50 protein-coding genes and 2 tRNA genes (1 of these 52 running past the window's edge) are annotated in these 56484 nt (G+C 72.6%); 16 read left to right on the plus strand and 36 right to left on the minus strand.

What is annotated here, in order from left to right:
• A partial coding sequence (locus tag MPTA5024_RS35650) for an ABATE domain-containing protein (RefSeq protein WP_036332431.1) occupies window positions 1-419 on the minus strand: 419 nt, incomplete at its 3' end.
• A gap of 51 nt (window positions 420-470) precedes the next feature.
• Here MPTA5024_RS35650 and MPTA5024_RS35655 point away from each other — a divergent pair.
• Window positions 471-1694, plus strand: coding sequence for an MFS transporter (locus tag MPTA5024_RS35655; protein WP_051459077.1), 1224 nt, complete (start codon window positions 471-473; stop codon window positions 1692-1694).
• Window positions 1695-1712: 18 nt separating this feature from the next.
• Here the strand turns inward: MPTA5024_RS35655 and MPTA5024_RS35660 are convergent, their stop codons facing one another.
• Both MPTA5024_RS35660 and MPTA5024_RS35665 read right to left on the minus strand, forming a co-directional pair.
• Window positions 1713-2855, minus strand: a complete 1143-nt coding sequence (locus MPTA5024_RS35660) for a cystathionine gamma-synthase (protein WP_036332433.1) — start codon at window positions 2853-2855, stop codon at window positions 1713-1715.
• 130 nt (window positions 2856-2985) lie between these two features.
• A complete protein-coding gene (locus MPTA5024_RS35665) occupies window positions 2986-4356 on the minus strand; it encodes a cystathionine beta-synthase (RefSeq protein ID WP_036332901.1) in 1371 nt (456 codons plus the stop codon).
• 119 nt (window positions 4357-4475) lie between these two features.
• Between MPTA5024_RS35665 and MPTA5024_RS35670 the strand changes: the two genes are divergently transcribed.
• The 3 genes from MPTA5024_RS35670 (at window position 4476) to MPTA5024_RS35680 (ending at window position 8366) form a co-directional block, all read left to right on the plus strand.
• Window positions 4476-5450, plus strand: a complete 975-nt coding sequence (locus tag MPTA5024_RS35670) for an SGNH/GDSL hydrolase family protein (RefSeq protein ID WP_036332435.1) — start codon at window positions 4476-4478, stop codon at window positions 5448-5450.
• Between the two features lie 47 nt (window positions 5451-5497).
• Entirely contained in the window at window positions 5498-6856 is a 1359-nt protein-coding gene (locus MPTA5024_RS35675; protein WP_036332437.1) for an outer membrane protein assembly factor BamB family protein, read from the plus strand.
• Between the two features lie 289 nt (window positions 6857-7145).
• Complete coding sequence (locus tag MPTA5024_RS35680) at window positions 7146-8366, plus strand: acetyl-CoA C-acetyltransferase (protein WP_036332439.1); 1221 nt, start codon at window positions 7146-7148, stop codon at window positions 8364-8366.
• 54 nt (window positions 8367-8420) lie between these two features.
• On the opposite strand, the gene MPTA5024_RS35685 is transcribed toward MPTA5024_RS35680, so the two are convergent.
• The 3 genes from MPTA5024_RS35685 to MPTA5024_RS35695 form a co-directional block, all read right to left on the minus strand.
• A complete protein-coding gene (locus tag MPTA5024_RS35685; protein WP_036332441.1) occupies window positions 8421-8831 on the minus strand; it encodes a PPOX class F420-dependent oxidoreductase in 411 nt (136 codons plus the stop codon).
• An 84-nt stretch (window positions 8832-8915) separates the two neighbouring features.
• Window positions 8916-9134 carry a DUF4287 domain-containing protein gene (locus MPTA5024_RS35690; RefSeq protein ID WP_036332443.1) on the minus strand — a complete coding sequence of 73 codons (219 nt, stop codon included), beginning with the start codon at window positions 9132-9134 and terminating at the stop codon, window positions 8916-8918.
• Between the two features lie 186 nt (window positions 9135-9320).
• The gene (locus MPTA5024_RS35695) at window positions 9321-10106 is read right to left on the minus strand and encodes a Bax inhibitor-1/YccA family protein (protein ID WP_036332445.1); all 786 of its coding nucleotides are present in this window, start codon (window positions 10104-10106) and stop codon (window positions 9321-9323) included.
• 463 nt (window positions 10107-10569) lie between these two features.
• Between MPTA5024_RS35695 and MPTA5024_RS35700 the strand changes: the two genes are divergently transcribed.
• Complete coding sequence (locus MPTA5024_RS35700) at window positions 10570-12024, plus strand: sensor histidine kinase (RefSeq protein ID WP_051459078.1); 1455 nt, start codon at window positions 10570-10572, stop codon at window positions 12022-12024.
• 2 nt (window positions 12025-12026) lie between these two features.
• Here MPTA5024_RS35700 and MPTA5024_RS35705 read toward each other — a convergent pair whose 3' ends face one another.
• Window positions 12027-12983 (minus strand): asparaginase, encoded by a 957-nt coding sequence (locus MPTA5024_RS35705; RefSeq protein ID WP_036332447.1) that lies wholly within the window; start codon window positions 12981-12983, stop codon window positions 12027-12029.
• Complete coding sequence (locus MPTA5024_RS35710; RefSeq protein WP_036332449.1) at window positions 12980-13735, minus strand: Clp protease N-terminal domain-containing protein; 756 nt, start codon at window positions 13733-13735, stop codon at window positions 12980-12982. Before MPTA5024_RS35710 ends, MPTA5024_RS35705 begins: the two co-directional genes overlap by 4 nt.
• A 187-nt stretch (window positions 13736-13922) precedes the next feature.
• Here MPTA5024_RS35710 and MPTA5024_RS35715 point away from each other — a divergent pair, with 187 nt between their 5' ends.
• Entirely contained in the window at window positions 13923-15074 is a 1152-nt protein-coding gene (locus MPTA5024_RS35715) for a hypothetical protein (RefSeq protein WP_157099905.1), read from the plus strand.
• A 94-nt stretch (window positions 15075-15168) separates the two neighbouring features.
• On the opposite strand, the gene MPTA5024_RS35720 is transcribed toward MPTA5024_RS35715, so the two are convergent.
• From MPTA5024_RS35720 to MPTA5024_RS35740, 5 genes are all read right to left on the minus strand, one after another.
• Window positions 15169-15244, minus strand: a tRNA-Leu gene (locus MPTA5024_RS35720).
• A 47-nt stretch (window positions 15245-15291) separates the two neighbouring features.
• Entirely contained in the window at window positions 15292-15819 is a 528-nt protein-coding gene (locus MPTA5024_RS35725) for a peptide deformylase (protein ID WP_036332905.1), read from the minus strand.
• On the minus strand, window positions 15819-16379 hold the full coding sequence (locus MPTA5024_RS35730; protein WP_198167592.1) for an ACT domain-containing protein: 561 nt from the start codon (window positions 16377-16379) through the stop codon (window positions 15819-15821). The genes MPTA5024_RS35725 and MPTA5024_RS35730 overlap by 1 nt, the downstream gene beginning before the upstream one ends.
• Before the next feature lie 95 nt (window positions 16380-16474).
• Window positions 16475-17803, minus strand: coding sequence for an NAD(P)/FAD-dependent oxidoreductase (locus tag MPTA5024_RS35735; RefSeq protein WP_036332907.1), 1329 nt, complete (start codon window positions 17801-17803; stop codon window positions 16475-16477).
• A gap of 232 nt (window positions 17804-18035) precedes the next feature.
• Window positions 18036-18842, minus strand: a complete 807-nt coding sequence (locus MPTA5024_RS35740; protein WP_036332456.1) for a uracil-DNA glycosylase — start codon at window positions 18840-18842, stop codon at window positions 18036-18038.
• A 141-nt stretch (window positions 18843-18983) separates the two neighbouring features.
• Between MPTA5024_RS35740 and MPTA5024_RS35745 the strand changes: the two genes are divergently transcribed.
• Window positions 18984-20186, plus strand: coding sequence for a cytochrome P450 family protein (locus tag MPTA5024_RS35745; protein WP_036332458.1), 1203 nt, complete (start codon window positions 18984-18986; stop codon window positions 20184-20186).
• 39 nt (window positions 20187-20225) lie between these two features.
• Here the strand turns inward: MPTA5024_RS35745 and MPTA5024_RS35750 are convergent, their stop codons facing one another.
• The 9 genes from MPTA5024_RS35750 to mfd form a co-directional block, all read right to left on the minus strand.
• Window positions 20226-21245, minus strand: coding sequence for an HAAS signaling domain-containing protein (locus tag MPTA5024_RS35750; RefSeq protein WP_036332460.1), 1020 nt, complete (start codon window positions 21243-21245; stop codon window positions 20226-20228).
• Window positions 21242-21568, minus strand: a complete 327-nt coding sequence (locus MPTA5024_RS35755; protein WP_036332462.1) for a PadR family transcriptional regulator — start codon at window positions 21566-21568, stop codon at window positions 21242-21244. Before MPTA5024_RS35755 ends, MPTA5024_RS35750 begins: the two co-directional genes overlap by 4 nt.
• Window positions 21569-21638: 70 nt before the next feature.
• A complete protein-coding gene (locus MPTA5024_RS35760) occupies window positions 21639-22574 on the minus strand; it encodes a Ppx/GppA phosphatase family protein (protein ID WP_036332464.1) in 936 nt (311 codons plus the stop codon).
• Window positions 22571-23152 (minus strand): DUF501 domain-containing protein, encoded by a 582-nt coding sequence (locus MPTA5024_RS35765; protein WP_051459079.1) that lies wholly within the window; start codon window positions 23150-23152, stop codon window positions 22571-22573. Before MPTA5024_RS35765 ends, MPTA5024_RS35760 begins: the two co-directional genes overlap by 4 nt.
• Window positions 23153-23178: 26 nt before the next feature.
• Window positions 23179-23586, minus strand: a complete 408-nt coding sequence (locus MPTA5024_RS35770; RefSeq protein ID WP_232326786.1) for an FtsB family cell division protein — start codon at window positions 23584-23586, stop codon at window positions 23179-23181.
• A gap of 72 nt (window positions 23587-23658) precedes the next feature.
• Window positions 23659-24939, minus strand: coding sequence for a phosphopyruvate hydratase (eno, locus tag MPTA5024_RS35775; RefSeq protein WP_036332466.1), 1281 nt, complete (start codon window positions 24937-24939; stop codon window positions 23659-23661).
• 105 nt (window positions 24940-25044) lie between these two features.
• Window positions 25045-26064, minus strand: a complete 1020-nt coding sequence (locus MPTA5024_RS35780; RefSeq protein WP_051459080.1) for a MazG family protein — start codon at window positions 26062-26064, stop codon at window positions 25045-25047.
• 424 nt (window positions 26065-26488) lie between these two features.
• Window positions 26489-27106, minus strand: a complete 618-nt coding sequence (locus tag MPTA5024_RS35785; RefSeq protein ID WP_198167593.1) for a SurA N-terminal domain-containing protein — start codon at window positions 27104-27106, stop codon at window positions 26489-26491.
• Window positions 27107-27179: 73 nt separating this feature from the next.
• Entirely contained in the window at window positions 27180-30677 is a 3498-nt protein-coding gene (gene mfd / locus MPTA5024_RS35790; protein WP_036332470.1) for a transcription-repair coupling factor, read from the minus strand.
• A gap of 201 nt (window positions 30678-30878) precedes the next feature.
• On the opposite strand from mfd, the gene MPTA5024_RS35795 reads away from it, so the two are divergent.
• Together MPTA5024_RS35795 and cysC are read left to right on the plus strand one after the other, a co-directional pair.
• Window positions 30879-31610 (plus strand): methyltransferase domain-containing protein, encoded by a 732-nt coding sequence (locus MPTA5024_RS35795; protein WP_036332471.1) that lies wholly within the window; start codon window positions 30879-30881, stop codon window positions 31608-31610.
• Between the two features lie 160 nt (window positions 31611-31770).
• On the plus strand, window positions 31771-32988 hold the full coding sequence (gene cysC, locus MPTA5024_RS35800) for an adenylyl-sulfate kinase (protein ID WP_036332473.1): 1218 nt from the start codon (window positions 31771-31773) through the stop codon (window positions 32986-32988).
• An 18-nt stretch (window positions 32989-33006) separates the two neighbouring features.
• Here the strand turns inward: cysC and MPTA5024_RS35805 are convergent, their stop codons facing one another.
• Window positions 33007-34041, minus strand: a complete 1035-nt coding sequence (locus MPTA5024_RS35805) for a hypothetical protein (protein ID WP_036332475.1) — start codon at window positions 34039-34041, stop codon at window positions 33007-33009.
• Between the two features lie 640 nt (window positions 34042-34681).
• Between MPTA5024_RS35805 and MPTA5024_RS35810 the strand changes: the two genes are divergently transcribed.
• Window positions 34682-35629, plus strand: a complete 948-nt coding sequence (locus tag MPTA5024_RS35810; protein WP_036332477.1) for a hypothetical protein — start codon at window positions 34682-34684, stop codon at window positions 35627-35629.
• On the opposite strand, the gene MPTA5024_RS35815 is transcribed toward MPTA5024_RS35810, so the two are convergent.
• The 6 genes from MPTA5024_RS35815 to MPTA5024_RS35840 all read right to left on the minus strand — a co-directional run bounded on the left by MPTA5024_RS35815 (window position 35622) and on the right by MPTA5024_RS35840 (window position 42811).
• Window positions 35622-36953, minus strand: a complete 1332-nt coding sequence (locus MPTA5024_RS35815) for an MFS transporter (protein ID WP_051459081.1) — start codon at window positions 36951-36953, stop codon at window positions 35622-35624. The genes MPTA5024_RS35810 and MPTA5024_RS35815 overlap by 8 nt on opposite strands.
• Before the next feature lie 96 nt (window positions 36954-37049).
• On the minus strand, window positions 37050-37973 hold the full coding sequence (locus tag MPTA5024_RS35820) for a sulfotransferase (RefSeq protein WP_063794844.1): 924 nt from the start codon (window positions 37971-37973) through the stop codon (window positions 37050-37052).
• Between the two features lie 174 nt (window positions 37974-38147).
• Window positions 38148-39410, minus strand: coding sequence for a sulfate adenylyltransferase subunit CysN (gene cysN / locus MPTA5024_RS35825; protein WP_036332479.1), 1263 nt, complete (start codon window positions 39408-39410; stop codon window positions 38148-38150).
• Window positions 39411-39621: 211 nt separating this feature from the next.
• Window positions 39622-40536, minus strand: a complete 915-nt coding sequence (cysD, locus tag MPTA5024_RS35830) for a sulfate adenylyltransferase subunit CysD (protein ID WP_036332480.1) — start codon at window positions 40534-40536, stop codon at window positions 39622-39624.
• Between the two features lie 11 nt (window positions 40537-40547).
• Window positions 40548-41327: a 3'(2'),5'-bisphosphate nucleotidase CysQ gene (locus tag MPTA5024_RS35835; protein WP_036332481.1), complete on the minus strand. Its 780-nt coding sequence runs from the start codon at window positions 41325-41327 to the stop codon at window positions 40548-40550.
• The gene (locus MPTA5024_RS35840; protein WP_051459082.1) at window positions 41324-42811 is read right to left on the minus strand and encodes an exopolysaccharide biosynthesis polyprenyl glycosylphosphotransferase; all 1488 of its coding nucleotides are present in this window, start codon (window positions 42809-42811) and stop codon (window positions 41324-41326) included. Before MPTA5024_RS35840 ends, MPTA5024_RS35835 begins: the two co-directional genes overlap by 4 nt.
• A 93-nt stretch (window positions 42812-42904) precedes the next feature.
• Here MPTA5024_RS35840 and MPTA5024_RS35845 point away from each other — a divergent pair, with 93 nt between their 5' ends.
• Complete coding sequence (locus MPTA5024_RS35845) at window positions 42905-43546, plus strand: exonuclease (RefSeq protein WP_051459083.1); 642 nt, start codon at window positions 42905-42907, stop codon at window positions 43544-43546.
• Here the strand turns inward: MPTA5024_RS35845 and pth are convergent.
• The 5 genes from pth to MPTA5024_RS35870 all read right to left on the minus strand — a co-directional run bounded on the left by pth (window position 43521) and on the right by MPTA5024_RS35870 (window position 47996).
• Window positions 43521-44147 carry an aminoacyl-tRNA hydrolase gene (gene pth / locus MPTA5024_RS35850; RefSeq protein ID WP_051459084.1) on the minus strand — a complete coding sequence of 209 codons (627 nt, stop codon included), beginning with the start codon at window positions 44145-44147 and terminating at the stop codon, window positions 43521-43523. The genes MPTA5024_RS35845 and pth overlap by 26 nt on opposite strands.
• Window positions 44148-44214: 67 nt before the next feature.
• Window positions 44215-44820: a 50S ribosomal protein L25/general stress protein Ctc gene (locus MPTA5024_RS35855; protein WP_036332482.1), complete on the minus strand. Its 606-nt coding sequence runs from the start codon at window positions 44818-44820 to the stop codon at window positions 44215-44217.
• A gap of 161 nt (window positions 44821-44981) precedes the next feature.
• Window positions 44982-45959: a ribose-phosphate diphosphokinase gene (locus tag MPTA5024_RS35860; protein WP_036332483.1), complete on the minus strand. Its 978-nt coding sequence runs from the start codon at window positions 45957-45959 to the stop codon at window positions 44982-44984.
• A 319-nt stretch (window positions 45960-46278) separates the two neighbouring features.
• Window positions 46279-47751, minus strand: a complete 1473-nt coding sequence (gene glmU / locus MPTA5024_RS35865) for a bifunctional UDP-N-acetylglucosamine diphosphorylase/glucosamine-1-phosphate N-acetyltransferase GlmU (protein ID WP_036332484.1) — start codon at window positions 47749-47751, stop codon at window positions 46279-46281.
• A 174-nt stretch (window positions 47752-47925) separates the two neighbouring features.
• Window positions 47926-47996, minus strand: a tRNA-Gln gene (locus MPTA5024_RS35870).
• Between the two features lie 347 nt (window positions 47997-48343).
• Here MPTA5024_RS35870 and MPTA5024_RS35875 point away from each other — a divergent pair.
• The 4 genes from MPTA5024_RS35875 to MPTA5024_RS35890 are packed head-to-tail and all read left to right on the plus strand — an operon-like array spanning window position 48344 to window position 53545.
• Entirely contained in the window at window positions 48344-49282 is a 939-nt protein-coding gene (locus tag MPTA5024_RS35875; protein WP_036332485.1) for an acyl-CoA desaturase, read from the plus strand.
• Window positions 49275-50471 carry a TetR/AcrR family transcriptional regulator gene (locus MPTA5024_RS35880; RefSeq protein ID WP_232326787.1) on the plus strand — a complete coding sequence of 399 codons (1197 nt, stop codon included), beginning with the start codon at window positions 49275-49277 and terminating at the stop codon, window positions 50469-50471. Before MPTA5024_RS35875 ends, MPTA5024_RS35880 begins: the two co-directional genes overlap by 8 nt.
• Before the next feature lie 58 nt (window positions 50472-50529).
• The gene (locus MPTA5024_RS35885) at window positions 50530-52632 is read left to right on the plus strand and encodes an RNA degradosome polyphosphate kinase (RefSeq protein WP_036332486.1); all 2103 of its coding nucleotides are present in this window, start codon (window positions 50530-50532) and stop codon (window positions 52630-52632) included.
• A gap of 22 nt (window positions 52633-52654) precedes the next feature.
• Window positions 52655-53545, plus strand: a complete 891-nt coding sequence (locus MPTA5024_RS35890) for an NUDIX hydrolase (protein WP_036332488.1) — start codon at window positions 52655-52657, stop codon at window positions 53543-53545.
• An 87-nt stretch (window positions 53546-53632) separates the two neighbouring features.
• On the opposite strand, the gene MPTA5024_RS35895 is transcribed toward MPTA5024_RS35890, so the two are convergent.
• The gene (locus MPTA5024_RS35895; RefSeq protein ID WP_036332925.1) at window positions 53633-55087 is read right to left on the minus strand and encodes a CYTH and CHAD domain-containing protein; all 1455 of its coding nucleotides are present in this window, start codon (window positions 55085-55087) and stop codon (window positions 53633-53635) included.
• Between the two features lie 108 nt (window positions 55088-55195).
• Window positions 55196-55954: a trans-aconitate 2-methyltransferase gene (locus tag MPTA5024_RS35900; protein WP_232326788.1), complete on the minus strand. Its 759-nt coding sequence runs from the start codon at window positions 55952-55954 to the stop codon at window positions 55196-55198.
• An 82-nt stretch (window positions 55955-56036) separates the two neighbouring features.
• Between MPTA5024_RS35900 and MPTA5024_RS35905 the strand changes: the two genes are divergently transcribed.
• Window positions 56037-56484, plus strand: partial view of a MarR family winged helix-turn-helix transcriptional regulator gene (locus MPTA5024_RS35905; RefSeq protein WP_036332489.1) — the 5' portion only. The gene runs 77 nt beyond the window's last position; only the first 448 of its 525 coding nucleotides appear in the window; the start codon lies at window positions 56037-56039; the stop codon falls past the right edge of the window.

Here is a 56484-nt window from a genome sequence, read left to right on the forward strand (position 1 = left end):
AGACGCTCCAGCGCCGGCCCCGGGTCCGGCGCCCGCCCCGCCCCCGGCGACGCCTCGGTCACACCGGCCTGGGCCTCCCCAGCCACTGACACCGTCCCGGCTCCCTCGGCCGGCGCGCTGCCCGCCGCGGGCGGCAGGCGGGCCGACAGCACGGCGTAGACGGCCTCCCGGATCTCCAGGGCGGCCCGCCACGCCTGGGCGGCCGAGCCGGGCGCGGCCCGCCAGGCGGCGGCCACCTCCTCCGCCTCCCGCTCGTCGAGCACGTCCACCCGCCGCGCCCAGGCCAGCAGGCCCTCCGGCCCCGGCAGGTACTCGTGGTGGCCGGACCCGTCCGGCGTCCGCGGGGCCACCGTGTTCACCAGGTCGAGCACGAGATGACCGCCGACGATCCGCAAATCGGAGTTGTGCGTCTCATCCATGTTTGTCATGCTACCACCTAAGAGACTTTTACTGGTAGCAAGGGAGCTGTAATGGACCGCCTCGGATCGGATCGCCGGGCGATGTGGGCCCTGGTCGCCCTCGCCACGGCGGCCTTCGCGTACGTCACGGCCGAGCTCCTGCCCGTCGGGCTGCTCACGGTGATGGCGGCCGACCTGGACAGGTCGCCGTCCGAGACGGGCCTGCTGGTCACCGGGTACGCCGTGGTGGTGGTGCTGGCGTCGCTCCCGCTCACCCGGCTGACCCGGCGGGTGCCGCGCCGCAGGCTGCTCACGGTGACGCTCGCGGTCTTCGCCGCGGGAGCGCTGCTCAGCGCCGTCGCGCCGAGCTACCCCGTCCTGCTCGGCGGGCGGATGCTGATCGCGCTCACCCAGGCCCTCTTCTGGTCGGTCGTCGCGACCACGGCGACCGACCTGTTCCCCCCGGCCCTGCGGGGACGGGTGGTGGCCCGCCTGGCGATCGGCAACTCGCTCGCGCCCGTCATCGGCGTCCCCGCCGGCACGTGGCTGGGCCAGCAGGCCGGCTGGCGGACCTCGTTCGCCGTCATGGCCGCCGTGGGGCTCGCCGTCTGCCTCACGGTCGCCCTGCTGCTGCCGGCGGACCGCGTGAGGAGCCACGAGGCCGGCCGGGGCACCGAGCCCGACGGCCGCCGGTACGCGATCCTCGTCGTGGCCACCCTGATCGCGGTGACCGGTTTCCTGACCGCCTACACGTACATCACGCCGTTCCTGCTGGAGGTCGGCGGGTTCGCCCCGGCGGCGCTGAGCCCGCTGCTGCTCGCCGGGGGGATCTCCGGCGTGACCGGCACCCTGGCCGTCGGGCCCTTCCTCGACCGGCACCCCCGGGGGACGCTGCTCGTCCCGCTGGGCATGGTGACCTGCGCGCTGGCCGCGCTGTACGCCCTGGGCGGGGTGAAGCCGGCCGCGGTCGTGGGGCTGTGCGTCATGTCGATCGGCTTCAGCGCCATGGTGACCTCGATGCAGAACCGCACGCTGCACGTGGCGCCGGGCAGCACCGACCTCGCCTCGGCCGGGATCAGTTCGGGGTTCAACGTCGGCATCGCGACCGGTTCGCTCCTCGGCGGCGCCGTCCTCGACGGCGCCGGGGCCCGGGACCTTGCCGCGACGGGGGCGGTGCTGACCGCCGCGGCGCTCGTCGTGCTGCTCAGCGAGCGGTGGCTGGCCCCGGCCGGCCGCCGGGCCGCGCCCGAGCCGGCGGCCGCGGCGGAGGCCCCGGTCGCCGGCCCCTGCCGCTGACCGGGTGCGCCGGGGGTGTCAGCCCAGGGCCTCGGACAGATCGGTCAGCAGGTCGTCGATCGTCTCGATGCCGACCGACAGCCGGACGAGGTCGGCGGGGACCTCCAGCGGGGACCCGGCGGCAGAGGCGTGCGTCATGCGGCCCGGGTGCTCGATCAGCGACTCGACGCCGCCCAGCGACTCGCCCAGCGTGAACAGCCGGGCGCGGTTGCAGACCTCGACCGCGGCCTCCTCGCCGCCGGCGACCCGGAAGGACACCATGCCGCCGAAGCGCCGCATCTGCTTGGCCGCCACCTCGTGGCCGGGGTGGTCGGGAAGCCCGGGGTAGAGCACCTGCGTCACCCGCTTGTGCGACAGCAGCAGGTCGACGACCCGCTCGGCGTTGTCGCAGTGCCGCTCCATGCGGACGCCCAGCGTCTTCAGCCCGCGCAGCGTGAGCCAGGCGTCGAACGGCCCGGCGACGGCCCCGATCGCGTTCTGGTGGTAGGCGAGACGCTCCCCCAGGTCGGCGGAGCGGGCCACGAGGGCGCCCCCGACCACGTCCGAGTGGCCGCCGACGTACTTGGTGGTCGAGTGGACCACCACGTCGGCGCCGAGCGCGAGCGGCTGCTGCAGGTACGGCGAGGCGAAGGTGTTGTCCACGACCAGCAGGGCCCCGGCGTCGTGGGCGATCTGGGCGAGACCCGCGATGTCGGCGACGTTGAGCAGGGGGTTGGTTGGCGTCTCGACCCAGATCACCCGGGTGCTGCCGGACCGCACCGCGGCCCGCACGGCGGACAGGTCGCCCAGCGGCACCGGGTCGAACGACACGCCCCACGGCTCCAGGACGCGGGAGAACAGCCGGTAGGTGCCGCCGTACGCGTCGTCCGGGATCAGCACGTGGTCGCCGGGCCGGCACACCGCGCGCAGCAGGGTGTCCTCGGCGGCCAGGCCCGACGCGAACGCCAGGCCCCGCGCGCCGCCCTCGACGGCCGCGACGGCCTCCTCGAGCGCGGTCCTGGTGGGGTTGGCGGACCGGCTGTACTCATATCCCGCGCGCAACCCGCCCACGCCGTCCTGCTTGTACGTGGACACGGCGTAGATGGGGGGCACGACCGCGCCCGTATGCGGATCTGCCTCCTGGCCGGCGTGGACGGCCAGGGTCTCGAAGCCATGGTTCATGGGGTCGAGCGTAGTCGCCCGTCCCCCCTGCTCCTGGCGGCCCGAGCACCCCTAGCGTCCTATTTGTTGTAGATCGTCCGACCCAAGATCACCTGATTTTTCAGGACATGTCCAAAGAGCCCTGATTGCCCTAATGGTTCGCCAGGAACGCGAGGAGGTCCTGGCGGGTGACCATGCCGACCGGCTTGCCGTCGTCGAGGACCACGGCGGCGTCGGCCTTCTCCAGCGCCTCGACGGCGCGGGCCACCGGCTCGCCCGAGCCGATCATGGGCAGGAGGGCGGACATGTGGCCGCCGATCTGGTCGTCGGAGCGGACCCGGCCATGGTAAAGACCCTCCAGCAGGTCGCGCTCGACGATCGAGCCGACGACCTCGGCCGCCATGACCGGCGGCTCCTCCTTCATCACGGGAAGCTGCGAGACGTTGTACTCCCGCATGATGGAGATGGCGGTGCCGACCGACTCGTGCGGGTGCACGTGGACGAACTCCGGCAGTCCGGACGTCTTGCGCCGCAGCACGTCCCCGACCAGGCCCTCCTCGCTGGAGGTGGTCAGGAAGCCGTAGTCGGCCATCCACTCGTCGTTGAAGATCTTCGACAGGTAGCCGCGGCCGCCGTCGGGCAGCAGCACCACCACGACGTCGTCCGGCCCGGCGGCCTGGGCCGCCCTGACCGCCGCGACGACGGCCAGGCCGCACGAGCCGCCGACGAGCAGCGCCTCCTCGCGGGCCAGGCGGCGGGTCATGCCGAACGAGTCCTTGTCGGACACCGCGATGATCTCGTCGCAGATTTCGGTGTCGTACGTGACCGGCCAGATGTCCTCGCCCACGCCCTCGACCAGGTACGGACGGCCGGTGCCGCCCGAGTAGACCGACCCCTCGGGGTCGGCGCCGATGATCTTCACGCGGCCGCCGGAGATCTCCTTGAGGTACCGCCCGGTGCCGCTGATCGTGCCGCCGGTGCCGATGCCGGCCACGAAGTGGGTGACCCGGCCCTCGGTCTGCTCCCAGATCTCCGGGCCGGTCGAGTGGTAGTGGCTGTTCGGGTTCTCCGGGTTGGAGTACTGGTCGGGCTTCCAGGCGTTCGGGGTCTCGCGGGCCAGCCGGTCGGAGACCGAGTAGTACGAGTCCGGGTGGTCGGGGGACACGGCGGTCGGGCAGACCACCACCTCGGCGCCGTACGCCCGCAGGACCGAGATCTTGTCCTGGGCGACCTTGTCCGGGCAGACGAACAGGCAGCGGTAGCCCTTCTCCTGGGCGACGATCGCCAGCCCCACGCCGGTGTTGCCGGACGTCGGCTCCACGATCGTCCCGCCGGGCTTGAGCGCTCCGCTCCGCTCCGCGGCCTCGACCATCCGCACCGCGATCCGGTCCTTCACCGATCCGCCGGGGTTGAAGTACTCCACCTTGGCCAGCACCTGGGCGGGCGCGCCCGCCGCCACCTTGCGCAGCCGCACGAGCGGGGTGTTGCCCATCAGCTCGATCAGCGAGTCGTGTACGCGCACCGCGAAGACCACCTTGGTTTGCCGAAGCTTGTCAGCCTGCTCACAGCCCGGTCCCGAGGGGGTGGCCGGGACTCGGCTAGTTTCTTCTCTCAAACCGTACCGTGACGCGAGGAGGGTGGGTGTTCTGGACGACCGGCGCGGCGCGCGCCGCCCGTCGCATCGCCACCGCCGCCGCTCTGGGGGGCGGCGGGCTGACCGCGCTCGGCGCGGTGACGTACGGCCTGCTGATGGCGGAGGCGATGCTGGCCCGCAGGATCGTCGGCCAGCCCCACGGACTCGACGGCCCCCCGTCCGACGGCGTGTACGGCGCCTACCCTGGCGAGCCCCTCCGCATGGTCGTGCTCGGCGACTCCACCTCCGTCGGCCTGGGCATGACCCGCCCGCAGGACACCCCGGCCGTCGTCATCGCGCTCGGCCTGGCCGCGGTCGCCGATCGGCCCGTACGGCTGACCGTCGTGGGCCGGTCCGGCGCGGAGTCCGTCCACCTGGGAGACCAGGTCGACCGGGTGCTGGAGGAGCGGCCGGAGATCGCGGTGATCTTCGTGGGCGCCAACGACGTCACCACGGCCACCCCGCCCGCCCGCGCCGTCCACCACCTCCAGAAGGCGGTCCGCCGGCTGCGCGACGCCGGGGCCGAGGTGGTCGTCGGCACCTGCCCCGACCTCGGCACGGTCCGCCCGATCGCCCAGCCGCTGCGGTGGGTCACCCGGCGGTGGTCGCGCCAGCTCGCCGCCGCCCAGACCGTCGCGGTGGTCGAGGCCGGCGGCCGGACGGTGGCGTTCGCCGACCTCCTGGGCCCCGAGTTCGACGCCAACCCGGCCGAGATGTTCGGACCCGATCGTTTTCATCCATCTGCACGAGGTTACCTACAAGCCGCGTACGCAGTGCTACCGTCTGTATGCGCCGCGTTGGGGTTGTGGCCAGAACCCGAACCCGTGCGCGTCGAAGGATCGCAATACCTTTTGGCGGCCATGGCCGTAGAGGAACCCGGCACCGAGGTCACCGCGACCCGCGTCGCCGGCCGGGCGGTCGGCCCTCATGGACGATGGGCGGCGCTGCTCCGCCGGAGACCCGGGCCGCTTCCGAGCGCCTAGAGTCGGTCACCTTACGCGGCCGGGCCATCACCCCCTGTAGGAGTGAAATGTTCCGGCCTCACGCGAAACCCGCCCTGACGTTCGCCGCGACCGCCTTCCTGTCGGCCGGCGCGCTGGCAGGCTGCTCCGGTGGCGACGACGCCGCCAAGGACGTCCCGTCCTGGCAGAACACGCACGTGAACGCCGTCAGCCGCGCCACCGTCGGAGCGGGCGTCGCGGCGGCCACCTCGATGAAGGCCGACGGCACGCTGGAGACCGTCGCCCTCGACCTCGCCTCCGGGCGCACCCTGTGGACCCATGCCGCGACCATGGCGGGACGGCTGCCCGGCATGGGTGTGCAGGCGCCGGCCACCGTCGAGACCGGCGGCGGCCAGGCCGTGGTGGTCGCGCTCGACCCCACCCCGCAGGGCAAGGACAAGGTCACGCTGGTCGCGCGGGACGCGCGCACCGGCCGGCAGATCTGGACCCGGCCGGTCCACTCGACGTTCGGCCCGCAGCGCTGCGGGCCGTACGTCTGCCTGTCGGAGAACACCGCCCTGTCCAGCGCCCGGGTCGTCGTCCTCGGGCCGAAGGACGGCAAGGTCCAGTGGCGGCTGCAGGGCATCGCCGAGGTCGAGTGGTCCGACCAGGCGCGGGTCGTGCTGCTGCGGCTCGCCTCCCACCCCGTGCTGGAGTCCCACGACGTGAAGACCGGCAAGGTCGTCTGGCAGCTTCCCATCGAGCAGGCGCTCGGCGAGGGCGTCGACATGTCGGGCGGCTGGGCGTTCGGGGCGACCGGGGACAAGCTCGTCGGGTACGTCGCCCCCTACACCAACCCCCAGACCAAGCAGACCTCGACGTTCGGCCTGTTCTCGGCCCGGCTGTCCGACGGTGCGGTGGACTGGATGCGGCCCTCGGTCGTGCGTGTCTACCCCAGCGGCAACCCGGCCTTCGCCCCCGTCGTACGGCCGGTCGACGAGCAGGGCCAGTACGGCGGCTTCGCCCGGCTCGACGCCGAGACCGGGCGGGTCCTCGGGCAGATCACCCCGACGCAGGTGCCCGGCACGGGCTGGTGGCTGGCGTTTCCTCCCGGGATGGACAAGCTCGGCTTCCTCAAGCGCGACGCCCCCGGCACGGTCTTCGACCTGAGCACCGGCGAGCCCACCCCGGTCAAGGGCGCCAGCGGGTGGTCCTTCTGCGTCACCGACCCCAAGCCGCTGGCGCTGCGCGGCATGACCCCGGGCTTCTACTCGATCGCCGCCCTGTGCGAGTTCGACCTGGCCACGGGCAGGCGGGTCACCTCGTCCACGCCGCCTCCCTCGTGGTTCACGGGCAGCCAGAACGGCTGGCGCATCTGGCGCGACGAGCGCGGCGCCCTGCACGCCCTCAACGACGGCACCGCCACCACCCCCGGCATGTACGGCTGATTCTCCCGTCCGCCCCGACGGTGAGCGGGAAACACTCGAGCGATCCGGAGGGGCGCGCCGTCGTCTGGACTGAGAAGCGAGCGGGAAGCGAGGAACGAGCGACCCCGAGCGACGAAGGAAGACGGCGGATCGCGAGCGCCCCGATGGTGAGCGGGAAACACTGTGCAGTGGTACAAAGTTCTGTTCCGGCGGCCCCCAGGCGTGGCGGGCGGCGTACCGAAGGGTAACCTCCGGGAGGAGGGCCGCCCGAAACCCTGAGCGGGGTGGCACGAGCAGGCAGGAGACGCACATGCCCGAGGCAGTCATCGTGGCGACCGCGCGGTCGCCCATCGGCCGCGCGTTCAAGGGGTCGCTCACCGGGATCCGTCCGGACGACCTCACCGTTCAGATGATCCGGGCCGCGCTGGCGAAGGTCCCTCAACTCGACCCGAACGACGTGGACGACCTGATGCTCGGCTGCGGCCTGCCCGGGGGCGAGCAGGGCTTCAACATGGCCCGCGTGGTGTCCGTGCTGCTCGGGCTCGACGGCGTGCCGGGGACGACCGTCACGCGGTACTGCTCGTCGTCGCTCCAGACCACCCGGATGGCCTTCCACGCGATCAAGGCGGGCGAGGGCGACGTGTTCATCTCGGCCGGCGTGGAGGCGGTCTCCCGCTTCGTGAAGGGCAACTCCGACTCCCTCCCCGACACGACCAACCCGCTGTTCCTCGACGCCAAGGCGCGCACCGACAGGGCGGCCGGGGGCGGGGCGGCGGCCTGGCACGACCCGCGCGAGGACGGCGCGCTGCCCGACGTCTACATCGCGATGGGCCAGACGGCTGAGAACGTGGCCGGGCTCAGGGGCGTGTCCCGCCGTGAGCAGGACGAGTTCGGCGTGCGGTCGCAGAACCTCGCGGAGAAGGCCATCGCGAACGGCTTCTGGGAGAGCGACATCACCCCGGTGACGCTGCCCGACGGCTCGGTGGTCGCCAAGGACGACGGGCCCCGCGCGGGGACGACGTACGAGGCCGTGTCGCAGCTCAAGCCGGTCTTCCGCCCCGACGGCACGGTCACGGCGGGCAACTGCTGCCCGCTGAACGACGGCGCGGCCGCGGTCGTGGTGATGAGCGACACCAAGGCGGCCGAGCTGGGGATCACCCCGCTGGCCAGGATCGTCTCGACCGGCGTGACGGGCCTGTCACCGGAGATCATGGGGCTCGGGCCCGTCGAAGCGTCCCGCCAGGCGCTGTCCCGGGCCGGCATGGCGATCGGCGACGTGGACCTCGTGGAGATCAACGAGGCGTTCGCCGCCCAGGTGATCCCGTCGTACCAGGAGCTCGGCATCGACCTCGACCGTCTCAACGTGAACGGCGGGGCGATCGCGGTCGGGCACCCGTTCGGCATGACCGGCGCCCGGATCACCTCCACGCTGATCAACGGCCTGCGCTTCCACGACAAGTCGATCGGGCTGGAGACCATGTGCGTGGGCGGCGGCCAGGGCATGGCGATGGTCCTGGAGCGGCTGTCCTGACCCGAGCCCGGCCGCGGGCGGTGAGGACCCTCGCCGCCCGCGGTCGTCGCCGCGTCAGCCGTGGTGGTCGGGGCCGGCCCGGGTCGGCTCGATGCGGATGATCACCCGCTTGTCCTTCTCCATGGCGGCCCGGTAGTCGTCCCAGTCCGGGTGCTCGCCGCTGATGTCGCGGTAGTACTGGACCAGGTGCTCCATGGCGTCGGGGAGCGAGACGATGTGAGCGGTCCCCTCGACCTGGATCCACGGGCCGAAGAAGGCGTCGGTCGTCACGGTGAGGACGACCTGCGGGTTCTCACGGAGGTTGCGGGTCTTCACGGCGGTTTCGCGGCTGCTCACCACCAGGTGGCCCTCGGCGTCGAGGCCGACGGTCACCGGAGAGGTCTGCGGCCGCCCGTCGGGGTGCCAGGTCAGCATGATCGCGCGGTGGTTGTCCTTGACGAACGCACGCGCCTTGTCGAGATCCATGTGACCATCATGCAGACAAGAAGGCGCCCGCACCGATCCGGTGCGGGCGCGGCCGTACGTGTGGACGGCGTCCGTCCCGTCGTTCTACCAGCGGCGGCGCCGCTCGTGCTCGAGAACGATGGCGGCGGCGTAGCCGTGGCTCAGCCCGTGCTCGTCGGCGAGCCAGTTGGCCCGCTCATCACAGCGCAGGAACGACGGGCCGTTGTCGATGGCTTCGAACCACTCGGGGAGGTCGCGCCCGGTTATGGACGGGACGCGGGCGATCAGCTTGTTCTGGGTCTCCGGTGAGTGGTTCAACGACATGGGCACCTCCACGGAAAAGGCTGCTTTGTGTCACAGTGCATCACCGGTCGGCGCTTGACAAGCCCCTGGCGGACATCGATTCGTTACGAGATGTTGATCGAAGGTTACGCCGTGCGCGGTCCCGTCCTGCTATACGCCGAAAAGAGCGCCCTTCAGGACGAAGAGCGCTCCCTCAGCAGGCACCGGTCAATCGTTGTTCGTGAAGTAGCTGATGAACCGCAGGATCTCCAGGTAGAGCCAGACGAGGCTGAGCGTCAGGCCGAAGGCCATCAGCCAGGAGTACCGCTCCGGCACGCCGCTCCGCACCCCGCGCTCGATCTCGTCGAAGTCGAGGAGCAGGAAGAAGCAGGCGAGCAGGATCATGGCGGCGCTGAAGATCCAGCCGACGGGGCTGTCGGTCCGCAGGCCGAGGCCGCCGCCCACGAAGATGCTCGCGATCCAGTTGATCAGCATCAGGCCCACGGCGGCGAACCCGGCGGCGACCACGAACTTGGCGAACTTCGGCGTGGGCCGGAAGACCTTGAGCGCGTAGACGGCCAGCGTGCCGCCGAAGGCGACCATCGTGCCGAGGACGGCCTGCAGGACGATCCCGCTGTAGAAGTTCTCGTACATGTGGCTCAGCACGCCGATGGCCACGCCGTAGCAGATCGAGTATCCGAGGATGAGCGCCGGGTTGGTGCTCTGCCGGAACGAGACGATCAGCCCGAGGACCAGGCCCACCAGCATCGCCGGAGCGGCGAGCCCCCAGCCGACGTTGAAGTACCACGCCAGGGCGGCCGACAGCACGAGCGTGCCCAAGGTCAGGAAACCGCGCACGACGACGTCGTCCATCGTCATCGCCCGGGCGGTCGGCGGCGCGTACGACGGGGCGGCGTACATCGCGTCCAACTGCTGCACCGTCGGCTCCGGCCCCGTCCACGCCCGCTGACCGGCCGGCCCGCGCCGGCTGAATATCGGGTTCTTGCTCTCCATCGCTGCCTCCACGACGCGACCTTGCGATCAGCCCTTGCACGGCTCAGTGGGGATGGTGCCCGCGGAGCGGCGCTCCCACAAGTGGGCCCGCCACCTCGCCGTCTCGTCCAACGACCCGGCCCTGCGCCGAGTTCCCCCAGGCCGCGGTGCCCGCGACCGTCCCCGAAAGCGGCACAAACTGGGATGGTTCTTTTACTTGAGAAATTCAAGTTAGTGCTAGCGTAGGGCCTGTACGCGCAGACATGTGCCCTGACCTGGCAGAAGACGTCCATCTCAGATGCTGTGGCCTTGCGCGGCACCACTGGAAAGCATGAAGGCGGGTCACGGGAACCCGCCATCGCAGACGCATCCACAGCGGTCAATCGGCGGCGCGGCACGCGCCCGGGAGCGACAGGGCCGTCACTCACTCTCCGCACGTGCCTGGACGATCGCCCGCCTCCCGAGGAGGACGGCCTTGAGCCACGTGAAAGCCCCGCTCATCGAGCGGCTACGCAGGACCCCGGCCCGGCTGGGACCACGGTCGATCAAGGGACGGCTCACGGTGCTCGTGACCCTCCTCGCCGCGATCCTCCTGGCGCCGACCGGCCTGGTCGGGGCGCTGACCGCCCGTCAGACCTTCTCCAGCACCCTGTGGCTGGACGCCCGGAGGCAGGCGGTCCTCACCGGCGCCGCCGTACGGGCAGGTCAGCTCCACGACGCCGTCCGGCCGCGGGTGGCGGGCGTCGACCTCGTCCAGGTCGTCGGGGCCCACCGCGAGGTCCTGGCGTCCTCGCCGGCCGCCCGGGGGCTGCCGGTCCTGAGCGACGCCCTGCCGTCCGCGCTGGACCCGATCAAGGAGGTCCACACCTGCCGGATTCCCGGACTCGGGTGCGTCCACCTCGCGGCAGTGCGCCTGTCCCCCTCACCGTCCTCCCCCGTCGTGTACGCCGGGCGGCCCGTCTCGGGCCTGAACCCGATAGGTGTGTTCGATTCCTTCTTCATCGCGGAGGTCGCCGTGCTGCTGGTCCTGACCGCCTGGGGGACCTGGAAGATCGCCGGGCGTACGCTCCGCCCGGTCGAGGGCATCCGCTCCCAGCTCGCCGCCATCAATGTGCACGACCTCAGTGAGCGCGTGCCGGAGCCGTCCGGCCACGACGAGGTCGCCGAGCTCGCCCGTACGGTGAACGGCACGCTCAGCCGCATCGAGAAGGCCAAGAGCGTCACCGAGCGCGCGCTGCGCCAGCAGCGCCAGTTCGCCACGGACGCCTCCCACGAGCTGCGCACCCCGCTGGCGGGCCTGCGCGCCCAGCTGGAGGAGGCCCAGCTCCACCCGCAGGAGACCGACCTCGGGGACCTGCTCGAACACGCCCTGGCCGACGTCGACCGGCTGGAGGCGATCATCGGCGACCTCCTGCTGCTCGCCCGGGTGGGGGCGCTGCAGCCCGAGTCCTGGACACCGCTCGACCTCGGCGACCTCGTCCGGCAGGAGACCCGCCGGCGCTGCGACCGGCTTCCGGTGCGGCTGCGCCTGGAGGACGGCGTCACGGTCAACGCCTACCGCGGCCACCTGGTCAGGCTGCTGACCAACCTGCTGGACAACGCGCAGCGGCACGGCCGGCGCGATGTGGAGGTCGCCGTCCGCCGCATGGACTCCATGGTGGAGCTGTCCGTCAGCGACGACGGCGCGGGCGTGCCCGAGGCCGACCGGGAGCGCATCTTCGAACGCTTCACCCGTCTCGACGCCGCCCGCAGCCGCGACCAGGGCGGCAGCGGCCTGGGCCTGGCCATCGCCCGGGACATCGCGGACGCGCACTGCGGGACGCTCGAGGTCGAGGAGTCGCCGTCCGGCGGCGCACGGTTCGTCCTGCGGATGCCCTTCGAGGGGTGCCCGCCGGAGGACGAGGCGCCGGCCGTGAGGCAGCCGCTGAAGACCGCCTGAGGTCAGAGGCGGGCGAAGTAGTCGCGGACCGCCTCGCGGCCGCCGCCGCCCAGCGCCGCCATCAGGGCGGCACGAGCCTTGACCGGCGCCAGCCCGCGCGCCCCGATCGCGCCGACCTTCGCCGCCATGCCGTGTCCGTACGGGAGGTCGCCGAGCCCCACAGGGCCGGTCCGCGCCCGGGACGCCACGACCACCGGGATGTCCCACTCGGTCAGCTCCGCGATCGTGGACAGCAGCCCGACGGGGACGTTGCCCATGCCTGTCCCCTCAAGGACGATCCCGCGGGCCCCGGCGTCCACGACGGCGGACAGGAGCCCGGGCTCCATCTCCGGATACGTCTTGATCAGCGCGACCTGGGACTCGGGGTCGCCCTGGGGGTCGGGCGGCCGCGGAGGCGGAGCGGCGGCCCTCGTCACCCGGCCGTCCACCACCCGGCCCAGCTCGGGGAAGGGCGCCGAGGAGAACGGCGGCCCGTCCCCGGCGGCGTCGGCCAGCGTCACCCAGCGGGCCGCGTGCAGGACGCCGTCCAGGCAGGCGACGGCGCCCACGCCGCGCAGGGCGGGGTCCGCGGCCGCGGCGAGGGCGTCGGCGAGGGCGCGCGGGCCGTCGAGCGGGCGCAGGGCCCCCGTGAACACGAGACTGCCCAGGTGGGCGGCGGGCCCGGCGAGCAGGTCGGCCAGGAACGCCGTCTCCTCAAGGGTGTCCAGGCCGTGCGTGACGACCACGCCGTCGAACCCCTCGTCGAGGAGGGCCGAGCGGGCGCTGCGGGCCAGCCGGAGCATGGTCGAGGGCGAGGTGTCCCAGGACGGCTCGGCCGGCACGTCCTCGACGACCACGTCCGCGTCCGGCCTCCACGGGAGCGCGGCCAGCAGGTCGGCGCCCGTCGCGAGCCCCGTACGGCCGGGTTCGCTCGGGTACGCCATCACGTCGCCGGTCGCCAGCAGCAGCACACGCCTCACGGCGTGGACCCGCCTTCGGCCTCCGGCGCCATCCCCATCTGGAGCTCCAGCCGTTCGATGCGCTCCACGAGCGGCTGGACCTCCTTGCGGACGACAGCCGCCACCAGCGCGGCCGGATCCTGGGCCTCGGCCTGACCCTGCGCCTTCAAGTGGACGTAGCCGGCGAGCGCGGCCGCGACCGCCCGGCGGGTCAGTTTCGGCTCCGCGCCCCGGGAGCGCAGCAGGTGCCCGGCCGCCCCCTCCGGCTCGACGGCCAGGCCGAGCAGCAGGTGCTCACAGCCGACGTAGTTGTGGCCGAACGCCTGGGCCTCGGTGACCGCCAGCTCGAGCGCGTTCGCGGCGTGCCGGTCGAACCGGATCGGCTGCTCGCTCCCGGGGGAGGACGCGGGGCCGCCCATGTCGTGCTCCAACTGCGTGGGGTCGATGTCGATGGCCCGCAGAACCTGCAGGGCCAGGTTCTGGCCCTCGGCCAGGATCCCCGCCAGCAGGTGCTCGGTGCCCACGGCTGCGGCGTCCCGCGCCCGGGCGTGTTCGACGGCCAGGCGCAGGGCCGCCCGGGACCGCGCGGTGAAGTGGGCGAGCCGCCCGGACGAGAGGTCGATGTCCATACCCCCCACCACCGTCTCCCTGATGGCCGTGACCCGGCGTACGGCCTGCTCCAGCGCCCGCTGGCAGATGGCGGAGACGGGCAGACCGGCGTCCTTCACGGCCTCGGCCAGCTCGTCGGGCAGGTACACGTTGATTTTCGGCATGGGCCCTTTATAACCCCTGAGGGGTTATGCGGCTATAACCCCATGACTGCCGACAGGTGGGATCGCTGGGAGTGCCTGATCAGGTTCGAAGCCTCCGGCTTGGATCTCTTGAGTACAAGGTGGACGGCAGTTGCTGCTACGCCTGGCATTCTGAGCCGAAGGATTCACACGCGAAGGAGACGATGACGTGGCCGGTTGGTCGGCAATGGGCGGCACTCACGAGTTCGTCGTTCCCGATGACCATCAGGCCCAGCAGTTGGCGCAGGCCTTGGCCGCGCATGGGTTCGCCCAGGTCATGGCTCGGCCGTCCCCTCAAGGGGGCTGGAAGGTGACCGCCTTCGATGAGGGACCGTATCCCGTCGACGCCCTGGGCCACCGCATGATCGAGGCGGTTGGCCGCGCCGCCGCCGCGGTCGCCCGCCTGCACGGGGGTTACCCGCAGGGCGGCAGCCGATGCGACGTCGGCATGCTGCACGTCCTCCGCGGCGCCGACGCGCCGATCGTGTGCACCAACCCGGGCGCACGCCCTGCGGCTCCTGCCGTCGCGGTGGTCGCTCCGGCACCGCCGGCACCGCTGGCTCTTACTCCCGACACCGTGCAGGACGGGCCTGTCGACCTGTCCGGGCTGGACGATATTCCATGGGCCGACCTGGGACACGCCCACGGTTCCGCCGAGGACGTCCCCGACCTCCTGCGCGCATTGGCGGACCCATTCGGCGACTGGGACCAGACCCTCGACGAGCTGTTCGGCGACGACCTGCTGCATCAGGGAGACTGCTATTCAGCCACCGCGCCCACGATGCCGTTCCTCTCGCGCCTGATCGCCTCCGGGGCCAAGCCCGCCGGGCAGCGACTCGACCTTCATGTGTGGCTGCTCATCGCAGCCGGCCGCTGGGCCGACAGCCTGCTCGGCGATGCCGATCGCGCCGTGGTTCAGGGCCGCCTGCCCGAACCTGCGACTTGGACTGAGGACGTTCACCTCGCCGTCGGCGCGCAACTGCCGGAGCTGCTGTCTCATTGGGAAGCCGAGCCGCCCGCAGTGAGATTCGTGCTGGCCTGCTTGGCAGGGCTGTATCCCCACCTCGGGCGGCGGATCGGCGACCAGATCACCGTTCTGGCGCAGGAGTTCGACGGCACGCAACCAGGTGCGTACCTGCTGCTGGCCGACGCGCTCGTGCACGTCCGAGACGATCAGGCCTTGGCTGTCGCGGCGGACATTGTCGGCTGGGAAACCAGCCTTGACCCCGGCTGGCTGGATGCAGCCGGCGTCACCGGCGCGGTCAAAGCGGGCCACGTCCTCGCCGAAGGCGCGCTTCGCGTTCTCGGCAACGCCGAATAACGCGGTAGTCACGCTCTCGCAGACAGCCGGACTGAGTAGATCAGCCGGTGGCCTGGATCACGCAGGTCACCGGCTTCTTGGCGCTGAGAGGCGCTGGTGCCCCCGGCGGGACTCGAACCCGCACCACAGCCCTTTTAAGGGGCTTGCCTCTGCCATTGGGCTACGGGGGCGCCGCGATCATATGTCAAGGATCACTCAGGTGTAAGCAAGTTACGTCTTAAGCGGCTTGTCCCCCCTTTCTGGCAGGGTGAACGGCACGGGCGCCTGCGACGCGGTCGAGGAACAGAAGGCCGTCGAGATGGTCGATCAGATGCTGGACGCAGCGGGCTTCGAAGGCGTCGGCGTGGACGGTGAGCGGCTCCCCCGTACCGGGCCGTACTCCTCGCACCGTGACCCGGGTCGCGCGGGGTACCTCCGCCACCAGGCCGGGCACCGACAGGCAGCCCTCCCGTGCCGCCTCCCAACGGGCCGCCTCCACGACCTCGGGGTTGGCGATGACCACTTCTCCGGCGCACGACCTGCTGGAAGGATTCCCGGAAACGTCCAGGCACATGAGCCGCCAGCCCAGTCCGAGCTGCGGCGCGGCGAGACCGTGGCACCCCGATAGCCCGCGCATGGTGGCCAGCAGGCACGCGGCGACCGCGGTGACCGCGTCGTCCAGGGGGTCGACGGGGGTGGCGGAGCGCACCAGCGCGGGGTGCGGCGCGGTGACCACCCCCAGCGGGCCGGTACGGCCGCCCGCCATCACAGGACCGCCGGCTCGGAGGGGCGGAAGGCGATCCGCCAGTCGTCGAGGGCGTCCGCCGTACGCCGCATGAGCGAGGCGACGTCGGCGTGGCCGGGCAGGTCGACGTCGGCCACGACGGCCAGCAAACCTCCGCTCGTCCGGCTGGTCATCGACGTGATCGCGCAGCCGGCCTCGGCGAGGAGCCCGGTCACCACGGGCAGGACGTCGCCGCGGGAGGGGCCGTGCAGGGTGACGACGTACGGCAGGCGCTCCGCCGAGGGCGGCGCCTCCTCCGGGGCCCGAGGCGGGGCGGAGGAGGCGCGCACGAGTTCGGCGACGGCGATGGCGAGGCCGGGGAAGCGGCGCGCCAGCCCCTCCCCCAGACGGTCGGCGGCGAGCCCGGCCGAGATCACGAGCGTCATGGCCAGGTAGCCGCTGAGCAGCATCATCGACGAGTCACCGATGGCGCCCCGGTCCGCCAGCGCCCTGGTCACCTCGGCCACCACGCCGGGGCGGTCCCGGCCGACCACCGTCACCGCGTAGAGCCCCAATGTCGTCCCCCTCCGTCGCAGTCGCACAGGACCGCACCGCCGACGGAAGGGGAGCCGGCATCGCGCTGCGGGCGCCCGCACGGCGGACGCCCCGGAGCGGGACGCCTGCCGCACGGTCATGACTAGCGCTTGCGACCGCTCTCCGCGGCGGCCCGGAACTCGTCGCGCGGGTTCTCGATCTCGCCCAGCGAGATCGTCTCCCGCTTGAAGAACAGCGACAGCGTCCAGTCGGCCACCACCCGGACCTTGCGGTTGACCGTGGGCACCCGCGACAGATGATACGTCCTGTGCATGAACCACGCCGGGAACCCGCGGAGCTTGACCCCGTAGACGTTCGCGACGCCGCGGTAGAGGCCGAGCCCGGCGACCGATCCGGCGTACTTGTGCCGGTAGTCCTGTAGCTTCTCGCCCCGCAGGTACGCGGTGATGTTGTCGGCCAGCACCTTGGCCTGCCGTACGGCGTGCTGGGCGTTGGGCGCGCAGTACTGGCCCGGGTTGGTCACGTCGGGCACCCCGGCGATGTCGCCGGCGGCGAACGCGCCCTTGGTGCCGGCGACGGTGAGCCGGGTCGTCGTCTTGATCCGGCCGCGCTCGTCGAGCGGCAGGTCGGTCGAGTTCACGACCGGGCTCGGCTTGACGCCGGCGGTCCAGACGATCGTGGCCGCCTCGAACCGGTCGCCGTCGGAGGTCATGACCAGCCCGCCCTCGCAGGACTGCAGGAAGGTCTCCATCTTGACCTCGATGCCCCGCTCGCGCAGCTGCTCGGCGGTCCATTCGCCCATCTCGGGGCCGACCTCGGGGAGGATGCGGTTGCTGGCCTCGATGAGGACCCAGCGCAGGTCCTTGCTCTCGATGCTCGGGTAGTACTTGATCGCGTCCTCGGTCATGTCCTCGAGCTCGGCCAGCGCCTCGATGCCGGCGAAGCCGCCGCCGACCACGACGAAGGTGAGCGCCCTGCGGCGGATCTCCTCGTCGTCGGCCGACTCGGCGCGGTCGAGGAGGGCGAGGACCCGGTTGCGCAGCGCGATGGCCTCGCCGACCGTCTTGAAGCCGATGGCGGCGTCCTCGAGGCCGGGGATCGGCAGCGTCCGGGAGATCGAACCCGCCGCCATCACGATGACGTCGTACTCGATCTCGCGCGAGTGGCCGACGGCCGGCTCGAACGTCAGGGTCCTGGCCTCGTGGTGCACCTTCGCGACCCTGCCGTTGAGGATGCGGACCTTGGGCAGCACCCGCCGCAGCGGAGCCACGACGTGGCGCGGGGAGATGTTGCCGGCGGCCGCCTCGGGGAGGAACGGCTGGTAGGTCATGTACGACTGCGGGTCGATGAGCGTGATCCGCACGCTCCCGTCACGGAGCTCCCTCCGGAGCGTGCGCTGGAGACGCAGACCGGTGTACAGGCCCACGTATCCACCGCCGACGATGACGATGTGCTTCGATTCGCGGTTCACCACGATGCCCTTCACTCGACGCTTGTGAAAGCATTCACAAGCCTACGTCACGAGATGGCATCCCGGCCAATCGCCATCTGAGGCAACTTCGTGGAAATTTCCCCCTTTAGCTGGTTTTGACTGTTCTTCGCGCTGGAAACTTCGCCCATTTTTCCTTCGTGACGCACTTCACACTCGTGAAAGCTTTCACAAGCTCCCCTCGCCGGCTGTGCGGCGGCGGCCCCTGGATCCGCTAGGACGCGTCCTCACCGGCGAGCCGGACGGCCCGGGCGAACACGGCGTCGAGCATCTCGGCCGTCACGCGCCCCGTGAACGTGTTCTGCTGGCTCGGGTGGTAGCAGCCGAGCAGGGTGACCCGTGCCGTGCCGTACGAGAGGGGCACCTCGACGCCGTGGCCGAAGGGCGGCCGGCGGGGCGGCAGGACGTAGCCCGCCTCCCGCAGGGCCGGCCACACCGCCTGCCAGGCGAAGCCGCCCAGAGCCACGACGACGCGGGCCGAATGGGCCACCAGGGCGAGTTCGCGGGCCAGCCAGGGGAAGCAGGTGTCCCGCTCCTCCGGCGTGGGCTTGTTGGCGGGCGGCGCGCACCGGACGGCGGCCATCATCCGGGCGCCGATGAGCCGCTGCCCGTCCCCGGCGTGGACGCTCGTCTCCTGGGCCGCGAGCCCGGTCCGGTGGAGGGAGGCGAACAGCCAGTCGCCGCTGCGGTCGCCGGTGAAGATCCGGCCGGTGCGGTTCCCGCCGTGGGCGGCCGGGGCGAGCCCGACGATGAGGGTGTGCGGGTCGTCGTCGCCCCAGCCCGCGATCGGGCGGCCCCAGTAGGTCTCAGTGGCGAAGGCCCTGCGTTTGACGTCGGCCACGTCCTCCCGCCACTCGACCAGTCGCGGGCAGGCCCGGCACACCGACTGCCGAGCCGCCAGCTCGGCCGGCGTACGGCTCTCGGCCGCGAGCTTGGCGACCTCGTGCGCGTCGTGGGCGACCGGGGTGCCGGGATCGGCCGGGTCCTCGGGCCAGCCCGAGCCCGGAGGAACGGAACTCATGACTCGATCGTGCCAGCTCCGTCGCCGTGCCCGCGCCGTGACGTGCATCTCGGGCACGGGCACCCGGCGCGCGGCCCGGGCTCCCCCGCCCACCCGGAAGGGAGATCTTTCCGGCGGCCCCGGGGTGGGTACGTACGGCCCGTGTCCACCGACTCCTGCCCCCCGTTGTTCGGTCCCTCCTTCGACGCCGACCCCTACCCGGCGTACGACTGGCTGCGGCGCAACGCCCCCGTCGTCCGCCTGCCCCTGCCGGGCTGCTCGGCCTGGCTGGTCACCCGGTACGAGGACGCCGTCGCCGCGCTCACGCACCCCGCCCTGTCGAAGGACCCCTCCGCCGGGACCCCCGAGTGGCGTGCCGCCCGGCTCGGCCTGCCGCTCGACCATCGCCCGACGATGGCCAGCCATATGCTGAACGCCGACGGGGCCGAGCACGCGCGCCTCCGCAGGCTGGCGAGCGCGGCCTTCACGCCCCGGCGGATGCGAGGGCTGCGGGCGCGTGCCCAGGAGGTGACCGACGAGCTGCTCGACCGGCTCGAGGGACCGGAGGCCGACCTGATCGCGGCCCTCGCCTACCCGCTTCCCATCACGATCATCTGCGACCTCCTGGGAGTCCCCGAGGAGGATCGGGAGGAGTTCCACCGCCACGCCTCGGTCATCGACTCGGCGGCCGTCTCGGACATCGACAAGGTCACCGAGGCGACGGACTCCCTGGAGCGGTTCCTCGCCGACCTCGTCACGCTCAAGCGCACGCGGCCGGGCGACGACCTGCTGACCGACCTCGTCCGCCGGTCAAACGAGGGCGAGATCGACGGCGACGAGCTGATCTCGACCGCGTTCCTCCTGCTCACGGCCGGGCACGAGACGACCGTCGCGCTGATCGGCAACGGCCTGCTCGCGCTGCTGCGGCACCCGGACCAGGCCGCGGCCCTGCGCGCCGACCCGTCCCTGCTGCCCGACGCGATCGACGAGATGCTGCGGTACGACGGCCCGGTGCGCAACGCGACGTGGCGCTTCCCCACCGAGCCCGTCGTGATCGGCGGCCAGGAGATGGCGCCGGGGGAGCCCGTCCTCGTGTCGCTGCTGTCCGCCAACCGCGACCCGGCGGCCTTCTCCGATCCCGACGCGTTCTCCCCGGGCCGGATCGGCGAGCCGCACCTGGCCTTCGGACGCGGCCCGCACTACTGCATCGGGGCCGCGCTGGCGAAGATCGAGGCGGAGGTCGCCATCGGGACCGTGCTGCGGCGCTACCCGGACCTGGCACTCGCGTCGGACGCCGCCGCGCTCCCGTGGTGGCCGAGCGCCATCATGCGGGGCCTGTTCTCCCTTCCCGTACGGCTGCGCTGACCCGTACGGCCGCTCCGACCCGTACGGCCGCGCCGAGGCTCAGCGGCTCGGGGAGGGCGACGGGGACCCGGACGCGGAGGGAGAGGCGGAGGCGGAAGGAGAGGCGGAGGCGGAAGGAGAGGCGGAGGCGAAAGGAGAGACCGAGGGCGACGGGCTCGGGGTCGCGCAGGCCGCCTCCCCGGGCCCGTCGTCCCCCGGCAGCACCCTCATCGGCCGCAGGTCCAGCGGGAACGCGTTGCGCAGCGGCGGCTCGCCCCCGCACGGGACGACCAGAGACTGCCCCGACAGCTCCGGGTCGACCGTGATCGGCCTGCCGTCCTGGTCGTACAGGCGGACGCCGTGGAGCGGGGTGCCGTCCTCGGCGTAGGGGAAGATGTTGGTCACCTCTCCCCCCGCGAAGGCCGAGACGTCCCGCACCCGCACCGCGTACCCCGGGCCGCCCCCGTCGAGCGCCACGTCGGCCTCGCTGGGCCGGCCGGGGACGTCGGCGAGCGCGCCGATCACGACGATCGCGGCGACCACGTTGGCCGCGGCCGCCACCGCCCTCCCCCAGCGGGTCGCGGCCGGTCGCGACCTCCGCGCCTGCCAGACCGACGCCCAGACGAGGACGAGCGTGAACACCCAGCCCGCGAGGTCGCGCGGCACCAGCGAGCCCTCGCCGATCACGCCGAGCACGGCCAGGGCGAGCGCGTAGCCGCGCAGCACCCACCAGGCGGGCCGCAGCTCCGGCGCGAACGCCGCCGCCTGCCGGTACGGCGGCAGCGCGAGCAGCCGCCCGTGCGCCGCGCGCAGGACGCCGGCCGTCCTCGCGTGGGCGCGGGCGGTCCGCCTGCGGGGGTGTCCGGCGGGCCTGCCCCCGTAGGCGGCCCGCAGTTCGGCGGCGTACGCCTCGGGCGAGCCGAGCCGCTCCTCCAGCGACCGGCCCGGCTCGGCGGCGACCTCGGACAGGTGGTCGTCGAGGTCCTCCAGCAGTTCCTCCCGCTCCCTGTCGGGCAGGTCGGCGAGCGCCTCCCGGACGGCGCCGGCGTACTCGCGGGGGGTCATCGGGGAGTTCGTCACGTGCTCAGCTCCTTGAGCAGGTCGTCCATGGTGGCGGCGAAGGCGGCCCACGTCGTCGCGGACGAGGCCAGCTGCGCCCGGCCCACGTCGTTCAGGCCGTAGTACTTCCGGTGCGGCCCCTCGTCGGAGGCGACCACGTAGGAGGTGAGGGCCCCGGCCTTGAAGAGCCGCCGGAGCGTGCCGTACACGGAGGCGTCGCCGACGTCCTCCAGCCCGGCCTCGCGCAGCCGCCGGACGACGTCGTAGCCGTAGCTGTCGCGATCGGCGAGCACCGCGAGGACGGCGAGGTCGAGAACGCCCTTGAGGAGCTGACTGCTGTCCACGGCATCGCACAGTACTACGCATTGCGCGGTAGCGGCAAGATCGGGCCCCGCACCGGGCACGGCGCGGGGGTCAGGCCAGTGACCAGGCGATGCCGTCGAGGATGTCGTGCTCGCTGACCACGACGTCGGAGAAGCCGTACCGGCGGACGATGCGGTCGAGGATGAGCGCGCCGGCGCCGATGACGTCGACGCGTCCGGGATGCATGACGGGGATCGCCGCCCGCTCGTCGTGCGTCATCCGCAGGAGCCGCCCGGTCACCTCGTGAACCCGCCCGGCGGGGATCCGGGAGTGGTGGATGCGGGCCGGGTCGTACGCCGGCAGGCCGAGCGCGATCCCGGCGACCGTGGTGACCGAGCCGGCCAGGCCCACGAGCGTGCGGGCGCGGCGGACCGGCACGGTCTCCTCGACCCGGTCCATCGCCGCCTCGATGTCGGCGATCGCCGCCTCCACCGCGCGCTCCCCCGGCGGGTCGTCGCGCAGGTGGCGCTCGGTCAGCCGGACGCAGCCGATGTCCACCGACAGCGCCCCTTCCACCGACCGGGAGCCGACGACGAACTCGGTCGAGCCGCCGCCGATGTCCACGACCAGGTACGGCGCGCCGTCGCTGACCGGCCCGCCCGCGAGGCCGCGGGTGGCGCCGGTGAACGACAGCCGCGCCTCCTCGTCGCCGGTCGCCACCTCGGGGTCGACGCCGAAGATCTCGCGGACGCCGGCCGTGAAGTCGTCGCGGTTGGCCGCGTCCCTGGTGGCGGAGGTCGCGACGACGCGGACGGGCACCCGCCCCTCCGCGGCGTGCTGCTCGATCAGCTTGGCGTAGCCGCGCATCGCCGTGAACGTGCGCTCCAGGGCCTCGGGGGCGAGCCGCCCGGTCCGGTCGACGCCCTGGCCGAGGCGGACGATCTCCATCCGCCGCTCGACGTCGGACAGGCTCTCGCCGGAGACGTCCGCGACGAGCAGGCGGACCGAGTTGGTCCCGCAGTCGACGGCCGCGACGCGCTTCGTCACCGCTCCTCCACCCGCTTCCCCTCCGGCTCCTCCCCGGACGCGTCGACGGGCGTTTCCCCGACTGGCACGCACGGCCCGTCCGCCCACCAGTCCGGCAGCGCGTCGAGGGCCTCCCCGCCGAGGGGGTTGGCGCCCGGCACGGCGAGCTCGTGGGCCACCAGCGCGTGCAGGCACTTCACGCGGTCGGGCATCCCCCCCGCGGTCTGCATGCCGCGGGGCAGCGGCTCCAGCCCCTCCTCGTCGGCCGCGCGGTCACGCCGGGCGACGTAGTCGGCATGGGCCGCGCGGTACGCCTCGGCCAGCTCCGGCTCCTCCGCAAGGCGTGCCTGCATCCGCCGCATCAGCCCGGACGACTCCAGCGTCCCGATCGCCGACGCCGCCTTCGGGCAGGTCAGGTAGAACAACGTGGGGAACGGCGAGCCGTCGGGCAGCCGGGGCGCGGTCTCCAGCACGTCGGGCAGGCCGCAGGGGCAGCGGTGCGCGACCGCGCGCACGCCCCGCGGCGGCCGGCCGAGCTGTGCCTGCGCGGCCGCCAGGTCCGCCTGATCCACCACCGTCGAACTCCTCGCCCTCGACATCCTCACCGCCCGGGAGACCGGGGCCGTCAACGGGCGGCCTGCACGGTGCCCCGGCCCTGGTCGGCGGCCTCCACCGACTTCCACAGCGTGACGTACCAGGCGGGCTTGTCCGGCTGCTCGGCCCCGGCGCGCGCGGTGGTCGCGCCGGAGCCCTCGTCGAGGACGACGTAGCACTTGGCGCCCGGCTCGCAGTAGTGGAGCCGCTCCTTCGCCAGGCGCTTGATGTACTCCGGGTCCTCGAGGCGGCGGCGGCGCTCCTCCAGCGTCTGGAGCTTCTGCAGGGCTCTGGCCTGCTGATCCTCCAGCTGGGAGATCTGCCGCCGCTGGGCGACGTACTCCCGCACGGGGTAGGCGAGGCTCATGGCGATCGCGCACACGACGACCGCGAGGATCGCCGCCCGCCCGGTCAGCTGCGGCCGTTTCGCCAACGACACCCACCCCTCCCGGTCTCGTACGGCTCGACGCCTGAGCGCCTCGCACCACCCCTGTGCGGTTCCGTCTCGGTACTACCCCTGGAAGCGGGGGAACGCGGCGCGCCCGGCGTAGCGGGCGGCGTCGTCGAGCAGCTCCTCGATGCGCAGCAGCTGGTTGTACTTGGCCACCCGGTCCGAGCGCGCCGGGGCGCCGGTCTTGATCTGGCCGCAGTTGGTCGCCACGGCGAGGTCGGCGATCGTGGTGTCCTCGGTCTCGCCGGAGCGGTGGCTCATCATGCTGCGGTAGCCGCTGCGGTGGGCCAGGTCGACCGCGTCGAGGGTCTCCGAGAGCGTGCCGATCTGGTTGACCTTGACCAGCAGGGCGTTGGCCGCGCCCTCCCGGATGCCGCGGCCGAGCCGCTCGGGGTTGGTCACGAACAGGTCGTCGCCGACGAGCTGGACCTTGGCACCGAGGGAGGTGGTGATGGCCTTCCAGCCCTCCCAGTCCTCCTCGTTCAGCGGGTCCTCGATCGAGACGAGCGGGTAGGACCGGACCAGGTCCTCGTAGAAGGAGATCAGCTCGGCGGACGACAGGCCCTTGCCGTCGATCGTGTAGACGCCGTCGTTGTGGAACTCGCTGGCCGCGACGTCGAGCGCGAGCGCGATGTCCTGGCCGGGGGTGTAGCCCGCCTTCTCGATGGCGACCAGGATCAGGTCGAGCGCGTCGCGGTTGGACGGCAGGTTGGGCGCGAAGCCGCCCTCGTCGCCCAGGCCGGTGGCGTAGCCCTTCTCCTTCAGCACGCTCTTCAGCGTGTGGTAGGTCTCCGCGCCCATGCGGACGGCCTCGGAGAACGTCTCGGCGCCGATCGGCGCGATCATGAACTCCTGGATGTCCACGTTGGTGTCGGCGTGCGCGCCGCCGTTCAGGATGTTCATCATCGGCACGGGCAGGATGTGCGCGTTCGGCCCGCCGACGTAGCGGAACAGCGGCAGGTCGGCGCTGTCGGCGGCGGCCTTGGCGACGGCCAGCGAGATGCCGAGGATGGCGTTGGCGCCGAGACGGGCCTTGTTCGGCGTGCCATCCAGGTCGATCATCGTCTGGTCGATGAGCCGCTGCTCCTCGGCGTCGAAGCCGATGATCTCGTCGGCGATCTCGTCGGTCACGCCGAGGACGGCCTTCTCGACGCCCTTGCCGAGGTAACGGCTCTTGTCGCCGTCACGCAGCTCCACGGCCTCGAACTGACCGGTGGACGCGCCGCTGGGAACGGCGGCACGGCCGGTGCTGTAGTCGTCCAGCAGGACCTCGACCTCGACCGTGGGGTTCCCCCGGGAGTCGAGGATCTCGCGGGCGGTAACGGCCTCGATGGCAGCCACGAACGCTCCTAGCAAAATCGCGGGCGGTTTGCCTCCCGAGCCTATCGGTCCCTACTGCCTGGTACGGCGAAGGGGGCGCCGATTCACGGCGTGTTGGACGTGGGTTCACGAAGTGGTCGGCGTGCCCAGCCCCTCGACGGCCGTGGACTCCCACTCCTCGACGCGGCGGCGGTACTCCCGGGCGGCCGACCGCAGCTCGGCCTCCGGGTCCAGTCCCTCGTCCTGGGCCTGCCGTACGAGCGCGAACAGGCGGGCGCCGAAGCCGGCGGGAAGGTCGTCGGCGAGGGCGGCGGGGGCGCCCGCGCGGCCGGCGCGGCGCAGCAACTGCGCGGCGAGCGAGAGCGCCGGCTGGCCCATCGGCACCCCGCTGAGCGCGGTGCGCGTCTCGCCCTTGGCCGCCCGCTCGGCGGCCTTGATCGTCTCCCAGTTGTCGCTGACCTCGCCCGCGCCGGAGACGGCGACGTCGGAGAAGACGTGGGGGTGGCGGCGCACCAGCTTGTCGACGATCCCGGCGGCCACGTCGTCGATGTCGAAGCCGGCGGCCTCGTCCTCGCCGTCCGTCTCCTCCCCCGGGGGGACGACGCGCTCCTGCGCGAGCCGCGCGTGGAACATGACCTGCAGCAACAGGTCGCCCAGCTCCTCCCGGAGGGCGGCGTAGTCGCCCTCGTGGATGGTCTCGAGCACCTCGTACGCCTCCTCGACGAGGTACGGCACGAGGGACTCGTGGGTCTGCGACCGGTCCCAGGGGCATTCGCGGCGCAGCCGGTCCATCACCTTCACGAGGTCGAGCAGCCGCGCCCCCGGCAGGTCGTACGACCCGGGGACGAGCTCCACGACCGGCGGCTCGTCGAGGGCCAGGGCCGCCCGGCCGAAAGCCCGCATGAGGTCCTCGTCGCCGTCCTGCGCGGCCAGCCACACCACGGCGGCCGTGCGCGCCTCCGCGGCCAGCGCCGCCGGGTCGGGCGTGACGACGTCGACCGTGATGCCGGCCTCGTCCAGGTACGGCAGGCAGGGGTGGCCGGCGGAGCCCGTCAGCACCCGGCCGGCGGACAGCGCCCGCCACGCGGCGGGAGCCAGCAGGCCGGGGGCCACCCGGGGCGAGGTGGTGACCACGATCAGCGGCATGCCCCCACCCTAACTGTGCTTACCTGCCGTGCCTCCGGCACGGCGAGCTCGGGGCGCCCTTTTGGCCGTGAGGTCGTGCCGGAGGCGCGCCATGAGCACAGCCCTCGTCGCGCTCTGGTCGCTGCGCTCCCGCGCGCTCCTCAGTCCAGACACGGCCGCGCCCCTCCGTGCTTACTTTGCCGCGCCTGCGGCGCGGCGGGCTCGGGGCGCCCTTGAGGCCGCGTCTTCCCTCGTCGCGCGCTGGTCGCTACGCTCCCGCGCGCTCCTCAGTCCAGACACGGCCGCGCCCCTCGCTGTTTGCTTTGCCTCGCCTCCGGCGAGGCGGGCTCGGGGCGCCCTTAAGGCCGCGTCTTCCCTCGGCACGCTCTGGTCGCTGCGCTCCCGCGCGCTCCTCAGTCCAGACACGGCCGCGCCCCTCGCGGGGTCAGGAGCCGGCGGGGGCCGCGGGGGCGGGGGCGGCGACGGCTCCGAAGCGGTCGTCGGCGACGAAGCCCTGCTGCGGGTCGAACTTGCCGTACCGGGGGCTGAACTTCACCGGGACGGCGGCGTCGACCTCCTGCATGACCTTCTGCTCGGCCGCCTGCTGGCTCTGCTGGTCGGTGCCGGCACCGGCCTGCTGCGCCAGCTTCTGCCGGATGATGACGGCGCGGACGGCGTTGCGTCCCTCCGACAGCGGGATGCCGTTGGCCAGCAGGACCTGGTCGAACCGGGCCTGCCCGCCCTGGGCGGCCACCACGTCGTCGATCTCCCGGTCGGTGACCGCGATGCCCTTCTGCTCCCCGAGCTGGATGAACTGCCTGCTGTTGCTCATGTTCAGCAGGATCATCTGCGGCAGCGGGAACGACAGGCCGAGCTGCTCCTCGGACATCTTGTGCGCGGCCAGCTCCTGGCGGAAGGCGCGGATCTCGCTGTCGAGATCGCTGGAGGTGATGCGCTCCTTGCCCACGATGGCCGCGGCGCCGGCCTGCACCGGGCCGCAGGCGCACAGCGCGACACCCGCCGCCGCCAGCGCCACGGCGACGCGCACTCGATACGACTTCACGAACGATCCTCCCGACGACACCGGCCAGGCAATTGTGCCGAAATCCCGCGTTCCCGCAATCTCGATTCGCGGGTCACTGTACCCGCACCGGCTCGAGGAACATGGCCTCGACCAGGTCCCCGCACCATTTCAGCAGGTCGAGGTCGCGGAGCGGCTGCCCGCCGATGGGCTTGGTCTTGGGCACCGGCACAAGGAGGACCTCGGTGGCCTGCTTCCAGATCGACCGGGGGTACAGCCGCTGCAGGCGCACCTGCTGGGACTCCCTGAGCGAGACCGGCGCGAACCTGATCTGCTGGCCCTGCAGGGTGACGTCGGTGAGGCCGGCCTTCCTCGCCGTGATGCGGAACCGGGCCACCTCCAGCAGGTTGTCCACCTCCTGCGGGGGCCTGCCATACCGGTCCTCGAGCTCCTCGCGCACGGCCGCGATGTCGTCCTCGCCGCCGATCGCGGCGATCCGCCTGTACGCCTCCAGGCGCAGCCGCTCCGAGGTGACGTAGTCGTGCGGCACGTGCGCGTTGATCGGCAGCTCCACCTTGACGTCGGGCCGCTCCTCGCTGCGGGGCTCGCCGGACAGCTTCGCCTTCTGCTCCTGCACTGCCTCGGCCATCATCCGGACGTACAGGTCGAAGCCGACGCCCGCGATGTGGCCGGACTGCTCGGCCCCGAGGATGTTGCCGGCGCCGCGGATCTCCAGGTCCTTCATGGCGACGTACATGCCGGCGCCCATCTCGGTGTGCTGGGCGATCGTGGCCAGCCTCTCGTGGGCCGTCTCCGTCAGCGGCGACTCCGGCGGGTAGAGGAAGTAGGCGTACCCGCGCTCGCGGCCCCGGCCGACCCGGCCGCGGAGCTGGTGGAGCTGCGACAGGCCGTAGTTGTCGGCCCGGTCCACGATCAGCGTGTTCGCGTTCGGCACGTCGAGGCCCGACTCCACGATCGTGGTGCAGACGAGCACGTCGAAGTTGCGCTCCCAGAAGTCCACCATGATCTTCTCGAGCTGGGTCTCGTTCATCTGGCCGTGGGCCACCGCGATCCGCGCCTCGGGGACCAGCTCGTGGAGCCGCGAGGCCACCCGGTCGATCGTGCGTACCCGATTGTGCACGAAGAACGTCTGCCCGTCGCGCATCAGCTCGCGCCGGATCGCCGCCGCGATCTGCTTCTCGTCGTACGGGCCGACGAACGTGAGGATCGGGTGCCGCTCCTCCGGCGGCGTGAGGATCGTCGACATCTCCCGGATGCCGGTGAGGCCCATCTCCAGCGTGCGGGGGATCGGGGTCGCCGACATGGCCAGCACGTCGACCTGCGTGCGCAGGTGCTTCATGGCCTCCTTGTGCTCGACGCCGAACCGCTGCTCCTCGTCCACGATGATCAGGCCGAGGTCCTTGAACTTGACCTCCGGCGACAGCAGCCGGTGGGTGCCGATGACCACGTCGACCGCGCCGCTGCGCAGGCCCTCCAGCGTCTCCTTGACCTCGCCGTCCGACTGGAAGCGGGAGATCGGCCGCACCGTCACGGGGAAGCTCGCGAACCGCTCCCCGAACGTCGACAGGTGCTGCTGCACGAGCAGCGTGGTCGGCACGAGCACCGCGACCTGCTTGCCGTCCTGGACGGCCTTGAAGGCGGCCCGCACGGCGATCTCGGTCTTGCCGTAGCCGACGTCGCCGCAGATCAGCCGGTCCATCGGCACCGGCCGCTCCATATCGCGCTTGACCTCGTCGATCGCCTCCAGCTGGTCGCCGGTCTCGGCGTACGGGAAGGCGTCCTCCATCTCCCGCTGCCAGGGGCTGTCGGGGGCGAAGGAGTGGCCGGGCGAGGCCATCCGGGCCGAGTAGAGCCGGATCAGCTCGCCCGCGATCTCCCGTACGGCCTTGCGGGCCTTGGTCTTGGCCTTGGCCCAGTCGGCGCCGCCCATCCGGTTGAGCGTCGGGGCCTCGCCGCCGACGTACCGGGTGACCTCGTCGAGCTGGTCGGTGGGCACGTAGAGCCGGTCGCCCTTGGCGTACTCGATCACCAGGTATTCGCGGGTCGCGCCCTGGATCGTGCGCTGCACCATCTCGACGTACCGGCCGACGCCGTGCTGCTCGTGCACCACGTGGTCGCCGACCTTGAGCTGGAGCGGGTCGACCATGTTGCGCCGCCGCGACGGCAGGCGGCGCATGTCCTTCGTCGAGGCCTTCTGGCCCACGAGGTCGAGATGGGTCAGGACGGCCACGTCGGGGGTGACGAAGCCGTGGTCGACGCGTCCGGTGGTGACCTGCACCACGTCGCGGCCGGGCGGCTCGTCCAGGGAGGGCACGAGCCGGGCGGCGACGTCGACCCCCTTGAGCAGCTCGACCATCCGCTCGGCCGGGCCGTGGCCCTCGCTGAGCAGCACGACCGACCGGCCGGAGCCCAGCCAGCCCTTGATGTCGGCCAGGGCCCGCTGCGTGTCCCCCCGGTACGCCTCGACGTCCTGGGCGTCCAGCTCGGCGCCCTCGCCGAAGGGGGCGATGCTCCACCACGGCTGGCCCAGCTCACGGGCGTGGTCGCGGACCTCCTCCAGCGTCCGGAAGGCGGCGGCCTCCAGGTCGATCGGCGCCTCCCCGCCCGCCGCGGCGGCGATCCAGGACGCCTCCATGAACTCCTGGCTCGTGCGGACGAGCTCGACGGCCCGCCCGCGGATGCGCTCGGGGTCGCAGACGAACACGGCCGACCGCACCGGCAGGTGGTCGAGGAGCAGGTCCATCGACCCGGCGAGCACGGGGGCGAAGGCCTCCATGCCCTCGACCGGCACACCCTCGGCCAGCTGGTCGAGCACGTCCATGAGCGCCGGGTGCTCCTCCCCCAGCTCGCGGGCCCGCCGCCGGACGTCCTCGGTCAGCAGCAGCTCGCGGCAGGGCGCCGCGAACAGGCCGTCCTGGGCCACCTCCAGCGACCGCTGGTCGGCGACCTTGAACCAGCGGATCTCCTCGATCGTGTCGCCCCAGAACTCCAGCCGCAGCGGGTGCTCCTCGGTCGGGGGGAACACGTCGAGCAGCCCGCCCCGCAGGGCGACCTCGCCGCGCTTCTCCACCATGTCGACCCGGTGGTAGCCGTTCTCGACCAGCCGGGCGACCACGTCCTCGAGGTCCGCCTCGTCGCCGGCGCGCAGCCGTACGGGCTCCAGGTCGCCGAGGCCGGACACGATCGGCTGCAGCAGCGAGCGGACCGGCGCCACGACGACCTTGAGCGGGCCGGCCGCCGGGTCGCCCGCGATCGGGTGCGCCAGCCGCCGGAGCACGGCGAGGCGCTGGCCCACGGTGTCGCTGCGCGGCGAGAGCCGCTCGTGCGGCAGCGTCTCCCATGCGGGGAACACGGCCACTGAGCTCTCGTCCAGCAGGCTGGTCAGCGCGGCGGCCAGGTCCTCGGCCTCGCGCCCGGTCGCGGTGATCGCGAGCACGGGCCTGACCCGCGCGAGCGAGGCCACGGCGAACGGCCGCAGCGCGGGCGGCGCGACCAGCTCCACGCCGGGATCGGCCGGTTGACGGGCCGCGTCCAGCGCGGCGGACAGCTGCGGTTCGGCGGCGACAAGGTCGAGCAGTCCGGAAAGAGACATTGATGCCTTCAGAGCCCCACGACGGCAAGCGAAAACCCCCGAGCCGAGCCGGGCCGGGGTATCAAGGCTACGCCCGAACACCGGTGCGCCGCCCTCCGAGTCCGCCCCGGGCCGGACGGCCGGAGGCCCAGTCGGGCGCCCGGGGGAATGTCGAACCGCAAATCCCTTACTCTCCGGCCCGTTGTCATTACGCTCGGTGGCATGTCTGAGGTTCGGTGGTCGTCAGTTGACCAGGACGACGTGTTCAGCCAGCGGATCCGTGAGCAGTGGACCGACCAGCTGGGGCGGCGGCTCGACATCCTGATCGCGGGGTGCGGGCGGGGCGGCGTCCTGGACGTCGGGCGGTACGAGCCGCGGATCACAGGGGTGGACGAGGACCTCCCGCCGCTGCGCGCCCACGCGAGCGCCCGGCAGGACCTGGAGGCCACCTACCTCGGCGACCTGCGCCTGGTGCCGATCCCGCCCCGCTCGTTCGACGTGGTCTACGTGTCGTTCCTGCTCGAACGCGTCCACCACGCCGAGCTCGTGCTCGACCGGCTCGTGGCCGGGCTCCGGCCGGGCGGGCTGCTCCTGCTGAAGATGCGCGACGGCAGGTCGGCGTACGGCTTCTGCGACCGGGCGACGCCCGGCTGGCTGCGGCGGGCGCTGTGGCGGAGCCTCGCCCCCGCCGGCTCCGTCGGCCCGCTGCCCGCCGTCTACGAGCCGCTGGCCTCCCGCGAGGGCGTCCAGGCGTACTGCCTCATGCGCGGCCTCATGATCGCCGAGGACTATTCGGCGGTGAGCGGCCCGGCGCGGCGGGGGCCGCACGCGGGGCTCGTGACCGCGGTGTGCCGGGCGGTCGCCGCGCTGTCCCGCGGCCGGCTGAACGGGGTCGAGGACGAGATCACCATGGTGATCCGCCGTCCCCAGAACCACTTCGCCCGCCTGATCTGACGGCGGGGCGCGAGCGGGAGCCGCTCTCCCGGCTTCCGCGTGTTCCTCTGATGGGCCGCGAGCGGGGTTACTGTCTGCTTTGAGACGCCCGCGGGCCCGCGCGGCATGCGTCCGTGCCCGGGTAGCGTGCGTAACCACCAATCGAGCGAGAACGGACATCATGACCGAGTGGACTCCCGACGCGCGGGAGCTGGCCGACCTCGAACTGCTGCTCTCCGGGGCGTACGCGCCGCTCACCGGCTTCCTCACCGCCGCGGAGGCGGACGGCGTCGTCGAGCAGGGCCGGCTGCCCGACGGCACGCCCTGGCCCGACCCGATCACGATCGCGCTGCCGGACGGGATCCAGCCCGGCGACCAGGTCACGCTGAAGGACCCCGAGGGCGCGGCCGTGGCCGTGATGACCGTCGTGGAGCGGGACGGGCACCACGCGGCCGGGCCGGTTGAGCCGCTCGACGCCCCCGCGTACGGGCCGTTCGCCCGGCTGCGGCGCACGCCCGAGGACGTCCGCAAGGAGCTGCCGGACGGCGAGGTGCTCGCGGTCACGATGCGGGGCCCGCTCGACTCGGCCGCCCTGGAGGACGTGGCGGCGACGGCCGAGGAGCTGGACGCGTCCGTGCTGCTGATGCCCCTGGTCTTCGGGGAGAGCGGGCCGTCCGTGGTGCGGGCCGCGCTCACGGCGGCCGGCCGGCTGCCCGGCTCGACCGTGGTCGCCGTGCCGCTCGCGCCCCGCGAGGACGTCGAGATCGACCTCGAACTGCGCGAGCACGTCGCGCGCAACTACGGCGCGACCGAGCACTACGCGGGGCCCGCGCCGGTCACGATCCCCGGGCCGCCGCACCGCCGCGGCCTCGTCGTGTTCTTCACCGGCCTGTCCGGGTCCGGCAAGTCGACCGTCGCCCGGGGCCTGCGCGACGCCCTGCTGGAGCGGGGCGGACGGACCGTCACCTACCTCGACGGCGACGTGGTCCGGCGCCTGCTGTCGGCCGGGCTCACGTTCTCCCGCGAGGACCGCGACCTCAACATCCGGCGGATCGGGTTCGTCGCCGCCGAGGTCGCCCGGCACGGCGGCCTCGCCATCTGCGCCCCCATCGCGCCGTACGCCGCGACGCGGGAGGAGGTGCGCGCCATGGTCGAGGACGTCGGCGCGGACTTCCTGCTGGTTCACGTCGCCACGCCGCTGGAGGAGTGCGAGCGCCGCGACCGCAAGGGCCTGTACGCCAAGGCCCGCGCCGGCCTGATCCCCGAGTTCACCGGGGTGTCCGACCCGTACGAGGAGCCGGACGACGCCGACCTCGTGCTCGACACGACCGGCATGAGCGTCGAGCGCGCGGTCGGCGCCGTGCTGACCCTGGTCACCTCCGGCGGCTGGGTCCGCTGACCCGGCCGCCGGCCGCGGTCAGGACGCGGGCACGGCCGTCGCGTTGAAGCGGTGGAGCCGGCCGAGGGCGCCGAACGCCCGGGTGGCGCCGGGAGTGGTGTCGAAACGGGTGTCGCCCCCGCCGGCCACCGCGGAGTCGAAGTACACGAGGGCCTTGATCTGCGGGAATTCACCGATCTGCTTGGCGGCGGAGACGAACAGGTCCCGCTTGAGGCGGGGCCGGTCCGGCCGCTCGTAGGCGCCCCACTCCGCCAGCATGATCGGTTTGGCGGGGAACCTGTTCTGGATCCAGCGGTAGAACCCCGGCCACGACGGGCGGCCCGGCCGGGTCCGGTTCACCAGCGCGGCGAAGTCGCCGTCCCGGCCGTCCGCGTACGGGTCGACGGCCACCCAGTCGACCACGTCGTCGCCCGGGTAGAGCTTGTCGAACCACGGCTTGGCCGTGTAGTCGGGCGCGCCCGTGTAGGTCATGACGGTCACCGCGTTCGTCACGCCCTGCTGGCGCAGCCGGGTGACGACGTGACGGAACATGGCCGCGTAGTCGGCCGCGGAGTAGCCCCGTCCCGGCCGCACGTCGTTCTCCGGCTCCTGCTCGACGGACAGGAAGAAGCGGCCGGGGAACGTGCCGGCGATGTAGGCGGCCAGCCGGTCGATCCGGTCGTCCACGGCGCCCTTGGCGACCTGCGCCCACGTGTGGTCGACGGCGACCTTCCAGTTCACCAGCAGCAGCCGGGGTCCCTGCGCGATCAGGCGCTCCTCCGGCGTCGGGAACAGGTCCGCGCCGTGGTGGTACACGTGCACGATGTCGGCCCGGCGTCCCATCCGCCGTTCGGCCATCTCGACCGACCGCAGCGGCGCGCGGCCCGAGAACACGTCGGGCGCGATCCCCCACCACGCCCCGCACGTGGGGATCAGCTTCTCGGTCACCACACAGGGTCCCGTCGTCCCCGCCGCGGTCGGCGGGCCCGGCGTCGGACCGGCCCCGTCCACCCCCGCGCACGCCGCCAGGCAGGCCCCCGCCGCCAGTACGGCCAAGCCCGCGATGATCCTCATCGCGCCCCCTTACATCGGCCCGTCGAAATGGATGAGCACACACCTTGCCATCAATGCGGGCACGATCGTGGGCGCTTTCCCCATGTCACCTTTACCGAAATGTCGGGCGAAAGAAGATTATGGGCGTGTCATTGTCTGGAGAAAATCACGGATAGCGCGGGGACGAAAGGCGGGCCGGGCCTATAGTTCGTTACCTGGCTGAGCCGGCGGGGTCGCGCGGCGCAGCGCTTCCCGCCGTCACACGCCCGCGGAGCGTCTCCATGAGCATGCCGCCCGACCCCCGGGACCTGGGAGACAACGGTCACCCGTCCGGGCAGCCGCCCGCTTCCGGCGGGACGGCGTGCGCCGTCCGAGTCCCGTGCCGTGTGGCGCGCGTGAGCCGGCGACGGCCCGGACGTCTTGTATGGCCGGTCGTGAAATCTCCGAAATATCGGCACGCGGGCGCGCCATCGGTACGGCCCATTCCCGGTCGCGCCCTTTACGGAATTCCCGGCATACGCGGCGATGCCGGGAAATGCCGTACCCCGGAGACCGGTGCCCGGACATTCGCCGTCCCGGAGAACGCCGCGCGGGAGAACGCCGCGCGGGAGAACGCCGCGCGGGAGATCGCGCCTCGCCGGGGCGGAAAGACGGCGTCCCCGTGAGCGACGCCCGCATCCGCATGCGCTACCTGGACGACGTCCTGCGCCTGCTGTACCCGTCGCCCGGCGGGCGCAGCCCCCGGACCGTGCTGCCACACCGGCTCGCCCCGCGCCGGCTCGTGCCGCGCACCCGATGGCACGCCGCCCTCGGCCGTCCGGTCCTGGTGTCCGACGGCCCCGACACGATCGAGACGTACCTCAGCGGCGTGCTGGGCCGGCCCGTCACGACCGTCGTCCGGGTGCGCGCCGCCCTCCGGGACAACCGCAAGCCGGTGCTGGAGGCGTACGGCGACGCGACGCTGCTGGGCTTCGTGAAGATCGGGGACACCGAGCGCGCCCGCACCCTCGTCCGGCACGAGGCCGCGGTCCTGGAGATGCTCGCGGGCCTGCCGCTGAAGGTCGTGACGCCACCGGTCGTCCGGCACCACGGCGTGTGGCGAGGCCTGGACGTGCTGCTGCTGTCCCCGCTGCCCGTGACCTCCCGGCGGGTCCCGGCCGACCTGTTCGACGCCGCCGTACGGGAGATCGCGGCCATCGGCCCCCACGCGTCGATCGACCCCGCGGCGGAGGCGACGGCCCATCCACGCGGCTGCCACTGGCACGGCGACCTGTCGCCGTGGAACATCGCGCCCGCCCCCGACGGGCGCCTGCTGGTGTGGGACTGGGAGCGGTTCGGCTGCGGCGTGCCGCTCGGCTTCGACGCCCTGCACCACTTCTTCCACCGCGCCCTGCGGCGGATGCGGCCCCCGCAGGCCGCCAGGGCGTGCCTCGCCCAGTCAGGGAGGGTCCTCGAACCCTTCGCCCTGTCGACCGCCGAGGCCCGCCGCACCGCCGTCCACTACCTGGTCACGCTCGCCGACCGGCATTACCGGGACGGCCACGAGCCGCTCGGCCCTCCGTCCGAGTGGCTCAGCCCCCTCGTCGACCACCTCGAAACGCTCATCTGAGCGGCGGGCGCCCGACGGCGGCGGAGGCCAGGTGGGCCACCACGGCGAGGACGACGACCAGGGCGGCCAGCGTCCGGGTGAGGCCGGCCACCTGGGCGACCCAGCCGATGACCGCCGGGCCGAGCAGGATACCCGAGTAGGTCATTGTGGTGAACCGGGACATCACGAGGGCAGCCCCCGGACCCTCCGCACCCATGTGGCCCACGACGCCGACGATGACCGGCAGCGGGGTCGCGAGGCCGAGACCCATGAGGGCGAACCCGGCGACTGCGAGAGCGGGCCATGGGGCGGCGACCCCGAGCGCGAGGCCCGCGGCCGCGACCGCCGTCCCGGCCCGGACGAGGCGCGGGGCGGGGTGACGAGCGACCATCCGGTCCCCGACGAGGCGTCCGCATGTCTGGCAGGCCGTGAAGGCGATGTAGGCCAGGGAGGCCACGCCCAGCGTCGCGCCGAGCCGGTCGTGCAGAAACACCCCGCTCCAGGTGGCGACGGCCGCCTCACAGGTCAGCACCGCGGCGCCCATGCCGCCGAGCACGAGCAGGCGGCGCGTCCACCCGGCCCGCCACGCCCCCGCCCTCCGTGCGCTCCGCCCGCCGGGGACCGGGGCCGGCCGCTCTCGCCGCGAGGCCGTTCCGAGATCGGACGCGCTCCCCGTCCCGGCGGCCGGCCCCGCGTCCGCGCGCCCACTCCGGCGGTCGGCGGACGGCGGGAGGAGGCGCCGGCCCACGGCGAGCGCCATGAGCACCAAGGCTCCGGCCAGGCAGAGATAGTGCGCCCCGCGGGAGACGCCGGCCTGCGCCGCCGCGCCGCCGGCCAGCGAACCCGCCACGGCTCCGAGGCTCCAGGCCGCGTGACAGCCGTTCAGGATGGGACGGCCCAGCGCCCGCTCGACCGCCACCGCGTGGGCGTTCATCGTGACGTCGAGCACGCCGTGCACCACGCCCAGGACGACCATGGCCGCGAACAGGTGCGGCAGGTCCCCAGCGAGCCCCACCCCGGCCAGCGCCGTGGGGAGCGCCACCGCCGCCGCCCGGACGATCCACGCACTCCCCCACCGGGCGGCCAGACCACCGGTCAGCTGCATGGACGCCACGGCCGCCACACCGAACAGGGTCGTGGTGAGACCGAGGCCACCCTCGCTCAGCCCGATGTCGAGCTTGAGCGACGGCGTGCGCACGGCGAGGCTCGCGATGGCGAACCCGTTGCCCGCGAAGATCGCGACGACCGCCCAGCGGGCCCGGCGGGCCGCCGCCAGGACCCCCGTCCCGGCCGGCGCGCGGCGTTCGGGCAGGGCGACCCGCCCCGTAGAAGCCGGTTCGGCCATCCCCCGCACCTCCTCGTCGTACGGGCGTCCCTCGTGGACGCCCCACCTGGACGACGAAGGGGACCGGCGACATCGACAGCACAGGCTCGGCGGGGCTCAGTGGGCCGCGACGGCCAGTGGGGCCAGGACGGGCTCGGGCTCGGCCGGCGGAGCCGGTGGGCGGTACCGGAGGCGATAGCCGTACGAACGGAGCAACGGAAGGGTGAGCGCGGTCACCAGCCACCGCTGGTGGAACGGGAGGGCGACCGGACGCCGGTGCGCGGCGGGACGCGGCGGCGTGCCCGGGACGGTGTGGACGGCCCCGAGCCCCGCGCCGGTCCCGGGGTCGCCCAGATCGAGGCGCCGGGCCAGGCGCGTCAGCGTGCGTCCGGGGTCGGCGAGCAGGTCCTCGTACCGGACCCGGACGACCTGGACGCCCTTGCGCCGCAGCACCGCGAAGGCGAGGTTCTGCGCCAGCCAGTGGACGGCGGTCCTGGCCGGGGTCCAGCGGGCGGGGCCGGGCGACCGCACTTCTCGCGCCCGATGGGCGGCGGCCAGGGCGCGCGGGTCGCGCACCACATGCACGACCCGCAGGTCCATGATCGCGGCGAGGCAGTAGGCCAGGGAGACGCGGCGGCTGGAGTCGACGACGACGCGGGCGCCGGCCACCTCGGCCGCCGCCGCGTAGACGCGCGAGTAGGCCAGCACGTACTCGGACAGCTCCGCCTCGCGGGACACGAGCCCGAGCGCGAGGGCGGGGACGCGCCGGACGCGGTCGACCCGGGCCCGCAGCCGCGGCACCCAGCCCGCCTGGTCGAGCCGCCACTGCCCGAACGCCCGCGTGCCCACCCTGCTCCAGAACGGGCACGCCGAGAACGGCCGGCCGCATCCGCACGGCTCGTCGGCCCGCACCCCGCGGGTCCACAGGTGCGCGGTCCCGCCGAGCGCCGCCACCTCCGGCAGTTCGCCGAGCAGGCGCTCCAGCAGCACGGCGCCGCTGCGGCCCAGGCCACCCACGAAGATCACCGGCTGGTCGGCCATGAGGCCCTCCCCGTCCGAGTGCGAGACGTTCCGAGCACGAACGCGAGGAACCTATCGCCGCCGGTCGCGGGCACGCCGGTGATCTTCCAAGGCATTGCCGGGTGAGGACCGCCTCCGTCCCGCTGATCTACCCGGCCGTCGACGAGACGGCCGGGCAGGTCCCCGGGACGGGCGTCAGCGGGCGTCGACGATCATGCCGGCGCCGACCGTGCCGTTCGTGGCCTCGTCGATCAGGATGAAGCCGCCGGTCATGCGGTTCCTGGCGTAGTCGTCCACGAACAGCGGCTGGGTCGTACGCAGCGACACCCGGCCGATCTCGTTGAGCGTCAGCCCGGTCGCCGTCTCGTCGCGGTGCAGGGTGTTGACGTCGAGCCGGTAGTGCAGGTCGCGCACCAGGACCCGGGCCGTGCGCGTCGTGTGCTTGATCAGCAGCTTGGAGCGCGGCTGCAGCTTGAGGCCGTCGGCCATCCAGCACACCATCGCGTCGATCTCCTGGGCCACCTGCGGCTGGTTGTGCGGCCGGCAGATCAGGTCGCCGCGGGAGATGTCGATGTCGTCGCCCAGCCGGAGCGTGACCGACATGGGCGGGAACGCCTCCTCGACCGGCCCGTCGAAGGTGTCGATCCCGGTGATCGTGGTGGTGAGCCCCGACGGCAGGTGGAGGACCTCGTCGCCTGGCTTGAGCACGCCGCCCGCGACCTGCCCGGCGTACCCCCGGTAGTCGTGCAGCTCGGGGCTGGTCGCGCTGTGCGGGCGGATCACGTACTGCACCGGGAAGCGCACGTCGACCAGGTTGCGGTCGGACGCGATGTGCACGTGCTCCAGGTGGTGGAGCAGCGACGAGCCCTCGTACCAGGGCATGTTCTCCGACCGGGAGACCACGTTGTCGCCGTGCAGGGCCGAGATGGGGATGAACGTGAGGTCGGACGCGTTCAGCTTGGAGGCGAACGCGGTGAACTCCTCGCGGATCTCGTCGAACCGGGCCTCGGAGTAGTCGACCAGGTCCATCTTGTTGACCGCGAGGACGAGGTGCGGCACCCGCAGGAGCGTCGTCAGGAACGCGTGCCGGCGCGACTGCTCCAGCACGCCCTTGCGGGCGTCGATCAGGATGATGGCGAGGTCGGCGGTGGAGGCGCCGGTCACCATGTTCCGGGTGTACTGGATGTGCCCGGGGGTGTCGGCGATGATGAACTTCCGCTTGGGCGTCGCGAAGTAGCGGTACGCCACGTCGATCGTGATGCCCTGCTCGCGCTCGGCCCGCAGGCCGTCGGTCAGCAGCGACAGATCGGTGTACTCGGTGCCCCGGTCGCGCGAGGTCCGCTCGACCGCCTCGAGCTGGTCCTCGAAGATCGCCTTGGAGTCGAACAGCAGCCGCCCGATGAGGGTGGACTTGCCGTCGTCGACGCTTCCCGCCGTGGCGAAACGAAGGATGTCCATCAACGCCCCCGCCTCAGAAGTTGGCCTCGGACCTCACGCAGCCGGCCTTCCGTGCCGGACCGATCGTGGCAGGCGCGCGTCAGAAGCACCCCTTGAATCTGACGCAGCCGGTCTTCCGTGCCGGACCGATCGTGGTGGGCGCGCGTCAGACGCACCCCTTGAATCTGACGCAGCCGGTCTTCCGTGCCGGACTGGTCGCGGCAGGCGCGCATCAGAAGTACCCCTCTTTCTTGCGGTCCTCCATGGCGGCCTCGCTGGCCCGGTCGTCGGCGCGGGTCGCGCCGCGCTCGGTGATGCGGGTCACCGCGATCTCCTCGATGATCTCCTCGACGGTCGTGGCCGTGGAGGCGACCGCGCCCGTGCAGGTCATGTCGCCGACCGTGCGGTAGCGGACGACGCTCTCGTACGTGGGCTCGTCGTCGCCCCGCTGGACCACGTCGGAGTCGGCCAGCAGCATGCCGTCCCGCTCGAAGACCTTCCGGGTGTGCGCGAAGTAGATCGAGGGGATCTCGATGCCCTCCCGCCGGATGTAGTGCCACACGTCCAGCTCGGTCCAGTTGGACAGCGGGAAGACCCGGATGTGCTCACCCCTGCGGATGCGGGTGTTGTACAGGTTCCACAGCTCGGGACGCTGGTTCTTCGGGTCCCACTGGCCGAAGTCGTCGCGGAAGGAGAACACCCGCTCCTTCGCCCGGGCCTTCTCCTCGTCGCGGCGGGCGCCGCCGAACACCGCGTCGAACTCGTGCTCCTCGATCGCGTCCAGCAGGGTGGTGGTCTGCAGGCGGTTGCGGGAGGCACGCCGCCCGGTCTCCTCCACCACCCGGCCGGCGTCGATGGACGCCTGCACCGAGGCCACCACGAGCCGGACGTTCAGCTCGGCGACGCGGCGGTCCCGGAAGTCGATGACTTCGGGGAAGTTGTGGCCGGTGTCCACGTGCATGAGCGGGAACGGGATCGGCGCGGGCCAGAAGGCCTTCTCGGCGACCCGCAGCATGACGATGGAGTCCTTGCCGCCGGAGAAGAGCAGACAGGGGCGCTCGAACTCGGCCGCGACCTCACGCATGATGTGGATCGCCTCGGCTTCGAGCACGTCGAGCTGTGACGTGGTGTAGTCACGCTGAAGCATTGGGCTTCCTCTTAGGGAGACTGGCGGTGCAGGTCACGGATGCAGGCGAGCATCGTTGGCGCCAGATCCGGTAGGGAGACCAGGATATCCGGCAGCGAGGGGTCGGCCTGGTTGTAGGCCGGCGGCGAGCCGTCGATCCTGCTGACGTGGGCCCCGGCGGCGAGCGCCACGGCGACCGGCGCGGCCGAGTCCCACTCGTACTGGCCCCCCGCGTGCACGTACGCCTCGACCTGGCCGGTGAGCACGGCGGCGATCTTGGCTCCGGCGGATCCGATCGGGACGAGCTCCGCGCCCAGGCGGGCGGCCAGCTCGCGGACGAACTCGGGCGGCCGGGTGCGGCTGACCGCGATGCGGAAGGGCTCGCCGGCCGCGGGCGCCTTCGGCAGCACGGGAGGCTCGGCGGTGGTGAGCGTGCGCCCCTGGGCCGGGAGGGCCACGGCTCCCGCCGTGAGCGATCCGTCCTGCCACAGGGCGACGTGCACGGCCCAGTCGGACCGGCCGGGCTCGGAGTACTCCCGGGTGCCGTCGAGCGGGTCGACGATCCAGACCCGGGAGGCCGACAGGCGCCGGGGGTCCATCCGCTCCTCGCGGGTCGCCTCCTCCGACAGCACGCTGTCGCTGGGCCGCAGGCGCTCGAGCGCGTCCATGAGGAAGCGGTGCGACGACCGGTCGCCGGCGTCTTTGAGGGCCCGCTGGTCGTCGAAGCCGTGCCGCGCGCGGAGCTCCAGGAGCCGCTCCCCCGCCTCCGTCGCCAGATCACCGGCGAGGGAGTGGTCGTCCCGTATCGTCATCCTCGGTAAGCTCCCGTCCCGCGTGCCACCGCAGCCCATGTCTTCCACAGGATCTGCAGATCCAGCATGAGAGACCAGTTCTCGACATAACGCAGGTCCAACCGTACCGATTCCTCCCATGACAGGTCGGGTCGGCGGTCAAGCTGCCACAGGCCCGTCATCCCGGGCCGTACCACCAGCCGCCTGCGCACGTCGTCGCCGTACTGCTCGACCTCGGCCGGGAGCGGCGGGCGCGGCCCGACCAGGGACAGGTCGCCCCGCAGGACGTTGACCAGCTGGGGAAGCTCGTCGAGCGAGCGCCGCCGCAGCCGCGCGCCGAGCGGGGTGACCCGGGGGTCGCGCCGGATGGAGACGGGATCGCCGCGCCCGCCCGACAGCTCGACCCGGCGCCGGTCGGCCTCCCGCCACGTGGTCCGGAACCGGAGGAGCGTGAACTCCGCGCCGTCCCTGCCGACCCGCCGCCGCCGCTCCAGCGCGGGCCCGGGGCTGGTCGCCCGTACGGCGAGGGCGAGGGCGGCCAGCAGCGGCGCCAGCACGGCCAGCGCGAGCCCGGCGGCCACCCGGTCGACGGCGCCCTTCAGCAGCCGTCCTGCGCCGGTCAGCTCGGGGTGCTCGGCGCGGAGCAGCGAGAGCCCCGCCACCGGCCGCAGCGCGGTCCGCGGCCCGGCCGCGTCGAGCAGCGCAGGGGCCACCAGCAGACCGGCGCGCCCGCGCTCCAGCCGCCAGGCCAGCCGCCGCAGGGCGGGGCCGTCCAGCTCGGGGCAGGCGAGCGCGGCGACCGCGTCCGCCCCCGTCTGCTCCACCACGAGTGGCACGTCGGTGAGGTCGCCGAGCACCGGGACCCCGGCCACCCGGGCGGCGCGGACGACTCCGGGATCGGCGTCGCCGCCCGACGACAGGCAGGCCGCGACCAGACGCACGCCCTGGCCCGGATCGCGCCGTAACACCTCGCGCAACCGGGCCACCTGGGCCGGCCGGCCCACGGCCACCACGCGGCATCGCCAGCCGTCTCCGCGCGCCCACCGGCCGCGCAGCCGCCGTCTCAGGACGTGCCGTCCGGCGAGGGTCAGCGCGCCGGCGAGCGGGAGGGCGACGAGGACGTGGGCGCGGGCCGGGGCCGTCCCGGCCGCGTACGCCGTGAGGGCCACCGCGGCGCACAGCGCCCCCCAGCACCGCGCGATCCGCCGGAACTCCTCCGGCCCCGACCCGAAGAGCCCCGTCGCGTACGCCCCGCCGAGGGCCAGCCACGCCACCCACACCAGCGGCGGCGCGACGGTCCCGATCACCCGGGGGGCGGCGGACGCAGTACCCTCGCCGAGCCGCGCCACAACGGCGGCGGCTCCGGCGAGGAGGGCGCAGAGCATGTCGGACACGACGGCGTGGCGGCGGTACCGGACCGCCCAGTCGGGCGGGCCCGGCCGGGGGCGCGGCCGCGGGGCGCCGGACTCACCGGGGACGACCGCGGACAGCTCGCCGTCCAGCACGCACGCCTCCCCCGATGGCCGTTTACGTGACCGCGTGAACACGGACCGTCAGAGAATGCTAGCGGCCGCCCACCCGGGGCATCAGGGGGATTCATGAAAGCCGAAACGTACATTTCCGTCGACATCGAAGCCGACGGGCCGATCCCGGGGCCGTATTCGATGATCAGCTTGGGGATGACGGTGGCCGGGCGGATGTCGGGGCGGCGGTTCGAGCGCGTCGACCCCGAGTCGGCGACCTTCTACGCCGAGTTGCGGCCGATCAGCGACGCGTACGTGGCGGAGTCGCTCGCGGTGAGCGGCCTCGACCGCGACCTGCTGGTGCGCGAGGGGCGCGACCCGGCCGAGGCGATGGCGGCGGCCGCGGCCTGGGTGGCGGAGGTGTGCGGCGAGACGCTGCCGGTGCTGGCGGCGTTCCCCCTGGCGTACGACTGGATGTGGATCTACTGGTACTTCCTGCGCTTCACCGGGGAGTCCCCGTTCGGGCACTCCCGGTGCATCGACATCAAGACGCTGTACGCCGCGAAGGCCGCGGTGCCGGTGGCCTGGGCGACCAAGCGGCAGATGCCCCGGGAGGTGCGGTCGGCCCGCCTGCACACGCACAACGCGCTGGACGACGCCGTGGAGCAGGCCGAGCTGTTCCAGAACCTCATGCTCTGGCCCGGCGCCGGCCGCCTCAGCAGGGCCGTCCCCGCGGACGGGACGGCGGGGGTCAGCGGGGCGGCTTCGCCGGGTTGAGGTCGCCCGCGTGGAAGCGGTTCTGGGTGGCCTCCAGACCGGCAGTCATCATCGACTCGACCATGTCGGCGGCCCGGTCGACCAGGAAGGGCAGGTCCTTGCGCTCGGCCGTGGCGAAGTCGCGCAGCACGAACGCGGCGGGGTCCATCCGCCCGGGCGGCCGGCCGATGCCGAACCTGATGCGCGGGTAGTCCCGGGTCGCCAGCGACTTCGTGATCGACTTCAGCCCGTTGTGGCCGTTGTCCCCGCCGCCCACCTTGGCCCGCAGGGCGCCGTACGGGATGTCCAGCTCGTCGTGCACCACGACGACGTGGTCGGGGGCGACCTTGTAGAAGTCGGCCAGCGCCTTGACCGGGCCGCCCGAGAGGTTCATGTACGACAGCGGCTTGGCCAGGACGGCCGGGACCCCGGCCAGCCGGCCCTCGACGATCTCAGCCCTGGACTTGTGGGCCTTGAACCGCCCGCCGGCCCTCGCCGCGAGCTCGTCCACGACCATGAACCCGGCGTTGTGCCGGTTCCCGGCGTACTCCGGCCCGGGGTTGCCCAGGCCGACCACCAGCCAGCGCTCCGCCGCCGGCGACGACGCGTCGCGGGAAAACATCACCGTCTCCTCACATGGAGAAGCCCTCCACAGGATGTCCTGTGGAGGACTCTCTCACGAACGGGTCCTACTCGGCGGCCTCGGCGCCCTCGGCGGGAGCCGCCTCGGCGGCCGCACCCTCCTCGGGCAGCTCGGCCGTCGGGGCGGAGATCACCTGCAGCACCAGCGCCTCGGGGTCGCCCGACAGCGTCGTGCCCGACGGCAGCTTCAGGTCGCCCGCGTGGACGGCGAAGCCGGCGTCCTTGCCGTCGACGTCCACCTCGACGCCGGTCGGGATGTGGGTGGCCTCGGTCTCGACGCCGATCGTCACGAGCTGCTGCTCGACGATCGCGCTGCCGATCGGGTCGCCGACGACCGTGACCGGGATCTCGACCGTGACCTTCTCGCCACGCTTGACCAGCAGCAGGTCGACGTGCTCGAGGAAGCCCTTGATGGGGTCGCGCTGGACGCCCTTGGGCAGCGCGATCTCGTCGATGCCCTCGCCCTGCAGGCGGATGAGCACGTTCGGCGTGCGCAGCGCGAGCAGCAGGTCGTGGCCCGGCAGGGTCAGGTGCTTGGGCTCGGTGCCGTGGCCGTACAGGACGGCCGGGACCTTGTCGGCGCGGCGGATCTTGCGCGCGGCGCCCTTGCCGAACTGGTCGCGGGGCTCGGCGGCGATGCGTACTTCGGACACGGCACATCTCCTAGGGATGACTCGTCTGCGGATGGCGCGCTCCCCCTCACCCGCCCTAGCGGAAGGCGTTACGAGCGCAACTTGACTACCCTACCGTGCCCCGGGACCCGGCAGACCGGGACGGACCCGGAGCGCCGCGGCGGGACGCCCCGGGCCGGCCGTCAGCTGTCGCCCTCGAAGAGGCTGGTCACGGAGCCGTCGGTGAAGACCTCGGTGATGGCCCGCGCGATCAGCGGGGCGATCGACATCACCGTGAGGCTGTCGAACCTCTTCTCCTCCGGGATGGGGAGCGTGTTGGTCACCACGACCTCGGAGATGCGGGAGTTCTTCAGCCGGTCGACGGCCGGGTCGGAGAAGACCGCGTGCGTCGCCGCCACGATCACGTCGGTCGCGCCGTGCTCGTACAGGGCGTCCGCCGCCTTGCAGATCGAGCCGCCGGTGTCGATCATGTCGTCGATCAGGACGCAGGTCCGGCCGCTGACCTTGCCGACCACCTCGTGCACCTTCACCTGGTTGGCCACGTCGAGGTCGCGCCGCTTGTGGATGAACGCGACCGGCGTGCCGAGCGAGTCGGCCCACCGCTCGGCCAGCCGCACGCGGCCGGTGTCGGGGGAGACGATCGTCGTCGTCGCCGGGTCGAGCTTGCCGCGCAGGTAGTTGATCAGCACGGGCATCGCGAACAGGTGGTCCACCGGGCCGTCGAAGAAGCCCTGGATCTGGGAGGTGTGCAGGTCGATCGACATGAGCCGGTCGGCGCCCGCCTGCTTGAACATGTCCGCCATCAACCGGGCCGTTATCGGCTCGCGCCCCCGGCCCTTCTTGTCCTGCCGGGCGTACCCGAAGAACGGCATGATCACGGTGATCCGCTTGGCGGAGGCCCGCTTGAGGGCGTCCACCATGATGAGCTGCTCCATGATCCACTTGTTGATGGGGGCGGTGTGGCTCTGCATCACGAAGGCGTCGCAGCCGCGCACCGACTCCAGGTAGCGCACGTAGATCTCGCCGTTGGCGAAGTCGCGCAGCGCCGTCGGGGTGATCTCGACGGCCAGGTTGGCCGCCACCTCGTCGGCCAGCTCCGGGTGGGCGCGCCCGGAGAAGAACATGAGGTTCCGCTCGCCCGCCGTCTTCTTCCCGCTCATGACTCCCTCCCGCCCGGCCGCTCGTAGTCGCATCCGCGAATCACGCCGTGCCTGCCGGTCCGCTCGCCTCGCTCGCTCATGCCGCGCTCCTCGCGTGTCGGGCGTGTGGGGCCGTCGAGGCCGCTCCGTCCCGGGTCGCCTGGTCCCGGAGGAGGGACGGCACCCCGTGTCCCCTCGCTCGGTCCTTCTGGTCGCTCACGGTGTCCTCCTGGCCTGGCCCTCGGGCGCTACGCGGTCGGGGACCGCGCCTCGTTCTCGTTCTTCCTGTCTGCTCGCCCGGCCCGCCTCGCGGGCCGTTCGGGGATGGGGGGTGGGTGTCCTACTCGTCCGCGCCGGCGCGGTCACCCTCGTCCGCGCCGCCGGGACGTGGGGCGGCCGCCCGCTCGGCGGCCGCGGCGGAGGCGGTGCCCGGCCGGCGCCGGACGACCCACCCCTCGATGTTGCGCTGCTTGCCCCGGGCGACCGCCATCGCCCCGGGCGGCACGTCGGACGTGATCACCGATCCGGCGGCGGTGTACGCGCCGTCCCCGATCGTGATCGGCGCGACGAGCATGTTGTCGCTGCCCACGCGGACGTGGTCGCCCACGACCGTGTGGTGCTTGGCGACGCCGTCGTAGTTCACGAAGACGCAGGCGGCCCCGATGTTCGAGCCGGTCCCGATCGTCGCGTCCCCGACGTACGTGAGATGGGGCACCTTCGACCCCTCGCCGATGCGGGCGTTCTTCGTCTCGACGAAGGTCCCGATCTTGCCGGCGGCCCCGAGGACCGTGCCGGGGCGCAGGTAGGCGAACGGGCCGACGGAGGCGCGGGCGCCGATCTCGGCGCCGTCGCTCACCGTGTTGCGGACCACGGCCTCCTCGCCCACGACCGTGTCGGTGAGCGTGGCGCCCGGGCCGACCTCGGCCCCCTCGCCGATCCTGGTGGCGCCCCTGAGCTGGGTGCCCGGGTGGACGACCGCGTCGGGCTCCAGGACGACCCCGGCGTCGATCCACGTGCTGCCCGGGTCGACGATCGTGACCCCGGCGCGCATGTGCGCCTCGAGGATCCGCTGGTTGAGGACCCGGCGGGCGAAGGAGAGCTGGACCCGGTCGTTGACGCCCTCGACCTCGACGTGGTCGGCCGCGACGTGGGCCCCGACCCGGTGGCCGTCCTCGCGGAGGATGGCCAGGACGTCGGTGAGGTACTGCTCGCCCTGCGCGTTGGCCGCGCCGACCCGCTTGAGGGCCTCGGCCAGCAGGCCGCCGTCGAACGCGTAGACGCCCGAGTTCATCTCGGTGATCGCCCGCTGCTCGGGTGTGGCGTCCTTCTCCTCGACGATCTCCAGCACCGCGCCGCCGGCGTCGCGCACGATCCGGCCGTACCCGGTCGGGTCGGGCACGCGGGCGGTCAGGACCGTCACCGCGTTGCCGTCGCCGTCGTGGCGGGCCAGCAGCGCGGCCAGCGTCTCGGTGCGCAGCAGCGGCGTGTCGCCGTACGTCACGAGGACGGTGCCCTCGATCGGTCCGACGGCCTCCAGGACGGTGCGGACGGCGTGGCCGGTGCCGTTCTGCTTCTCCTGCACGACCGGGCGTGCGTCGGGCGCGGACGCCGCGAGGTGCGCCTCGACCCGGTCGCGCGCGTGGCCGACGACCACGATCAGCGACTCGGGGCCGAGGCCGCGCGCGGCTGCGAGCATGTGGTCCACGAGCGCGAGACCGCAGATCTCGTGGAGGACTTTGGGGGTCTTCGACTTCATCCGGGTGCCCTCGCCGGCGGCGAGGACGATCACGGCTGCCGGGCGCGGCACACTCACGGACTGAGGCTCCCTCGGCGTCGCGGCTGACACGGGTCGACGTTCGGTTTCCGTACGGCAACTACCTGGGCACCGCACGTCCACCCGCTCGACAAGGTGAGCTTACCCGGCGTACTCCCGGAGCCATCCAGCCCCCACCACCGGAGAGGGTGTGCTCCGAGCCCGTTCGACGCGCTCCCGGGGGAGGATTCGAACCTCCGTTGACAGAACCAAAATCTGTAGTCTTGCCCCTAGACGACCCGGGATGGACTTTTAGTGCCCATTGTCGGATTCCGGCGGGGCCGGATTCCGACCTCAGGATACAGATCCACCCCCCGTTCCGCTCATCCAATCAGGCCGGACACCGCATTCCCCGATCTTCCGGCCTGCCCGCGTTAGGACGGGGCCGGCACGGGCACGCCACAGGGGAACCGGACCGCATCTGGTTCGCTCGCATACCAGATCGCGAGCTCTCAGGGCAAGACGCGGACTCGCCACCAGATGCACCCGGGAGCGTCACCTTCCACACATTCGCTCTTAGGTATTCCTAACTTACGATGGCGTAGGTTACGGTTGCGTAGCCAGACAATCTCGCCACAACGTGAGGTAGCCCATGACCGTCCTGACCGAGCGGCCCTCGCCGCAGCCGAAGCCGGAGTTCGAGCCGGAGAACAAGTCAACGGCCGATCTGATCATCTTCGCGATCGTCGTCGGCACTCCGATCCTCGCGCTGGCCGTCGCCGTGCCGTTCGCCTGGGGATGGGGCCTGGGCTGGACGGACGTCGCGATCGCCCTCGCGTTCTACGTCGTCTCCGGCCTGGGTGTCACGGTCGGGTTCCACCGCTACTTCACCCACGGGTCGTTCAAGGCCAACCGCGCCCTGAAGATCGCCCTCGGCATCGCCGGCAGCCTCTCGCTGGAGATGTCGGTGCTCGACTGGGTGGCCGCCCACCGCAAGCACCACAAGTTCTCCGACAAGGAGGGCGACCCGCACTCCCCGTGGCGGTTCGGCCCCGGGTTCAGGTCGATGTGCAAGGGTCTGCTGTACGCCCACGTGGGCTGGCTCTTCGAGGTCGAGCGCGTCAACCGGTCCAAGTACGCCCCCGACCTGCTGAAGGACCCGGACATCATGAAGCTCCACCGGTGGTTCCCGCCGCTGGCGATCACCTCCCTGCTGCTCCCGGCGGCCCTGGGCGGCCTGATCACCTGGTCGTGGCAGGGCGCGGTGACCGCGTTCTTCTGGGGCACCATCATCCGGATCGGGCTGCTGCACCACGTCACCTGGTCGATCAACTCCATCTGCCACGTCTTCGGCGAGGAGGTGTTCGAGTCGCGCGACAAGTCCCGCAACGTGTGGTGGCTCGCCATCCCGTCGTTCGGCGAGTCCTGGCACAACCTGCACCACTCCGACCCCACCTGCGCCCGGCACGGCGCGCTCAAGGGCCAGATCGACCTGAGCGCGGGCATGATCCGCTGGTTCGAGAAGGCCGGCTGGGCGACCGACGTGCGCTGGCCCACCCCCGAGCGGCTGGCGGCGAAGCGACTTGGCTGACCCCGCAGCCACCCCCGTCGAGGGGGACGGCTGGGCCGCCGCGCATTCGCCGGCGGCCCTGACCGCGTCCCCGCCCGCCCCTCCCCCGCCGCGCGCCGCCCTCGCCGTGCCGGCTCCGGCGCGCATGAGCGCCGTCACCGGCGGCGCCGTCCCGAGCCAGGGCGGCGGCCCCCAACGCGTCATGATGGAACCCGTGAGCGAGTCCTCTCGATCCCGAAGACGCATGACCGGCGCGGAGCGCCGCGAGCAGCTGATCCAGATCGGCCGGACCCTTTTCGCGGAGAAGGGCTTCGACGGCACGTCGGTCGAGGAGATCGCGGCCAGCGCCAAGGTGTCCAAGCCCGTCGTGTACGAGCACTTCGGGGGCAAGGAGGGCATCTACGCCGTCGTGATCGACCGGGAGATGCAGCGCCTGCTGAGCCTCGTCACCCAGGCCCTGTCCGCGTCGCACGCCCTCGTGAAGCTGGAGCGGGCCGCGCTGGCCCTGCTGCAGTACATCGAGGAGAGCAGCGAGGGCTTCCGCATCCTCGTGCGCGACTCCCACGCCGCGTCGGGGACCGGCACGTTCGCCAGCCTCATCAGCGACATCGCGAGCCAGGTCGAGGACGTGCTGGCCGACGAGTTCAAGGAGCGGGGGTACGACCCCAAGCTGGCCCCCATGTACGCCCAGATGCTCGTCGGGATGACCGCGCTCACCGGGCAGTGGTGGCTCGACGTGCGCCGCCCGCGCCGGGAGGAGGTCGCCGCCCACCTGGTCAACCTGTCCTGGAACGGTCTCACCGGCCTCAACCCGAACCCCACGCTCACCGCCGCCACCCGCGGCCGCATCCTCGCCCCCACCTCCGACGTCCGTACGGCCCGCCCGACCGAGCGGGAGCTCAAGGAGCTCGAGAAGGCCCGCGAGCGCGAGCTGAAGGAGCAGGAGAAGCTGCGGCGCGAGCAGGAGAAGGCCAGGGAGCGCGAGCAGCGCGAGCAGGAGAAGGCCCGCGAGCGCGAGCTCAGGGAGCAGGAGAAACTGCGGCGCGAGCAGGAGAAGGCCAGGGAGCGCGAGCTCAGGGAGCAGGCCAAGCTGCGCGAACGCGAGGAGCGCGAACGGGACAGGCTCCGCGCCCAGGAGGCGCGGCTCGCCCGCACGGCCGACAGGCTGGGCCCTGACCAGCCCGAACCCGGCGCCGCCGGAGGCACCTGACGATTTCGTTGCGGCGAAATTAACGTTCCGTTCAACAACTTGGGGCATATTTCGTTATATGTCCGCCCAAAGCTCCCCATCTCCTGAACCGGAGGAGGTCACTCTCCTCGAGCAGGCCCCTCTTCCCCCGGACCGTTACCTCAACCGCGAGGAGAGCTGGCTCCACTTCAACGAGCGCGTCCTGGAACTGGCCGAGGACCCCGCGATCCCCCTGCTGGAGCGCGTGCGGTTCCTGGCCATCTTCGCGAGCAACCTCGACGAGTTCTTCCGGGTGCGCGTGGCGGGGCTCAAGAGGCGGATGGCGACGGGCCTGCTGCTGCGGACCACGGGCGGGCTCAAGCCGAGCGAGGCGCTGACGCGGATCGCGGCGGTCGCGGACGACCTCGCCGTGCGCCACTCGACCGTGTTCCACGACCACGTCCGCCCGCAGCTGGCCGAGGCCGGCATCGAGATCGTCCGCTGGGACGACCTCGCGCGCGACGAGCGCACCGCGCTGCGCAAGCTGTTCCGGGAGCGGATCCGGCCCGTGCTGACCCCGCTCGCGGTCGACCCGGCCCACCCCTTCCCGTACATCTCGGGCCTGTCGCTCAACCTCGCCGTCATGGTCCGCAACCCGGAGACGCGCCACACGGTCTTCGCCCGGGTGAAGGTGCCCTCCCAGCTGCCCCGGTTCGTCACCGCGTCGAAGGACCGGTTCGTCCCACTGGAGGACGTCATCGCCGCCCATCTGGGTGAGCTGTTCAAGGGCATGGAGGTCGTCCAGCACCACGTCTTCCGGGTCACCAGGAACGAGGACCTGGAGATCGACGAGGACGTCACCGAGAACCTCATGAAGGCGCTGGAGCGTGAGCTGCTGCGCCGGCGCTTCGGCCCTCCCGTACGGCTGGAGGTCGAGGACACCATCACCCCGCAGGTGCTCGACCTGCTCGTGGAGGAGCTGGGGGTGGCGGACAACGAGATCTACCGCCTGCCCGGCCCGCTCGACCTGACCGGGCTGCACGCCATCGCCGACCTCGACCGGCCCGAGCTCAGCTACCGGCCGTTCGTCCCGGCGGAGGCCGTCGGCGCGGAGGACGACCTGTTCGCGGTGCTGCGCGAGCGGGACATCCTCGTCCACCACCCGTACGACTCGTTCTCCACCAGCGTGCAGCGGTTCGTGGAGGAGGCGGCGGCCGACCCCGACGTGCTGGCGATCAAGCAGACGCTCTACCGGACGAGCGGCGACTCGCCCATCGTGGACGCGCTGATCGACGCGGCGGAGGCGGGCAAGCAGGTCGTGGTGGTCGTCGAGATCAAGGCCAGGTTCGACGAGCACGCCAACATCTCCTGGGCGCGCAAGCTGGAGACGGCCGGCTGCCACGTCGTCTACGGCGTGGTCGGGCTGAAGACGCACTGCAAGCTGGCGATGGTGGTCCGCCAGGAGGCTGGCGGCGAGCTGCGCCGCTACTGCCACATCGGCACCGGCAACTACAACCCCAAGACGGCCCGGCAGTACGAGGACTTCGGCCTGCTCACGGCCGACCCGCAGGTCGGCGAGGACGTCACCGACCTGTTCATCCACCTGACCGGCTACTCCCGCCAGTCGGAGTACCGCAGGCTGCTGGTCGCCCCCGAGTCGCTGCGGCCGGGCCTGCTCGCCCGGATCGAGCAGGAGATCGCCCACCGCAAGGCCGGGCGGCCCGCGCGGATCCGCATCAAGACGAACTCGATGGTCGACGAGCCGATCATCGACGCGCTCTACCGGGCGTCCCAGGCCGGTGTCCCGATCGACCTGTGGGTGCGCGGGATCTGCACGCTCCGTCCCGGCGTCCCCGGCCTGTCGGAGACGATCCGGGTGCGCAGCATCCTCGGCCGGTTCCTGGAGCACTCGCGGGTGTTCGAGTTCGGCGGGGGACGGCGGCCGGAGATCTGGATCGGCAGCGCCGACCTCATGCGCCGCAACCTCGACCGCCGGGTGGAGGCGCTGGTGAAGGTCGCCAGCCCGCAGCAGCGCAAGTATCTGTCCGACCTGCTCGACCTGGCCATGAGAGAGGGCACCACCGCGTGGACGCTGAACTCCGACGGCAAGTGGCTGCGCCACCGGGGCGACGTGGACCTGCAGCACCATCTGATCGCGAGCCGGCGGTGGCGCACGGTGGACGACCAGTCGTCGATGGACTGAGCGGGCGACCCGAGGAATGCCGATGAGCGACGACGGTGGGGCCGGGATGATCCGGGCCGCCGGGGCCGTGGTGTGGCGGGGCGACGAGAGCGCGCCCGAGGTGGCCCTCGTCCACCGCCCCAGGTACGACGACTGGAGCTTCCCCAAGGGCAAGCTCAAGCCGGGCGAGCACGTCATCGCCGCCGCCCTGCGGGAGGTGGCCGAGGAGACTGGCCTGGAGGTCGTGCTGGGCCGCGCGCTGCCGCCCGTCCACTACATGAAGGACGGCCGGATCAAGCGGGTCGACTACTGGGCCGCCCGCTTCTTTGGGGAGGCGCAGCCCGGCGGCGGCGCACTCGACGGGAACGACGAGGTGGACGAGCTGGTCTGGCTCCCCCTGCCGGAGGCCGGGCGGCGGCTGACCTACGAGTGGGACAGGGCCGTCCTGGGGGCGCTCACCGCCCTGCCGCTCGCCACCTCACCGCTGATCTTCGTACGGCACGGCCTGGCCGGGTCGCGGCAGGAGTGGACGGGCGACGACGACCGCCGCCCCCTCGACCCGGACGGGCGGGACCAGGCGCGGACGCTGGCGCGGATCCTGGGCGGCTACCACCCTGCCCTGCTCGTGAGCTCGCACAGCAGGCGCTGCGTGCAGACGCTCAAGCCGTACGCCGCCGAGAGCGGGCTGGAGATCCGCAAGGAGAAGACGCTGTCGGAGAGCGGCTACGACCCGGCCGAGGCCGACCGGCTGCTCCGCGAGCTGTTCGACTCCGGCGAGGCGGCCGTCGTGTGCAGCCACGGCAAGGTCCTGCCCGCGCTCATCCCGCCCGTGTACGGCGGACGCCTGGGCGACCCCACCCTGGCCAAGGGCGGCTTCGCCGTCCTGAACCGGGCCGCCGGCCGGGTCGTCACGTTCGAACGCCACGTGACCTGACCGGCCGGCACGACTCCGCCGCCTCCGCGCGGCGGGGTCGTCACGGCGCGGGGCCGGACCCGGCGCCGTCCGCGCGGCCGGGCGTCGTCACGGGGCCACGCGGGCCCAGACGCCGGGGAACTCGGCGTGGGCGCGGTCGGCCTCGCACCGCTCGATGCCGGCGAGGACGCCGTAGGTGAAGGTGTCCTCCCCGGCCCGCCGGGCGGCCGCGGCCTCCTCCAGCAGGATGCCCTGCGCGACGACACCGTCCTGGTGCCGCCCGAGGACCTCCTGGACCGTCTCGGCCCGCTTCGCGGCCTCGGACGCGCCGACGACCTCCGCCGTGTAGCGGGCCCGCTTGGCCGCCTTGCGCACCTCGTGCATCGCCGTCTCGCGCTCCGCGAGGTCCTCCACGCGCTGCGCCTCCTCGTAGAACCGCACGACGCGCGCCCACCCCTTGTCGGTGATCGTGCCGAGCGTCTTGGCGGCGTCCTTGGCCGCCAGCGGGGTCAGCGGCGGGTCGGCCACGAGCGCGTCGAGGGCGTCCAGCAGCGCGAAGTAACGCTCGCCGCTGAGCGCCTCCCGGATCCGGCCGTACGCCTCCTGCTCCCTGGCCAGGAGGTCCTCGCCGAGCCGCCGGCGCACCTCGCCGACGACGAGCGACGGGTCGAGCGCGTCGAGGCGGCGGGCGAAGCGGTCCCTGATCACCTCCAGGTCGCGCGCCTCCCCCAGCACCTCGCCCAGCCACTTGAGCTCGCCCTGCACCTCATCGGTGTCGGCGACGATCTTCTTGAACGCCTTGAGCGCGCTGCGGAGGCGGCGGGAGGCGACGCGGGCCTGGTGGACGGCGTCCTCCTCGGCCAGGCGCACCCGCGGGTCACGGGCGGTCAGCGCGTTCACCTGGTCGCGCAGGTAGGCGACCACGACCTCGCCTGCCGAGCCGGGCTCGGGCCGCGCCAGGGGCCGGACCGGGATGTCCCCGAGCAGGCGCGCGAGCTTGCTGCTCGCGCCCGCCGGCGTCGCACCGGCCTTGCGCAGCCGCTTGGCGACCCGCCTGAGCAGCTCCCGGTCGCCCTCCTTGAGCTCGGCCTCCACCTCCCTCCAGCGCCGCACCACGGGCTCCGTGCCGAACACCGTGCCCTTGACCCGGTCGTCGGCGATCTCCGCGAGGACCGCCTCCTCCGGGCCGAACAGCCGGACCAGGCCGCGGCGGGTCTCCAGCTGCGCCACCGGCCCCAGCGGCGCGCCGCGCGTGTAGGCGAGCACGAGCTGGGCGAGCTCGGGCGGCACGACCTTCGCGCTGCGGGTCAGCGGGTGGTGGATCTCCTGGCGGGCGCCCTTGGCCTTCGGCAGCTTCAGGTGCCATCCGGCGTCGTCCCCGCCGCGGCGCCTGCGCAAGGTGACGCCCCGGGCGGCGAGCCGCAGGTCGGGAGTGTCGAAGTAGGTGGCGACCAACTGGTGGCTGAGCGTGCGGGACACCGAGGCGCAGCCCCGGACGCCGCTCATGTCGGGCACCGCGAACTCGGCCGGCACGTCGAACTTGTCCTCGATTTCGATCGGCACGAGCACCCCAATCTGAACGGTTATGTACCTATTCATGGCCATAGTGCCACTCGAAGGTAAACAAATACCGCTCCCGATCGTCCCTTTTGTCCAGATTGAGGCGCGGGGTCAGCGGTGGGCCACGACGAAGATCCTCCGGAACGGGAACGGCGTGCCGTACGGCCGGCGGGGATAGGCCTCGCCGAGCACGCGGGCGCAGTCGGCGAGGAAGTCGTCGCGGCGTCCGGGGGGCAGGCGGTCGAGCAGCGGCCGCAGCGCCGTCCCCCGCACCCAGTTCAGCACCGCGTCCTCGCCCGGCAGCACGTGGACGTACGTGGTCTCCCAGGCGTCGACCGAGCAGCCGAGCCCGGCGAGCAGATCGAGGTACTCCTCCGGGTCCCCCACCGGGGCCTCCCTCGGCACGTCGCCCAGCTCCTCGCGCCAGGCCGTCCGGCACAGCTCCCGGACGGCGGCGTGGCTGGGGGCGTCGAAGTTCCCCGGCACCTGGAAGGCCAGCCAGCCTCTCTCGGCCAGCCCGGCAACCCAGCGGGCGAGCAGGTCCCGGTGCTCGGGCACCCACTGGAGAAGGGCGTTGGAGACGAGGACGTCGACCGTCGCCGCCGGCCGCCAGTCGCGCACGTCCGCCACCTCGAAGGTCGGGCCGGGCGGCGCCTTCGCGATCATCGCGGGCGAGGAGTCGAGGCCGTGCACGGTCGCGCCGGGCCAGCGGCGGCACAGCGCCGCGGTGAGCTCGCCGGTTCCGCAGCCGAGGTCGACGACGTACGCGGGGTCGCGGGCGTCGACCCTGGCGAGCAGCTCGAAGAAGGGGCGGGCGCGCTCCCCGGCGTACCGCTCGTAGACGTCCGGGTCCCAGATGTCGCGGGTCATCCACTGCCTCCGATTTATCTTGATGTCGAGATATCGATATCGCCCCGGATATCTCGATGTCAAGAGAGCTACACTCGGGCGCATGACCTTCTCACGGCCCGTCGAGGACGAGGTGGACCGGCTGGTCGCGGCCTGGCGGCAGGAGCGTCCCGACCTGGACGTGACGCCCCTCGAGGTGCTGAGCCGGGTGTCCCGCCTGAGCCGGCACCTGGAACGCGAGCGCCGCGCCGCCTTCGCCGACCACGGCGTCGAGTCGTGGGAGTTCGACGTGCTGACCGCGCTGCGCCGGGCCTGCGATCCGTACGAGCTGAGCCCGGGGGCGCTGCTGCGCGCCACGCTTGTCACGTCCGGGACGATGACGAACCGCATCGACCGTCTCGCCGCGTCAGGGCTGGTCACCCGCCGTCCCGATCCGGAGGACCGCCGCGGTGTCCTCGTACGGCTCACCCCGGCGGGGCTGCACCGGGTGGACGCCGCCTTCGCCGACCTGCTGCGGCGCGAGCGGGAGTTGCTCGGCGGCCTGGAACAGC

The organism is Microbispora sp. ATCC PTA-5024 (genome assembly GCF_000511135.2).
Classification (GTDB): Bacteria; Actinomycetota; Actinomycetes; order Streptosporangiales; family Streptosporangiaceae; genus Microbispora; species Microbispora corallina.

Coding starts and splice junctions, on each gene's coding strand:
- MPTA5024_RS35655 (WP_051459077.1), top strand. CDS start 471: ATGGACCGCCTCGGATCGGATCGCCGGGCGATGTGGGCCCTGGTCGCC.
- MPTA5024_RS35660 (WP_036332433.1), bottom strand. CDS start 2,855: ATGAACCATGGCTTCGAGACCCTGGCCGTCCACGCCGGCCAGGAGGCA.
- MPTA5024_RS35675 (WP_036332437.1), top strand. CDS start 5,498: ATGTTCCGGCCTCACGCGAAACCCGCCCTGACGTTCGCCGCGACCGCC.
- MPTA5024_RS35680 (WP_036332439.1), top strand. CDS start 7,146: ATGCCCGAGGCAGTCATCGTGGCGACCGCGCGGTCGCCCATCGGCCGC.
- MPTA5024_RS35685 (WP_036332441.1), bottom strand. CDS start 8,831: ATGGATCTCGACAAGGCGCGTGCGTTCGTCAAGGACAACCACCGCGCG.
- MPTA5024_RS35690 (WP_036332443.1), bottom strand. CDS start 9,134: ATGTCGTTGAACCACTCACCGGAGACCCAGAACAAGCTGATCGCCCGC.
- MPTA5024_RS35695 (WP_036332445.1), bottom strand. CDS start 10,106: ATGGAGAGCAAGAACCCGATATTCAGCCGGCGCGGGCCGGCCGGTCAG.
- MPTA5024_RS35710 (WP_036332449.1), bottom strand. CDS start 13,735: ATGCCGAAAATCAACGTGTACCTGCCCGACGAGCTGGCCGAGGCCGTG.
- MPTA5024_RS35725 (WP_036332905.1), bottom strand. CDS start 15,819: ATGGCGGGCGGCCGTACCGGCCCGCTGGGGGTGGTCACCGCGCCGCAC.
- MPTA5024_RS35740 (WP_036332456.1), bottom strand. CDS start 18,842: ATGAGTTCCGTTCCTCCGGGCTCGGGCTGGCCCGAGGACCCGGCCGAT.
- MPTA5024_RS35765 (WP_051459079.1), bottom strand. CDS start 23,152: ATGTCGAGGGCGAGGAGTTCGACGGTGGTGGATCAGGCGGACCTGGCG.
- MPTA5024_RS35780 (WP_051459080.1), bottom strand. CDS start 26,064: ATGCCGCTGATCGTGGTCACCACCTCGCCCCGGGTGGCCCCCGGCCTG.
- mfd (WP_036332470.1), bottom strand. CDS start 30,677: ATGTCTCTTTCCGGACTGCTCGACCTTGTCGCCGCCGAACCGCAGCTG.
- MPTA5024_RS35795 (WP_036332471.1), top strand. CDS start 30,879: ATGTCTGAGGTTCGGTGGTCGTCAGTTGACCAGGACGACGTGTTCAGC.
- cysC (WP_036332473.1), top strand. CDS start 31,771: ATGACCGAGTGGACTCCCGACGCGCGGGAGCTGGCCGACCTCGAACTG.
- MPTA5024_RS35805 (WP_036332475.1), bottom strand. CDS start 34,041: ATGAGGATCATCGCGGGCTTGGCCGTACTGGCGGCGGGGGCCTGCCTG.
- MPTA5024_RS35815 (WP_051459081.1), bottom strand. CDS start 36,953: ATGGCCGAACCGGCTTCTACGGGGCGGGTCGCCCTGCCCGAACGCCGC.
- MPTA5024_RS35820 (WP_063794844.1), bottom strand. CDS start 37,973: ATGGCCGACCAGCCGGTGATCTTCGTGGGTGGCCTGGGCCGCAGCGGC.
- cysN (WP_036332479.1), bottom strand. CDS start 39,410: ATGGACATCCTTCGTTTCGCCACGGCGGGAAGCGTCGACGACGGCAAG.
- cysD (WP_036332480.1), bottom strand. CDS start 40,536: ATGCTTCAGCGTGACTACACCACGTCACAGCTCGACGTGCTCGAAGCC.
- MPTA5024_RS35835 (WP_036332481.1), bottom strand. CDS start 41,327: ATGACGATACGGGACGACCACTCCCTCGCCGGTGATCTGGCGACGGAG.
- MPTA5024_RS35845 (WP_051459083.1), top strand. CDS start 42,905: ATGAAAGCCGAAACGTACATTTCCGTCGACATCGAAGCCGACGGGCCG.
- pth (WP_051459084.1), bottom strand. CDS start 44,147: ATGTTTTCCCGCGACGCGTCGTCGCCGGCGGCGGAGCGCTGGCTGGTG.
- MPTA5024_RS35860 (WP_036332483.1), bottom strand. CDS start 45,959: ATGAGCGGGAAGAAGACGGCGGGCGAGCGGAACCTCATGTTCTTCTCC.
- MPTA5024_RS35875 (WP_036332485.1), top strand. CDS start 48,344: ATGACCGTCCTGACCGAGCGGCCCTCGCCGCAGCCGAAGCCGGAGTTC.
- MPTA5024_RS35885 (WP_036332486.1), top strand. CDS start 50,530: ATGTCCGCCCAAAGCTCCCCATCTCCTGAACCGGAGGAGGTCACTCTC.
- MPTA5024_RS35890 (WP_036332488.1), top strand. CDS start 52,655: ATGAGCGACGACGGTGGGGCCGGGATGATCCGGGCCGCCGGGGCCGTG.
- MPTA5024_RS35900 (WP_232326788.1), bottom strand. CDS start 55,954: ATGACCCGCGACATCTGGGACCCGGACGTCTACGAGCGGTACGCCGGG.